The sequence below is a fragment of the Psychrobacter immobilis genome (assembly GCF_904846285.1).
Taxonomy (GTDB): Bacteria; Pseudomonadota; Gammaproteobacteria; order Pseudomonadales; family Moraxellaceae; genus Psychrobacter; species Psychrobacter immobilis_D.
Map to the genome: position 1 here is coordinate 1 of NZ_CAJHAD010000017.1, position 57,671 is coordinate 57,671.

General features: G+C 43.4%; 47 protein-coding genes and 2 tRNA genes. 28 read left to right on the forward strand and 21 right to left on the reverse strand.

All coding sequences use genetic code 11. The features are described 5' to 3' along the window. The first annotated feature begins 187 nt into the window (after window positions 1-187). The 10 genes from JMX13_RS10045 (at window position 188) to JMX13_RS10090 (ending at window position 14,267) form a co-directional block, all read left to right on the forward strand. Complete coding sequence (locus JMX13_RS10045) at window positions 188-1,522, forward strand: efflux RND transporter periplasmic adaptor subunit (RefSeq protein WP_201612359.1); 1,335 nt, start codon at window positions 188-190, stop codon at window positions 1,520-1,522. Then, entirely contained in the window at window positions 1,519-4,617 is a 3,099-nt protein-coding gene (locus JMX13_RS10050) for an efflux RND transporter permease subunit (RefSeq protein ID WP_201612360.1), read from the forward strand. The genes JMX13_RS10045 and JMX13_RS10050 overlap by 4 nt, the downstream gene beginning before the upstream one ends. Before the next feature lie 525 nt (window positions 4,618-5,142). After that, window positions 5,143-6,717 carry a transferrin-binding protein-like solute binding protein gene (locus JMX13_RS10055; protein WP_201612361.1) on the forward strand — a complete coding sequence of 525 codons (1,575 nt, stop codon included), beginning with the start codon at window positions 5,143-5,145 and terminating at the stop codon, window positions 6,715-6,717. Between the two features lie 95 nt (window positions 6,718-6,812). After that, entirely contained in the window at window positions 6,813-8,315 is a 1,503-nt protein-coding gene (locus JMX13_RS10060) for a surface lipoprotein assembly modifier (RefSeq protein WP_201612362.1), read from the forward strand. Between the two features lie 34 nt (window positions 8,316-8,349). Beyond that, window positions 8,350-9,624: a lipoprotein-releasing ABC transporter permease subunit gene (locus JMX13_RS10065; RefSeq protein ID WP_201612363.1), complete on the forward strand. Its 1,275-nt coding sequence runs from the start codon at window positions 8,350-8,352 to the stop codon at window positions 9,622-9,624. A gap of 403 nt (window positions 9,625-10,027) precedes the next feature. Continuing rightward, the gene (locus JMX13_RS10070) at window positions 10,028-11,065 is read left to right on the forward strand and encodes a DUF1852 domain-containing protein (RefSeq protein ID WP_201612364.1); all 1,038 of its coding nucleotides are present in this window, start codon (window positions 10,028-10,030) and stop codon (window positions 11,063-11,065) included. Window positions 11,066-11,133: 68 nt separating this feature from the next. After that, on the forward strand, window positions 11,134-12,180 hold the full coding sequence (locus JMX13_RS10075; protein WP_201612365.1) for a methionine synthase: 1,047 nt from the start codon (window positions 11,134-11,136) through the stop codon (window positions 12,178-12,180). A gap of 87 nt (window positions 12,181-12,267) precedes the next feature. Continuing rightward, window positions 12,268-12,768: a flavin reductase gene (locus JMX13_RS10080; RefSeq protein ID WP_201612366.1), complete on the forward strand. Its 501-nt coding sequence runs from the start codon at window positions 12,268-12,270 to the stop codon at window positions 12,766-12,768. Window positions 12,769-12,863: 95 nt separating this feature from the next. After that, a complete protein-coding gene (locus tag JMX13_RS10085) occupies window positions 12,864-13,715 on the forward strand; it encodes a sulfite exporter TauE/SafE family protein (protein WP_201612367.1) in 852 nt (283 codons plus the stop codon). 75 nt (window positions 13,716-13,790) lie between these two features. Further along, window positions 13,791-14,267, forward strand: a complete 477-nt coding sequence (locus tag JMX13_RS10090) for a hypothetical protein (protein WP_201612368.1) — start codon at window positions 13,791-13,793, stop codon at window positions 14,265-14,267. Window positions 14,268-14,460: 193 nt separating this feature from the next. Here JMX13_RS10090 and glmS read toward each other — a convergent pair whose 3' ends face one another. The 8 genes from glmS to hisF all read right to left on the reverse strand — a co-directional run bounded on the left by glmS (window position 14,461) and on the right by hisF (window position 23,111). Further along, window positions 14,461-16,305: a glutamine--fructose-6-phosphate transaminase (isomerizing) gene (gene glmS, locus JMX13_RS10095; protein WP_201612369.1), complete on the reverse strand. Its 1,845-nt coding sequence runs from the start codon at window positions 16,303-16,305 to the stop codon at window positions 14,461-14,463. 149 nt (window positions 16,306-16,454) lie between these two features. Beyond that, window positions 16,455-16,790, reverse strand: coding sequence for a hypothetical protein (locus JMX13_RS10100; protein ID WP_201612370.1), 336 nt, complete (start codon window positions 16,788-16,790; stop codon window positions 16,455-16,457). 148 nt (window positions 16,791-16,938) lie between these two features. Beyond that, a complete protein-coding gene (gene glmU / locus JMX13_RS10105; RefSeq protein WP_201612371.1) occupies window positions 16,939-18,315 on the reverse strand; it encodes a bifunctional UDP-N-acetylglucosamine diphosphorylase/glucosamine-1-phosphate N-acetyltransferase GlmU in 1,377 nt (458 codons plus the stop codon). Between the two features lie 221 nt (window positions 18,316-18,536). Continuing rightward, window positions 18,537-19,127 (reverse strand): phosphatidylglycerophosphatase A, encoded by a 591-nt coding sequence (locus JMX13_RS10110; RefSeq protein WP_201612372.1) that lies wholly within the window; start codon window positions 19,125-19,127, stop codon window positions 18,537-18,539. A 3-nt stretch (window positions 19,128-19,130) separates the two neighbouring features. Next, window positions 19,131-20,171, reverse strand: coding sequence for a thiamine-phosphate kinase (gene thiL / locus JMX13_RS10115; RefSeq protein WP_201612373.1), 1,041 nt, complete (start codon window positions 20,169-20,171; stop codon window positions 19,131-19,133). 2 nt (window positions 20,172-20,173) lie between these two features. Continuing rightward, window positions 20,174-21,334, reverse strand: coding sequence for a transcription antitermination factor NusB (nusB, locus tag JMX13_RS10120; RefSeq protein WP_201612374.1), 1,161 nt, complete (start codon window positions 21,332-21,334; stop codon window positions 20,174-20,176). A gap of 285 nt (window positions 21,335-21,619) precedes the next feature. Beyond that, window positions 21,620-22,150 (reverse strand): 6,7-dimethyl-8-ribityllumazine synthase, encoded by a 531-nt coding sequence (gene ribE / locus JMX13_RS10125; protein WP_201546650.1) that lies wholly within the window; start codon window positions 22,148-22,150, stop codon window positions 21,620-21,622. A 178-nt stretch (window positions 22,151-22,328) separates the two neighbouring features. After that, window positions 22,329-23,111 (reverse strand): imidazole glycerol phosphate synthase subunit HisF, encoded by a 783-nt coding sequence (hisF, locus tag JMX13_RS10130; protein WP_201612375.1) that lies wholly within the window; start codon window positions 23,109-23,111, stop codon window positions 22,329-22,331. A gap of 181 nt (window positions 23,112-23,292) precedes the next feature. Here hisF and JMX13_RS10135 point away from each other — a divergent pair, with 181 nt between their 5' ends. The 3 genes from JMX13_RS10135 to JMX13_RS10145 all read left to right on the forward strand — a co-directional run bounded on the left by JMX13_RS10135 (window position 23,293) and on the right by JMX13_RS10145 (window position 25,803). After that, window positions 23,293-24,531, forward strand: a complete 1,239-nt coding sequence (locus JMX13_RS10135; RefSeq protein WP_201612376.1) for a homoserine kinase — start codon at window positions 23,293-23,295, stop codon at window positions 24,529-24,531. Between the two features lie 63 nt (window positions 24,532-24,594). After that, the gene (locus JMX13_RS10140) at window positions 24,595-24,906 is read left to right on the forward strand and encodes a putative signal transducing protein (protein ID WP_227686287.1); all 312 of its coding nucleotides are present in this window, start codon (window positions 24,595-24,597) and stop codon (window positions 24,904-24,906) included. Further along, on the forward strand, window positions 24,907-25,803 hold the full coding sequence (locus JMX13_RS10145; RefSeq protein WP_201546656.1) for a class II glutamine amidotransferase: 897 nt from the start codon (window positions 24,907-24,909) through the stop codon (window positions 25,801-25,803). It abuts the gene before it with no gap. A gap of 34 nt (window positions 25,804-25,837) precedes the next feature. Here JMX13_RS10145 and JMX13_RS10150 read toward each other — a convergent pair whose 3' ends face one another. Both JMX13_RS10150 and JMX13_RS10155 read right to left on the reverse strand, forming a co-directional pair. Continuing rightward, window positions 25,838-26,389 (reverse strand): YchJ family protein, encoded by a 552-nt coding sequence (locus JMX13_RS10150; RefSeq protein WP_201612377.1) that lies wholly within the window; start codon window positions 26,387-26,389, stop codon window positions 25,838-25,840. A 44-nt stretch (window positions 26,390-26,433) separates the two neighbouring features. Next, a complete protein-coding gene (locus JMX13_RS10155) occupies window positions 26,434-27,150 on the reverse strand; it encodes a metal-dependent hydrolase (protein WP_201612378.1) in 717 nt (238 codons plus the stop codon). 114 nt (window positions 27,151-27,264) lie between these two features. On the opposite strand from JMX13_RS10155, the gene JMX13_RS10160 reads away from it, so the two are divergent. Both JMX13_RS10160 and acnA read left to right on the forward strand, forming a co-directional pair. Then, the gene (locus tag JMX13_RS10160; RefSeq protein WP_201612379.1) at window positions 27,265-28,278 is read left to right on the forward strand and encodes a DUF3025 domain-containing protein; all 1,014 of its coding nucleotides are present in this window, start codon (window positions 27,265-27,267) and stop codon (window positions 28,276-28,278) included. 443 nt (window positions 28,279-28,721) lie between these two features. After that, on the forward strand, window positions 28,722-31,529 hold the full coding sequence (gene acnA, locus JMX13_RS10165) for an aconitate hydratase AcnA (protein ID WP_201612380.1): 2,808 nt from the start codon (window positions 28,722-28,724) through the stop codon (window positions 31,527-31,529). 92 nt (window positions 31,530-31,621) lie between these two features. Here the strand turns inward: acnA and JMX13_RS10170 are convergent, their stop codons facing one another. The 6 genes from JMX13_RS10170 to gltX form a co-directional block, all read right to left on the reverse strand. Beyond that, the gene (locus JMX13_RS10170) at window positions 31,622-32,584 is read right to left on the reverse strand and encodes a hypothetical protein (protein WP_201612381.1); all 963 of its coding nucleotides are present in this window, start codon (window positions 32,582-32,584) and stop codon (window positions 31,622-31,624) included. Between the two features lie 77 nt (window positions 32,585-32,661). Then, the gene (locus JMX13_RS10175; RefSeq protein WP_201612382.1) at window positions 32,662-33,315 is read right to left on the reverse strand and encodes a LysE family translocator; all 654 of its coding nucleotides are present in this window, start codon (window positions 33,313-33,315) and stop codon (window positions 32,662-32,664) included. A 235-nt stretch (window positions 33,316-33,550) separates the two neighbouring features. Further along, a tRNA-Glu gene (locus JMX13_RS10180) sits at window positions 33,551-33,626 on the reverse strand. Window positions 33,627-33,783: 157 nt separating this feature from the next. Then, window positions 33,784-33,859 (reverse strand) — tRNA-Ala (locus tag JMX13_RS10185). A gap of 122 nt (window positions 33,860-33,981) precedes the next feature. Then, the gene (locus tag JMX13_RS10190; protein WP_201612383.1) at window positions 33,982-34,347 is read right to left on the reverse strand and encodes a hypothetical protein; all 366 of its coding nucleotides are present in this window, start codon (window positions 34,345-34,347) and stop codon (window positions 33,982-33,984) included. 135 nt (window positions 34,348-34,482) lie between these two features. Next, on the reverse strand, window positions 34,483-36,012 hold the full coding sequence (gene gltX / locus JMX13_RS10195) for a glutamate--tRNA ligase (RefSeq protein ID WP_201612384.1): 1,530 nt from the start codon (window positions 36,010-36,012) through the stop codon (window positions 34,483-34,485). Between the two features lie 417 nt (window positions 36,013-36,429). Here gltX and rsmH point away from each other — a divergent pair, with 417 nt between their 5' ends. The 7 genes from rsmH to JMX13_RS10230 all read left to right on the forward strand — a co-directional run bounded on the left by rsmH (window position 36,430) and on the right by JMX13_RS10230 (window position 45,948). Then, window positions 36,430-37,503 (forward strand): 16S rRNA (cytosine(1402)-N(4))-methyltransferase RsmH, encoded by a 1,074-nt coding sequence (rsmH, locus tag JMX13_RS10200; RefSeq protein WP_413786318.1) that lies wholly within the window; start codon window positions 36,430-36,432, stop codon window positions 37,501-37,503. A 252-nt stretch (window positions 37,504-37,755) separates the two neighbouring features. Next, window positions 37,756-38,226, forward strand: coding sequence for a cell division protein FtsL (locus JMX13_RS10205; RefSeq protein WP_201612386.1), 471 nt, complete (start codon window positions 37,756-37,758; stop codon window positions 38,224-38,226). Continuing rightward, complete coding sequence (locus JMX13_RS10210) at window positions 38,223-40,331, forward strand: peptidoglycan D,D-transpeptidase FtsI family protein (protein WP_201612387.1); 2,109 nt, start codon at window positions 38,223-38,225, stop codon at window positions 40,329-40,331. The genes JMX13_RS10205 and JMX13_RS10210 overlap by 4 nt, the downstream gene beginning before the upstream one ends. A gap of 72 nt (window positions 40,332-40,403) precedes the next feature. Then, window positions 40,404-42,131: a UDP-N-acetylmuramoyl-L-alanyl-D-glutamate--2,6-diaminopimelate ligase gene (locus tag JMX13_RS10215; RefSeq protein ID WP_201612388.1), complete on the forward strand. Its 1,728-nt coding sequence runs from the start codon at window positions 40,404-40,406 to the stop codon at window positions 42,129-42,131. A 109-nt stretch (window positions 42,132-42,240) separates the two neighbouring features. Continuing rightward, window positions 42,241-43,725, forward strand: a complete 1,485-nt coding sequence (locus tag JMX13_RS10220; RefSeq protein WP_201612389.1) for a UDP-N-acetylmuramoyl-tripeptide--D-alanyl-D-alanine ligase — start codon at window positions 42,241-42,243, stop codon at window positions 43,723-43,725. A 3-nt stretch (window positions 43,726-43,728) separates the two neighbouring features. Next, window positions 43,729-44,847: a phospho-N-acetylmuramoyl-pentapeptide-transferase gene (mraY, locus tag JMX13_RS10225; protein ID WP_201612390.1), complete on the forward strand. Its 1,119-nt coding sequence runs from the start codon at window positions 43,729-43,731 to the stop codon at window positions 44,845-44,847. 153 nt (window positions 44,848-45,000) lie between these two features. Beyond that, the gene (locus tag JMX13_RS10230; RefSeq protein ID WP_413786317.1) at window positions 45,001-45,948 is read left to right on the forward strand and encodes a putative RNA methyltransferase; all 948 of its coding nucleotides are present in this window, start codon (window positions 45,001-45,003) and stop codon (window positions 45,946-45,948) included. Between the two features lie 80 nt (window positions 45,949-46,028). Here JMX13_RS10230 and cls read toward each other — a convergent pair whose 3' ends face one another. Both cls and JMX13_RS10240 read right to left on the reverse strand, forming a co-directional pair. Further along, the gene (gene cls / locus JMX13_RS10235; RefSeq protein ID WP_201612391.1) at window positions 46,029-47,480 is read right to left on the reverse strand and encodes a cardiolipin synthase; all 1,452 of its coding nucleotides are present in this window, start codon (window positions 47,478-47,480) and stop codon (window positions 46,029-46,031) included. Window positions 47,481-47,583: 103 nt separating this feature from the next. Next, window positions 47,584-48,378: a YdcF family protein gene (locus JMX13_RS10240; RefSeq protein ID WP_201612392.1), complete on the reverse strand. Its 795-nt coding sequence runs from the start codon at window positions 48,376-48,378 to the stop codon at window positions 47,584-47,586. Between the two features lie 306 nt (window positions 48,379-48,684). Here JMX13_RS10240 and arsC point away from each other — a divergent pair, with 306 nt between their 5' ends. From arsC to JMX13_RS10255, 3 genes are all read left to right on the forward strand, one after another. Continuing rightward, window positions 48,685-49,092, forward strand: a complete 408-nt coding sequence (gene arsC / locus JMX13_RS10245) for an arsenate reductase (glutaredoxin) (RefSeq protein ID WP_201612393.1) — start codon at window positions 48,685-48,687, stop codon at window positions 49,090-49,092. After that, window positions 49,079-49,897: an arsenical resistance protein ArsH gene (gene arsH, locus JMX13_RS10250; RefSeq protein ID WP_227686288.1), complete on the forward strand. Its 819-nt coding sequence runs from the start codon at window positions 49,079-49,081 to the stop codon at window positions 49,895-49,897. Before arsC ends, arsH begins: the two co-directional genes overlap by 14 nt. Before the next feature lie 89 nt (window positions 49,898-49,986). Beyond that, the gene (locus JMX13_RS10255; RefSeq protein WP_201612394.1) at window positions 49,987-51,297 is read left to right on the forward strand and encodes an arsenic transporter; all 1,311 of its coding nucleotides are present in this window, start codon (window positions 49,987-49,989) and stop codon (window positions 51,295-51,297) included. A gap of 316 nt (window positions 51,298-51,613) precedes the next feature. Here the strand turns inward: JMX13_RS10255 and JMX13_RS10260 are convergent, their stop codons facing one another. Together JMX13_RS10260 and JMX13_RS10265 are read right to left on the reverse strand one after the other, a co-directional pair. Beyond that, window positions 51,614-51,790 (reverse strand): hypothetical protein, encoded by a 177-nt coding sequence (locus JMX13_RS10260; RefSeq protein ID WP_201612395.1) that lies wholly within the window; start codon window positions 51,788-51,790, stop codon window positions 51,614-51,616. 30 nt (window positions 51,791-51,820) lie between these two features. Beyond that, entirely contained in the window at window positions 51,821-52,753 is a 933-nt protein-coding gene (locus JMX13_RS10265) for a hypothetical protein (RefSeq protein ID WP_201612396.1), read from the reverse strand. Window positions 52,754-53,034: 281 nt separating this feature from the next. Here JMX13_RS10265 and JMX13_RS10270 point away from each other — a divergent pair, with 281 nt between their 5' ends. The 3 genes from JMX13_RS10270 to JMX13_RS10280 all read left to right on the forward strand — a co-directional run bounded on the left by JMX13_RS10270 (window position 53,035) and on the right by JMX13_RS10280 (window position 56,391). Beyond that, the gene (locus JMX13_RS10270) at window positions 53,035-54,582 is read left to right on the forward strand and encodes a type I restriction-modification system subunit M (RefSeq protein WP_201612397.1); all 1,548 of its coding nucleotides are present in this window, start codon (window positions 53,035-53,037) and stop codon (window positions 54,580-54,582) included. Further along, on the forward strand, window positions 54,572-55,801 hold the full coding sequence (locus JMX13_RS10275) for a restriction endonuclease subunit S (protein ID WP_201612398.1): 1,230 nt from the start codon (window positions 54,572-54,574) through the stop codon (window positions 55,799-55,801). The genes JMX13_RS10270 and JMX13_RS10275 overlap by 11 nt, the downstream gene beginning before the upstream one ends. 113 nt (window positions 55,802-55,914) lie before the next feature. Continuing rightward, the gene (locus tag JMX13_RS10280) at window positions 55,915-56,391 is read left to right on the forward strand and encodes a hypothetical protein (protein ID WP_201612399.1); all 477 of its coding nucleotides are present in this window, start codon (window positions 55,915-55,917) and stop codon (window positions 56,389-56,391) included. A 162-nt stretch (window positions 56,392-56,553) separates the two neighbouring features. Here JMX13_RS10280 and JMX13_RS10285 read toward each other — a convergent pair whose 3' ends face one another. Further along, window positions 56,554-57,270, reverse strand: coding sequence for a hypothetical protein (locus tag JMX13_RS10285; RefSeq protein WP_201612400.1), 717 nt, complete (start codon window positions 57,268-57,270; stop codon window positions 56,554-56,556). Window positions 57,271-57,671: the final 401 nt, after the last annotated feature.

The window sequence follows — 57,671 nt, forward strand, 5'->3', positions numbered from 1 at the left end:
GAATAGGTCATATATTCTTATACCATTTCGCTTGTTTTAAAACAATTGTATCTTATTTATAAAAGACTGACTATATATGCTATCCTCAATAAATTTATAGACTATTGTAATCATAAATAGCAATTTTTTACCTATTATTTTTCTATCCTTATACCATTTCTAATTGCCTGTATTACAGAGAGTTATCATGAGCGATGTTGAAGACAACAAGCTGCCAGTTGAATCTGAGCTACCACCTTACCGCCAAGCTGATACGCAAGCGCCTAAATCATCATCAAAATTCCCGTTATGGTTATTGCCAGTATTGGCTATCGTACTTGTCATTGGGGTGTTGGTTGGTAAATACTGGGGCGGCGATAAAGCAGCGAGTGATGAGTTACCAGGGGCTAGCAGTGCGCAAAGCGCAACTGCCGACCCAAAAGATAGCAGCAACCAGCAAGCGGTATTATCAGTCGAAACAATATCGCCAAGCCAAGATAGTATTGGTAACACGCTGAGTGCCGATGGCACCATCAATGCTAAAGACGTGGCTAATGTCAGCGCCAAAGTAAACGGCGTTGCGATTGAGCGTATATTGGTTCAAGAGGGCGATCGCGTCAAAGCGGGGCAAGTACTAGCGATATTTGATACTGATGCCATGGAGCAACAGGTTTTACAAGCTGAGGCAGATGTTGCCGAAGCAGAAGCAACGCTTGCCAATGCGACTGCCGATGCAGCCCGCGTCCTGCCGCTGATTGAGATAGATGCCATTAGTAGACAAGAAGCGGATCGCTATCGTACCTCTAAACTTCAAGCACAGGCGGCACTACAAGCATCTAAAGCGCGACTCAGTACCCAGCGTTTAAGTGTCAATAATGCCAATGTGGTCGCACCGGTCAGCGGTGTCATCAGTGAAAAAATGGCTGAGGTTGGTATGGTTGCTGGTGGTGAGCCATTATTTACCATTATTAAAGGCGGTGTTTTGGAATGGCGCGCGGATATCGATCCTAAACTCCTTGGTGAAGTAAATGTCGGCACGCCAGTGCGTGTCAGCTTACCGGGTGGCGATTCTGTGATGGGGCAAGTCAGTCGTATTGCACCAACGGCCGATAATAACCGTCAAATCACTATTTATGCTAGCCTCGCTGCTAACTCAAAAGTGCGTGCTGGCATGTACCAAACGGGTGAATTCCTATTGGGTAGTACTAGTGCTCAGACCGTACCAAATAGTGCCATTGTCAGCAATGATGGCTATGATTATGTGATGCTAGTGACCAATATCAGTAGCCAAGACGGTAAAAACATAGGACGTATCAAACAACAACGCGTGACTTTGGGTGAGCGCTTTGGTGATAATGTGGCGCTGACAGAGCCGCTACCAGCAGACAGCCGACTTGTGAAGCAAGGCGGCAGCTTCTTAAACGATGGCGACTTGGTACGTGTTGTTGATGGTCTAAATACAGCCAATGATAAATCAGGCAGCCAAACTGGCAAAGTTTCAAACGCTGCAAGCATTGGCACAGCCACGCAGGCGCGCTCATGAGTTTAAATGTCTCCGCTTACTCGATTAGAAATCCTTTAGTTGCCATCTTACTGTTTGTGCTGCTGACTTTGGGCGGCATCTACGGCTTTATGCAAATGAAGGTGCAACAATTCCCCGATATTGACCTACCAGCGGTGGTGGTTACCGTTACCTTACCGGGTGCCGCGCCATCGCAGCTCGAAAACGATATTGCAAAGAAGGTGGAGAATAAGCTCACCAGCATTGAGGGTGTCAAGCATATTCGCACCAGCCTACAGACGGGCGTAGCAACCATAGCCACCGAGTTTGTCTTAGAAAAAGACATCCAAGAAGCGGTCGACGATGTACGTTCGGCAGTCGGTGAAGTGCGTAGCGATTTGCCAGCTGCAGCCAATGACCCCATCATTACCAAGGTTTCAACCTCAGGATTTCCCGTCGTTACCTATTATGTTGCGTCTGAAAATATGAATGTGGAAGACTTGTCTTGGTTCGTTGATGATACGATTACCAAGCGTCTTTCCGACATACCGGGTGTCAGTACCGTCAGTCGCATCGGTGGGCTACAGCGAGAGATTACCGTTGCCGCTGACCCTATTACATTAAGTGGTCTTAAGCTTTCTATCACTCAGTTATCCAATCAAATCACCGGTATCCAGCAAGACAGCTCAGGCGGTGAAGCAGAAGTAGGCAAAACCACACAGACTATTCGCGTGCTTGGTGCTGTTGAACGTGTTAGCGATTTAAACAATTTACAAGTCGCTGTGCCGACAGGTGGTACGCAAGCGCTTGGACGTATGGCAGACATCACCGATGGCGCTGCTGACCCAAGCTCGATTGCCAAGCTCGATGGCGAAACGGTGGTGGCATTTAATATCACGCGTTCGCGCGGTGCTAGTGAAGTTGAAGTCATGGAGTTGGTTGACGCCGAGTTAGCCAAGCTGTCAGCCGATGTCGGCAATATCGATATTGAAAAAGTCTATGATCGAGCCACGCCCATCGCTGAAGATTATCAAGCGTCCTTACGCATGCTGATAGAAGGCGGTTTGCTTGCCGTAGTGGTAGTATTCTTATTTTTGCGCAATATCCGTGCCACCTTTGTGGCTGCAGTGGCATTGCCGTTGTCCGTTATCCCGACGTTTTTGGGCATGTACTTATTTGACTTTAGCTTAAATATTATCTCATTACTGGCACTATCACTGGTCATCGGCGTACTAGTTGATGATGCGATTGTAGAAGTTGAAAATATCATCCGCCATTTGCGTATGGGAAAGACGCCTTATGAAGCGGCGATGGAAGCGGCTGACGAGATTGGCTTAGCAGTCGTTGCGACCACTTTTACCCTAATTGCGGTGTTTTTACCGACTGCCTTTATGGGCGGGATTGTCGGGCAATTTTTCCGACAATTTGGTTGGACCGCAGCCTTATCCATATTTGCGTCGTTAATGGTCGCGCGTCTTATCACGCCGATGATGGCTGCTTATATATTACGACCAGAAAAAAAGCACGTCGAAAAACAAAGCGCGTTGATGGATTGGTATTTAAAAGTGGTGTCATGGACGCTGCATCATCGCTGGATTACGATGGGGGCGACGTTAATACTATTTGTGGCATCGTTGGCTTTAGTGAAATTACTACCAACCTCTTTTATTCCTGATAATGATATTGACCAGACGCGGGTTGAGATTGAGCTGACCCCTGATGTGGCGCTAGAAGATACCGAGCGTGTTGCGGCGATGGCAAGTGAGCGTATATTGGCCATGCCTGAAGTAACCCATATTTTTACCTCGGTAGGGGAAGCGCAAGCGGCAATGGAAGCCAGCTCTGGCGGCAAAGCTGAAAATATCGCGGGTTTGGATGTGGTGCTTGCTCCAAGAGCAGAGCGTGCCTCTAAGCAAGAAATCGAGCGTAAAATCAGTAGTATGTTGTCAGAAGTACCGGGTGCGCGCTTTACCGTTGGCTTATCGAGTGGCGGTGAAACTGGTTATAATTTTTCTTTGACCAGTACTGATCCGCGCCTGCTTGAGCAGACAGCGCAGCAAATGATGGCAGAGATTCGGGCGTTACCAAGCGCGGGTGCTGTCACCAGTGATCGCAGTCTGCCGCGCCAAGAGCTGACAGTGACACCAAACAGGCTAGCAATGGCCGATAAAGGCGTGACCACGCAAGATATTGCCGCCACCTTACGTGTGGCGACCGTTGGCGACTATGAGCAGCGTTTATCTAAACTGAATCTCGATACGCGCCAAGTCCCTATCGTAGTGCGCCTGCCAGATATCGCTAAGCAAAACGTCAGTCAGTTAGAAGGCTTATATGTGCCGAGTGCCTTACCTGCAGGACAAGGCGTACGAGTAGGTGAAGTGGCGTCATTAAACTTTGGTACTGGACCTGCGCAAATCAGCCGCCTCGATCGTGAGCGGGCGATTAGTATCACCGTTCAGCCCGCCAATGGTGAGCTGGGCGACTTGGTACAAGCGGTTAAAAGCATCCCAAGTATGCAACAGCTACCAGCCTCTATTACCATTATTGACCAAGGACAAGCAGAGAACATGGCTGAGCTATTTAGCGGCTTTGTGATTGCGATGTCGGTCGGTGTGGTCTGTATTTTAGGCGTGCTTATTTTATTATTTGGTCGTATATTGCAGCCATTTACTATTTTGATGGCGTTACCATTGTCTATCGGTGGCGCTTTTGTGGGCTTGGTGATTACTAATAGTAGTCTATCGATGCCATCGATGATTGGTTTTATTATGCTGATGGGCATCGCGACTAAAAACTCTATCTTATTGGTCGATTATGCATTGATTGCGCAGCGTCGAGGTTTGGCGCGTTTTGATGCCATTATCGACTCTTGTCGTAAGCGTGCTCGGCCGATTATTATGACCACCATTGCGATGGGCGCGGGTATGATGCCCTTGGTCTTTGGTTGGGGCGATGCCGATCCTACCTTCCGTCGTCCAATGGCCGCCGCTGTCTTGGGCGGTTTAGTTACCTCAACCTTATTAAGCCTGGTGGTCATACCCGTGGTTTATACCTTGATGGACGACTTATCAGGATGGTTTGGCAAATGGTTAATACCGCATGGCAAAGATAAGGAAAGTGTCGTTATTGAAAAGTAAACTATGTTGAGAAAGCATAAAGCATGATGCTCAAATATAGCCAACTACCAAAATCATCAAGTAGATAAGGTAAGTTATCCATTGAATATTGATATTGAAGGTGTAAAGTATTAGTTTTGTTTAAGGAGCTTTATTAAAATATTAATTAATATTCATAAAATTTCATATAATCTTGTAAAAGAGTGTTTTCAAGTTTGGATGCTTATTAATATTTGATATATTATAAAACCTTGAATTTAAAACATAAATAAAATTAACTTTTGTAAAAATAATGCGATTGGGTCGATAAAAGTATTGAAATCCATTAAATATTGCTTTATTGTAGCGGTATCAATTTTACTGAAAATGACAATGCTATAACGTTGTAGTATCACTATTGCGCTACAGCATTTTACATTGACATAAAGCAGACGGTTTGGTAATCTGAGCGTTAAGCTGTTCGCTTCCTACATGCTGTAGTTAATAGCGAAGTATACCGTACTATCTATACATGAGTAGTTCTTACATCGATATGAGGAAATAAAGATGAAACAAAAATATCTAGCAGTAGCATTGAGTGCTGTCTTCGCAGCAACAGCATTAGCAGGTTGTGGTAGTGATGGCGATAGCAGTTATAATCCTACGCCTACGCCTACGCCTACGCCTACGCCTACGCCTACGCCTACTCCAACACCTACGCCTACTCCAACACCTACGCCTACTCCAACACCTACTCCAACACCTACTCCAACACCTACTCCAACACCTACTCCAGGTCAAGGTGATGAAGACAACACTGGTGCAGCAGCTGAAGGTAACTTGGATCTAAACACTAAGACTACTGTTGGTGGTCAGCAGTATGTACGTGGTGATGCTGCTAACTTTGACCGTGTCTTAAACACTCCTAACACTACTAACGCTAACGCGACTGTATTGAACGGTATTACTCTACAGAACAAAAAACTTGATAACATCGTTATCGGTCGTGAAACTGTAAATCGTGAAGACGGTACACCTGAAGAAGCGGTACGTTATGCTGGTGAAGCGGTTGATGGCTTCTCTCTAGAAACTGAAGCTGCTACTACTGGCCTTCAAGAATATAACGTTGCCAATGGTATTGATGTAACTAGTGCTGATAATACTAAAAATGGTTTAGTTGTAATCAGTAAAGCACCTTCAGATACTAACTTTACTGTTACAGGTCAAGAAAACGACTCAGCTTCAAAAGGTAAAGTAAACGCAGTAACTGGTTCGAATCTTAACACTCGTATTTTCGGTAACAAATCTCTTGATACAACCAATGCTGCAGCTCTGAACAGCGTTCGCTTTGTTGCAGCTACTGATGCTGCTGGTAATCTAGTTGTTGATACAACAACTGCAACGCCATCGTTCAAAGAAATCAAACTTGATGATGTTCAATATGGTCGTGTGACTTCAAACATCGACAAACTACCTGATGCTACAACTGTAGATGGCACTACTTATTATCAGTCTGCTATTTCTGCAGCTGCTGATAGAAATTCTGCAGATACTGCTGATAAAGCTACAGTAGATACTTATTTCTACCGTGGTACTAACGAAACTACTGTTGCGCAAATGAATGCTATGCAAGCAACTGGCGGTAACGTTAGCTATGCAGGTCATGCATTAATGTATGGTATCGATAACTCGTACCATGGTAACCTAGGTGATCCTAACAGTAACTCTTTCGGTGATGCTGATAGAGCTTTAGAAGGTAAAGGTAACTTCGTACAAGCCAATGTAAACATGGCTGATAGAACTATCGCTGGTAACATCTTTAACGTTTGGGATGTACAACCAGGTGCAGCAGGTTCTGCAGTTGTTACTAAGCAAGATAACTTAGTTAACTTCAAAGGTCAGATCTTCGGTAACACTGCTAAAGGTGAATCACAATTAGCTTATGGTACTGATAAAACAGAAGGTACGTTTAAAGGTACTTTCTTCGGTCCTAACGCCGATGAGCTTGGTGGTGCTGTAAACTCTGTAACTAATGGTTATGGTGCTCCAGCTTGGGGTGGTGTATTTGGTGCAGAGAAAGTAGAAACTCCAAAACCACCTGTAATCACTCCTCCTGGCGGTAACGCTAACCAAACTGAGTAATAGTTTAGTTATTATCTAGTAATGAACAAGCAGACGGCCACCTTTGAGTGGTCGTTTGCGTATTTGATGATTAACAATTACTGATTGGAACCGTTATGCAATATTTTCGACACTCTGATATGTATAGTGCATTGGCTTTTATAGTAAGCTGTAGCGCTATGAACTTGCAAGCTGCTGAACCATCAACAGTGCCACTAGCCCCACAAGACAACTCCATTGAAACAATTAATAAGTTAATCAATCAATCGCGCCCAGATGAATTTGAAAGACTGCCAACAGATTTGCCTTCAGATGATTCTGGCCCAAAGATGAGTAAAGAAGAAAGCAAAGCTTATTTAAAAGCTAATCCTGCTGAGTTTGAGAAATTATTAAGTAATATGCTCAGACAAGCCAATGCTGAGTCATTAGAGGAATTACTCCCAGTTTATCAACAAGTACCTAATTATGATCCTTCAGTGATAGACTGGGGTAATGCTATTATCGCTGCAAAAAAAGGTAAGTTAGATGAAGCGGTAACTATGTATCGTAAGGTGAATGCGCAGTTACCTGAAGTTCAGATTTTAAGATTTCAGTTGGCCATGGCTCTGTACTACAACCGGCAATTTGATGCTGCACAGTCGGAGTTTGAAGCATTGCGTAGTGAAGCGCCTACTGAAGATGATGTAAAAGTTATTAATAACTATCTAAATGCTATTAACGCTCAAGACCGTTGGAGTTTTAATGGTTCAGTATCGTATATGGACGATAGTAATATCACTAACTCACCAGAGCAAGGTACACAGATCGTTAGACCTGATGGCTCAGTTCTTACTTACACATCGCCTAGAGAGTCAGGGAAAGGTTTTAACTTTAATGCAAGTGGTGATAGAAAATGGTTGTATGACAACAAGATATTTACCACTGTTAACTTAAATAGCTATGGTAAATACTACTGGGATAATAAAGACTATAATGATGTCACTGCTGGTATCGGCGCTGGTATTGGCTATCAGAATGCTGTTACAGAAGTGGAGATTGGTCCATTTTATAACAAACGCTGGTATGCGCAAGGTAAAAGCGGCGATGGTGGTTTACAGAGCTATGCAGATACTACGGGGATAAAGCTTAGCGCTAATCAATGGCTTAGTCCAAAGCTACGGTATCAGGGTTTGGCACGCTACGCTAAATCAAGCTATATAGATAAGTATGAATTTAATGATGGTGAAGACTGGCTGTTAGCAAATACCGCAGTTTATCTGCCAAATGGTCAGCAATTTTGGACATTTGGTGTTGATTATTCTACTCGAGATTCTGAAGATGATTCCTTAGCTTATGACCGTCCAGGTGTCAGAGTAGGTTGGGGTCAAACATGGCCAAAAGGTTATACTACAAGATTAGATCTTGGTTACGCAGAGCGTAATTATGATGGTGCAGACTTCTTTGGTATTCAACGTGAAAACAAAGAATACAGTGCGGGTATTACCGCATGGAATAGAGGTTTCTCTTTCTTGGGTCTGACACCGAGATTAAGTTGGAACTATAATAAAGTAACCAGTAATTCACCTTTTGAAGAATATGATAAAAATGATGTTTCAGTCGAATTGACTAAAGCATTCTAATTTTATTATTCATATATATAAGAGATATTAACTTATGCGCCGTTCGCTACCCATTGTTATAGGATTGCGCTTTACTCGTTCAGAAAATGCTAATAAGTTTTTATCTTTTATCTCATCGGTATCTATGGCAGGTCTAATACTTGGCGTTGCTGCATTAATTGTGGTGACGTCAGTCTTAAATGGTTTTGAAGAAGCGTTATCTAAAAAAATATTAGGAATGGTGCCACAGGCGGCGGTCTATTCGTCATTTCCCTTAGATGATTGGAAGCCGTTTGCGCAAGCCATAGAAAAAAACGATAGCAATGTAGTAGGGACCGCACCTTTTGTGCAGGCTCGAGGTATGTTGTCGCTAAATGGTGATGTAAATAGCACCATCATAAACGGTATAGAGCCAACTTCTCATGCTAAGGTATCTATTCTTAAACAAAGCATGGTAGCGGGTGATTTTGAAAGTTTAAATGCTGGTGCTAATAATATTATCCTCGGCAAATATGTCGTCGATAAATATGCTTTAAAGCTCGGTGATGAAGTTGGAATTATAATCTCTAAACCTTCTAATTCTACAGTCGGTATCACACCTACTTTTCATACTTATACGCTTACGGGCGTATTTCATGTCAGCCAAGAGATAGAGAAGTGGATGAGTTATATCGCCATGGATGATGCTTCTGATGCGGTAGGCTTAAATCACGGTGCGACTGGTATTCGTCTAAATTTAAAAGATGTTTTTACCTCTCAGGACTCAGCTAAGCAAGCATTAACTAGTGTTTCTACCCAAGCTTCTACTCTCCAAGATGTTCAAAAAGACGTTACTTTTTCTAGTGGAGACTGGACGCAGACCCATGGCAGTTTATATACTTCTATTCGTATGCAAAAAACCATGATGTCGTTACTTCTATTTCTCATTATTTTAGTTGCAGCATTTAACGTTATTTCAACATTAGTGATGAGCGTTACAGAAAAAAGATCAGATGTGGCGATACTAAAAACTTTTGGAGCGTCATCAAGTCTTATTTCCCGAATATTTATCGTTCAGGGGACTGTTATTGGCGTATTAGGTGTGCTTATTGGTTTAGCCTTAGGTATTGTACTGTCGCTTAGCATTCCTAGTGTGTCAGCTTGGATCAATGTCACTTTTGATTTAGGGCTTTTTGATAATTACTTTGTGGAGTCATTACCTTCCAAAATTAAACTCATAGATATACTGCTTATCTTAATATCTTCTTTAGTTGTCGTTTTATTATCTACTCTATATCCGTCATACAGTGCTGCTAAAATTGAACCTGTACAAGCATTAAAAGGTGAATAATTACCTATAATATTATCTGCTTCTCCATTTAGTTAATATAGTACAGCAACATATTCAGTCTGATACCTTTGCCATTTTCTTTATCATTTGTATTTTGAGTTCTACGTTATATGCGACTTCAATTTATGATAGTAAAATGCGAGTCAGTTGCTAAACCTGCTACATTATTCTCTTCAATCATCCAAGATTTTTCCATTCCTTTATAAATCTCATTTCCCGTAAAATAATCCACCAAAATCCCTGCTATCAAATCCTTCTCTATAATCAAATCTTAGTAACATGAATTTAACTCATCTTTAATTTAAATAGTATCATTTTTATTCATGATTGAGTTCGGGTATGATTTATCTCATACACAAATTTGGTTTTATCTCACATAATGAGATTAGGGTAGCGGATTATCATGAGTAAACAATTTACATATTCCATCTCGAGCATTCGTTTTGATGAAAACTATCATCCTGCAGATAGCACGCGTCTAACGACTAACTTTGCCAATTTGGCACGCGGTGAACATCGCGAAGAAAATCTGCGTAAAACGTTAAGAATGATCAATAATCGTTTTAATGCCTTGGCGCATTGGGATAACCCAACTGCCGACCGTTATTCTGTTGAAGTTGATATTATTTCAGCAGATTTGGATATCGAAGGTCATGGGCATACCTTTCCTATCATTGAAACGCTTAAAACAACGATTGTCGACCATAAAAACAACACCCGTATCGACGGTATGATTGGCAATAGCTTCTCCTCTTATGTGCGCGATTATGACTTTAGCATCGTCCTATTAGAGCATTTTGACAAGAACCCAACTTTACCACCGCCAGCAGATTTTGGTGATTTGCACGGAAAACTGTTTCAGTATTTATTGAATTCAGAAGCCTATCAAGCTGAGTTTAATAAACAGCCGGTGATTTGCCTGAGTGTATCAACCAGTAAAACCTATCATCGTACGATTAATCAGCATCCGGTATTAGGGGTGGAGTATAGACAAGATGGCTGCTCTTCGAACAAGGGGTCGTTGACTGATGAGTACTTTTCCAAAATGGGTTTAACCGTGCGCTACTTTATGCCTGCTGGTAGTGTGGCGCCTTTAGCGTTTTATTTTGCCGGTGACTTGCTGAGCGATTACACCGACCTTGAGCTCATCAGTGCGATTGCTACCATGGAAACTTTCCAAAAGATTTATCGTCCCGAAATTTATAATGCCAACTCGACAGCAGGTCAGGTGTATCAACCCAGCTTAAAGTATCAGGATTATTCCCTAACGCAAATTGTCTATGACCGCGAAGAGCGTAGCCAAATGGCGGTGAAGCAAGGCAAGTTTACGGAAGCGCAATTTATTCAGCCCTATCAAGCTATTCTTGAAGAATGGGCAGCAAGCTATGATGTGAATGAGCGCGTGGTAGAAGAGTGTGCAGATAAAGAATACGCCGCCTAAATACGTTCAATTTAGATACGTTCAATCTAGCTGAAATGAGAATACGAATAAATAAGAAGATAAATCCTATGACACTATTATTACCGAAACAAAAATTATTACCGACATCAACCGCGGGCAGCTTGCCAAAACCTTCTTGGCTAGCTGAACCTGAAAAAATTTGGTCACCTTGGGCTTTAGAAGGCGAGCAACTGCTTGAAGCCAAACAAGATGCGCTACGGGTGTCATTACAAGAGCAACTACAGGCAGGGATTGATATCGTCAGTGATGGCGAGCAGACGCGTCAGCATTTTGTCACCACCTTTATTGAACATCTCGATGGTGTCGATTTCGAAAAGCGTGAAACCGTTAAAATTCGTAATCGCTATGAGGCCAGTGTGCCGTCAGTGGTTGGGGATGTGAGCCGTCAAAAACCTGTGTTTGTTGACGATGCCAAATTTTTACGCTCGCAAACCGATCAGCTAATCAAATGGGCGTTGCCCGGCCCGATGACGATGATTGATACCTTATATGATGGTCATTATAAAAGCCGCGAAAAATTGGCTTGGGAATTTGCTAAAATCCTCAATCAAGAAGCGAAAGACTTAGAAGCGGCTGGTGTCGATATTATCCAATTTGATGAACCGGCTTTTAATGTTTTCTTCGATGATGTCAACGATTGGGGTATCGCCACTTTAGAGCGTGCTATCGAAGGTTTAAAGTGTGAAACAGCGGTGCATATTTGCTATGGCTACGGCATCAAAGCCAATACCGATTGGAAGAAAACCTTAGGTACAGAGTGGCGTCAATATGAACAAGCCTTTCCAAAATTGCAGCAGTCAAATATTGATATTGTCTCTTTAGAGTGTCAAAACTCGCATGTGCCGATGGATTTGATTGAGTTAATCCGCGGTAAAAAGGTGATGGTTGGCGCCATTGATGTGGCAACCAATAGCATTGAAACCCCAGAAGAAGTGGCAGATACCTTACGCAAAGCGCTGCAGTTTGTTGATGCGGATAAGCTTTACCCTTCGACTAACTGCGGCATGGCACCGTTATCTCGCCAAGTTGCACGCGACAAATTGTATGCTTTGAGCGCGGGCGCAGAAATCGTACGCCAAGAGCTAAGCGTTTAGCATTTCTTAACAAACGCTAGCTTGTTTAAACCTATGAGTGACCTCAGTTATCAATGTACTTAAAGATTAAAATTTAGGAGTTAAGTCATGATTGAAGCAACTGATTTTAGAGAGGGCATGTCTCTATTACCGACGGCGGTCAATGTGATCACCACAAAAGGCAACTCTGGTTGTCATGGGTTTACCGCTTCTGCGGTATGTAGCGTGACTGACACACCGCCAACCTTGCTTGTCTGTATGAATCAGACCTCTCGCTCACACGCCCATTTTCTTGAAAATAAAACGTTAAGTGTCAATGTGTTAGGCACCCAGCATGAGTCTATATCCAATGCCTTTGCCTCCAAACTATGCTCAGAAGAGCGATTTGAGCATGGCGCTTGGACGACATTAGCCACAGGTGCGCCTATTTTAGAAGACGCATTGGTCAGTTTCGATTGTGAGATTGAAGACATTCAACAAGTGGGTACACATAGTATCTTTATGTGCCGAGTTGTTGCTATCAAACAAAGTGAGAGCGATGAAAGTTTGGTATATTTTAATCGCTCATACCATCAAGTAGGTCAAGTCGCTCAAATAGAAATCGCTTAAATTAGCGTTCAAGTTAGTTTTTAAGTCGGCCCTCGAATCGATGAGCATTTCACTCACATAACCCTTCAATCATTTAACCGAGAAGTAACTATCCTGTGGAAATACTCATTTTCTTAATAATAGGCGCGCTAGCAGGATTTGCTGCGGGGCTGTTTGGCGTGGGTGGTGGCACCATCATCGTACCGTTGTTATTTATCGTCTTTACCCAAATGGGCTACAGCCCTGACAATATAATGCATCTGGCGTTAGGGACGTCACTGGCGACCATCATTGTCACCTCTATCAGTTCGCTCATGGCGCATAATAAGAAAGGCGCTGTTATGTGGCCGGTGTTTAAAAACTTGGCACCAGGTTTAGCCATTGGTTGCTTTTTTGGCGCAGGAATTGCGGGACAGATATCTGGATTGTATCTTCAGCTGATTGTTGGGGTGTTTTTACTGTGGGTCGCTTATAAGATGTTTTTTGGTGGCAAAAAACCAGTTTCTAGCCATACTAATGATGCCAATGGCGCTAGTAATATCAGGGGAGTGAACCATGCCAATACAGCACTGCCGTCAAAACCTAAGCAACTAGCGTCAGGCGGCGTTATCGGTATCGCTTCTGCTATCTTTGGTATTGGCGGTGGCAGCTTAACCGTCCCTTACCTCACGCGTTATGGCGTGGTTATGCAAAAAGCAGTTGGTACGTCAGCGGCATGTGGCTTGCCGATTGCCATTGCCGGTGCGTTAGGGTTTATGCTCTTTGGGATGCAGCAGCAAGTCGATGTACCAAATACCATTGGCTTTGTCCATATTTATGCCTTTTTAGGCATTAGTATCATGAGTTTTTTCACCGCGAAGTTAGGTGCAAAAGTCGCTCATATACTATCGCCAGAACTATTAAAGAAATGCTTTGCGGTGTTATTAACGGTGGTTGGGTGCTATTTTCTTTATAAAGGGCTGGTTTAAATATTCATATTTGTATAATAGGGCGTGTTCTCTTTAGAATGAGGACACGCCCTAATCATATTATTTTGGATAATTATGTTTAATAAACTTAAAGCATTGGCTGTACTTTCAGCTTTTCTAATACTTATCGCCTGTTCGGATGACAACTCTAATTTAGCTCCTGATGAAAGCGTTACTAAGGCTAGCAATCACGAGCGTGATGTACAGGAGATGTATCGTAATATCGATATGTTGACAAGAGAGTTGCCAAGCGTACTTGATGAAGTCACCACTTTAGAAAAGATTGATTTTGATGGAACAACGGTCACTTTCGGTTATAGGCTGAAGGTATCTGGTTATAATGCATCTGAAAGAAAAGAGATTGAAACGGTAATGCGCAATGAACATACTGAGTTAGCCTGTGCAGAAGCAGAGGTTATTCAAGGTATAAATATGGGATTTGATTATCAGTATAGCTATTACGATTTAGATGATATTAAAGTGGGTAGTTTTGATGTCACAAAAGACATTTGCGACAACCTAAATAAGGCTGAGTCTGAAATAGGAACATAATCAATTCCGGTTTGCTTTGCTGCTCAATATAATACTTATACAGACATATATCCAAGTTAATGAAATTTTCCATGTTCATTACACAAAAAATCCTTTGCTATCTAGTTAATACTAGACAGCAAAGGATTCAGTATTATACAATACTATGATAAGTAATTTATGATTAAAAATACTTTAAAATCAAATACTTAAGCTACTCAACCGTCACTGATTTTGCGAGGTTACGTGGCTGATCGACATCTGTACCGCGCATTACCGCTACATGATACGAAAGTAATTGTACTGGCACACTATAAACGATAGGGGCAAGCGTCTCGCAAACCTCAGGTACATAGACCACGTGCATTCTATCTTCTGCGACCATCTTACTTTCTTCACTGGCAAATACAAACAACTCACCGTGGCGCGCATGTACCTCTTGCATGTTGGCTTTTAGCTTATCAAACATACTGTCTTTTGGTGCTAGCACCACGATAGGCATATCTTTATCAACCAATGCCAATGGGCCATGTTTTAGCTCACCTGCGGCATAGCCTTCTGCGTGAATATAAGAGATTTCTTTTAGCTTTAGGGCACCTTCTAGAGCAATAGGGAACTGTAAACCGCGACCTAAGAATAAGCAGCTTTTCTTATATTCAAAGTGCTCACTCATGGCTTTGATAGGCGCATCAAGGTTCAAGCTGGCATGTAGTTGACCGGGTAATTGTTGTAATTGACCAAGCAGAATGGTCAAGTTTTCGCCCGTCATACGCTCTTGCAGGACACCCACTTTTAACACCAGTAGCATCAAAGCAGCTAGCTGAGTCGTAAAGGCTTTGGTAGAAGCAACACCAATCTCAGGGCCAGCAAGCGTTGGTAAAAAAATGTCTGTCTCACGGACCAAAGATGATGTCGGTACATTACATAAGGCCAAGCTTACCAGACCTATTGGCGCTTGCTTTTGGGTATCACGAAGCGCGGATAAGGTATCCGCTGTTTCACCAGATTGCGAAATACAAATGACCAATGTGTTGTCGACGACGACCGGATTGCGGTAGCGGAACTCACTAGCAACTTCAACGGAACAAGGCACACGAATTAGGCTCTCAAACCAATATTTTGCCACCAAACCTGAGTGATAACTGGTGCCACAAGCGATGACTTGGACGTGCTTAATGCCTTTTAATTGCGCTTCATGACGTTGTAAAAAGTCGTCGCGCAATTTAAAAGTTGTACCGTTATCAACTGCCATCTCAACAGTTCTTCTGACAGCATCTGGCTGCTCATAGATTTCTTTAAGCATATAATGCTTAAACTCACCTTTATCGGCATTATGCTGGGTCGCGTCAATTTCATGTATCTGACGTTTTACTTCAACGCCATCGGCATAAACGGTAATACTGTCGCGAGTCATTCTGGCAATATCGCCTTCTTCTAGATACATAAAGCGATTGGTGACCGGTAATAGGGCTAATTGATCAGAGGCAATAAAGTTCTCGCCAATCCCAACACCGATGACCAAAGGAGAACCTAAGCGGACGGTAATAAGCTCATCTGGGCAATCGATATGCAAAATACCAAGGGCAAAAGCGCCATGTAATAAAGGAATAACCGCACGAACGGCTTCTAATAAATCAGGCGTGCTTTTGTAGATATCATTTATTAAATGGGCGACAACTTCGGTATCGGTTTGCGAGGTAAACTCGTAGCCTTTGGCAATCAGATCTTCTTTTAATTCGGCATAGTTCTCAACGATACCGTTGTGGACGACAGCGATTTTACCTGATATGTGCGGGTGCGCGTTACGCTGAGCAGGTTCGCCATGCGTTGCCCAACGTGTATGAGCAATACCGATATGACCATCGAAAAATTCAGGATTCGTTGCAACGGCATCGACCAGCGCTTGCACTTTACCTACTTGACGCTCGCGATGTAGCTCGCCATCACGAATGACAGTCAGACCGGCAGAGTCATAACCACGGTATTCTAGGCGCTTAAGACCTTCAAGTAAGATATTGGCGATATTACGCTCAGCGACTGCTCCAACGATTCCACACATAACTATTCCTTAAATTCGATTTTTTAATATTTTCATACATGATGATATTTAATTAAGCTATAAATATGAATAAGCAGCACCACAAATCATTGCCGTACTGCTTAATTTTGCTTACTTTTTAACATTATTAGGCGTATCTAGTTTCAGACTTATTCTGATCCTTTAGTAAATTCAAAAACTTCGCCTTGATTCGTGATGACTTTTTCAAAACCTTTTTTTGATTTTAATGACTTGGCTGGAATATCATTTACAGTAGCAGAGTCATCATCATTGATATATATCCAAACTTCATTGCTATTAGGGTAGGTCATGATATAACGCTGATAGGTCTTAATATGACCTTGGTCATCCGGGGATTCCATGCCAACGCCCCAATTGAAATGGCACCTACCTGAGTATTTCAGTACTGTCTTAGCATCAAAGTATTTGCACTCGGCATCATATTCTAGCGTCGTACTCGCTGACGCTATTGAAAATGGCATCATGATTAGTACTAAAGTAACGGATAATATATTTTTCATAACATTTACCCTTAAGTCAAGCTAGATTAGGAAGAGCAGTGCTACAAGGGTTTTCGTACTGCTTAAGCTTAGTTAAAAACCCTTATCCTTGATTTAAGTACCAGTTCATCCGTTATTTTTTGGTCGGACGTTGGAAATCATCTTTTTGTGTTTGACGAGCGCGACCAAAGGCTAATGCTTTATCATCAACGTCTTTGGTGATCACAGAACCTGCAGCAACCGTTGCGGTATCACCAATCGTTACGGGAGCAACTAAGCTAGTGTTTGAACCAATGAAGGCATTGTCGTTAATGATGGTTTGCGATTTATTGACGCCATCATAATTACAAGTAATCGTGCCCGCACCAATATTGACGTTCGTACCGATGATGGCGTCACCAATATAACTCAGATGATTTACTTTGCTGCCATGACCAACGGTTGATTTTTTAATTTCGACAAAATTTCCAACTTTACTGTTGTCAGCCAAGACGGTCTCAGGACGCAAATGGGCAAAAGGACCAACATCAACACCTGCACCAATCTCAGCACGATCAATCACGCAATAAGGTTTGATATGACAAGCGTTGCCAATACGAGCGTTTTTAATCACACAGCCCGCTTCGATATAAACGTTATCGCCTAAGACGCAATCGCCCTCAAATACCACTCCCACATCAACGAACACATCTTGACCGGTAGTTAAGGTACCACGAATATCAACACGATTTGGGTCGGCAAACTGCACACCGGCTTCTTGCAGGTCTGCAACCAATTTTCCTTGCCACGTGCGCTCTAAATTGGCAAGCTGTTGGCGGTTATTGACGCCTTCAATCTCAAAGGTATGCTCAGGCTCAATCGCAACGATATTAATGCCTTCAGCGACCGCCATTTTAACAATATCAGTTAGATAATATTCTTGCTGCGCATTATTATTAGACAGTTTTGGCAGATATTTATGCAATAGTGCATTATCAACGCAATAAATACCGCTATTAATCTCTTGAATTTTTTGCTCATCGGCGCTGGCATCTTTTTGCTCGACGATCGCTTCAATATTGCCATCTTTATCACGTTTGATACGACCGAGACCAAAAGGGTTTTCAACCGTCAAGGTCAACATCGACATACCGTCAGTATTGGCAGACTTTAATGCCGTTAACGTCTGGCAGCTGACCAATGGCACATCACCATAAAGAATCAGACTTTGACCTTCTTTTGGTAAATCAGACAGCGTCACTTTTACCGCATGTCCTGTCCCTAACTGCTCAGTCTGGGCGACCCAAGTAATAGGCAGGTGCGCATATTGCTCACTAATGTCTGCTTGGACTTGCTCGCCGCCAAAACCATGAACAATAATAGTGTCATCAACGATCAATTGATGACAGGTATCAAGCACATGACCCAATAGTGACTTGCCAGCCAGTGTCTGCAGCACTTTTGGCTTGGCTGACTGCATACGCGTGCCTTTGCCAGCAGCGAGGATAATTACCGAAAGAGAAGATGTCATAATAGCCTACAAATGTAACAAAATATAAGTTTGAATTATAACGTAAATCGTCATTTAACCAAAATGCTATGTCGTGACATCTTTGTAATCTTAATATTGTTTTATCCAGCTAGCACCAAAAATTCTAGCGCATAAAATTAGGGAGACGATAAAAGATGTTAAGAAATGAAAGACGTGAAAGCATAAAGGTAGTCTAACTAAAAATTAGATAATGATGATTGTTAATCAGCAAGGGTAAAAATAAAAGTATAAACAATCACCCAAATAGCTGCCGCCATGATGCCAGCGATAATATCATCGAGCATAATACCCAGACCGCCCGCGACTTTTTTATCCGCCCAGCTAATCGGCGGTGGCTTAATAATGTCAAAAAAGCGGAATAATATAAAGGCGATAATGATTGCTACGATAGTAGATATTTGGGCGATATTTTGCCAAAAATTGCCGTCAGCAATACCCATATAAGATAGCGGCAGTAATGTAAGCCACATACCTGCCCATTCATCCCAAACAATGTGCGGATTATCGTGACCGCCCATCAGCTCTGAGGTACGACCGCATATCGCATTACCAAGCAAACAAGCTAAAATGGTCATAATCAAAAACGGCACAAAGCCTAAACTTAATAAAGGTATCGCAACGATTAAACCGCCAACTGTGCCCCAAGTACCGGGGGCACGGCGAGGCAGACCACTGCCTAAACCAATACCAAGCCAATAAATTAAACGGTCAAGCGCACTGGCATTGGCGGGAAGAGGCGGGCAATCATTGGCTTTACGGATGTCAGGCTTAATAAGGTCGTGATCAATCATGGGTTAACCTGCAAAATGTTGGTAACCCATCAGATTGGGCCAAGTAGGAAATGGGGTTGGATGAGTCGGTGTGACTGGCTGACCTTGATAAAAAAGCGCTGGTCGTAAATTCGTAGTAGCATTTGCCTGGTTTATGGCTATTACTTCACCTATACAGGTAACAGGCGTATTAGCGTCCTTACTATTAGGCGGTTCGATATGAGCAGGCAAGGTAAAAGCCAGTTCATAATCATCGCCACCTGCCAATTGACACAATAAACGCTCAGATAAATCGATGCTGACTAATGGTTTGCTAGTAGGCAGATTTTCCAAATTAAGTCGCATAGCGATACCGCTTTGCTGGCAGATATGCCCAAGGTCTTGATACAAACCATCAGAGATATCTATCATAGAAGTTGCACCAACTTTCGCTAGTGCGGTACCTAAGGTAATACGAGGCGTTGGCATATGCAATCGATGTGCAAGCTCAATACCGACAGCATTATCAGGATGTTGTAGCGCATAAGCGGCATCGCCAAGCGTGCCTGAGACATAGACTTTATCACCAACTTGCGCGCCTGAGCGGTAAACAGCTGGTGTGTTGGCATCAAGCAATCCTTGCGCGCTGACACTGAGTATCAAGCTATCACTGCGCGTGGTATCACCGCCAATAAGCGTCACACCAAATAGCTGGCAAGCATGAAATAAACCGTTGGCAAACTCAGTCAGCCATTGCTCATTCGCCAAACGCTCAGGTAAGGCTAATGCCAATAAAATACTGTGCGGGGTGGCGCCCATCGCGGCAATATCTGAGACATTTACCGCAACGGCTTTATAGCCGATAGAAAAGGCAAGCTTATTCACTTGCTCCCAATCAGCGCTAAAGTGACGACCTTGAACGAGGGTATCAATACAGCTGACCAAGCGCGCGCCTGCAGGCAAGCTCATTACCGCGGCATCATCACCAATGCCTTTTTCGACATTGCCTTTATCGACAATGCTAGACGATGACTGTGCAGCTTGGATTTGGGAAAATATACGCTCAATCAGCTCAAACTCATTCATGACTAGTCTTTACTTTTTGCATCAGTATCATCTGACACAATGTTATCTAAGTTGTCTGACATAGTATCGTCTAGCTCAGTATTATCTAACGAGCTGCTATCTGCGGCAGCATCTTCTTGGTCAGCGACTTCTTGGTCAGTACTAACAATATTAGAGTCTTGTAGCGCAATATCGGCGGCGCTATTGTTCTCGTTGCTAGCATCATTGCTATCTGCGCTACTATCTAAATTACTGTCTTCATCAATGTCAGTATTGGCCGCAGTATTTTCTTCGACAAGCTGTTCATTAACGATAGAGTCGGCAGCAACGACATCTTTTGCCGCTTCGTTTTGCTTGCCTATCTTATAATCAATGATATTTGCTAATGCTTTACTCGCGCTATTGCGTTTAACACTGGCATTATTCGCACTGATACGTGGTTTGTTTGAGCCAGTTACCGTGCTGTCGATATCAGATTCGGCAGGGGTTTCAGTAGCTTCTTCAACATTAGCAGATTGAGCTTCAGCCTGCTTAGTCTTAGATTGAGTCGCCGCTTTTTGTGACGTGCGTAGATTGGCTTTGCTATCTGCTTCTACTTCAAGCGCACGCAATTCAACCGCCATTTTATCAAGGACGGCATTAATCAATTTATGCGCATCTGTAGCGCCAAAATGATTATTTAGCTTCATCGCCTCATCAAGCACCACTTTATAAGGAATCTCTAAGCGGTTTTGTAGCTCATACGCGCCAATTAATAAAATAGCGTGCTCGACGGTATCAAGCTTATCGATTTCACGATCAAGATGCTGACTGATTAGCACATCGAGAGCGTCAATCTGCTCTGGAATATCACGCATCATTTCATGGTAATAACCGATATGTACGGTATGCATGGCATTGGTCGCACGGGTACGGGCAGCGATATCATGCGGGGCATTGGCTTTCCAGCCAAGCTTGCCATCGATATCAAAACGGCGGTCGGTGACGAGCCATTCGTATAGACCTTGCATAGCAAAGCGACGAGCCTTACGCACAGCAGTGTGGCTGGTCTTATAAGTGGTTTCACTCATATCGAAGGTTTGATCGCCCGCACTACTGCTTGCGATACGCGTCGCTTCAGCTTGTCCATCAATGAGTTGTGCGGTTTGCGCAGCGCTAATAGCGCGCTTGAGTTGGTCAGTCATAAGGGGTTTGTACCTAGGTTTTAAGATAATAAGTTTAAAAATAAGATGTTAAATAGTAGTCGGCTGACAGCTATGACATTCAAGTGTTACATCGACGCTTGCTAGCGCCGTTTACAATGTTTTTTGTAGTATTATTATTCTTTATAGCAATGACACTGTGGTTTTTTTATAATAAACAATAGCTTATAACAAACCACAGTACCTATTAAGCTGATTAAATAAGCAAAAACGATCTATAAAATGACGGTTTAATTAAGCGCCATCCTTAAGCATCGTTACTATTATCTAAGCATCGTCGCTACTATCATAGTCATCATTAATATCTAACTGTGATAATACCGCAATCATCTCTAGTACCACCATCGCCGCTTCTGAGCCTTTATTACCGGCTTTCGTACCAGAGCGCTCAATCGCTTGCTCGATGCTGTCAGTGGTCAATACACCATTGGCAACAGGAATATTATAATCGATAGCAACACTGCTTAAACCTTTGGCAGATTCGCTAGCCACAAAGTCAAAATGCGGCGTGCTACCACGAATAATCGCGCCTAACGCAATGATGGCGTCAAAGCGATCAGACTCAGCAGCGCGCTGGGCAACCAATGGCAACTCAAAGGCACCAGGAACACGAATCACGGTAATGTTGCTACCCAAAACGCCATGACGCAGTAGCGCATCGATTGCGCCATCTACCAATGATTCAACGACAAAACCGTTAAAACGACCAACGACGATACCGATACGCGCATCTTCATTTTGATGTAAATTACCATCGATGTGGGTCACATCATTGCGCTGCTGTTGTAAATTCGACATAAAAATATCCTTTGCTGAATGGGCTTTTAATAAAATATAGGAATCTAAATATAACGTTGGGTTCAAATAGTCTATTTAAGCGGTTAATTATCCGTTAAATGAACGAAAATCAAATGATAATAAGTAGTTAGCGCTATGATAACATTTTTTACCGCTGCATTTGTATTTTACAAAGGCGTTATAAGCGCATTGCTATGCCTTGTGCTGCCATATATTCTTTCGCTTCTTGCACCGTATATTCGCCAAAGTGAAAAATACTGGCAGCGAGCACGGCATCGACGCCGCCTTCTAATACGCCTTCGGCTAAATGTTGTAAATTGCCGACGCCGCCTGAAGCGATAACCGGCACAGTGACGCGACTGGTAATTTGCTTCATGAGTGCTAAATCATAGCCTTTTTTGGTACCATCACCATCCATCGAAGTCACCAATAATTCACCGGCACCAAGCTCAGCCATTTTGCTTGCCCAAGCAACGGCATCAATACCGGTTGGCTTACGACCACCGTGGGTAAAAATCTCCCAACGCGGCATAATAACGCCATCGACCGTAACATCTGCAACGCGTTTGGCATCGATAGCCACGACGATACATTGATTACCAAATTTTTGTGCCGCTTCGCCGACGAACTCAGGGGTAAATACCGCTGCTGAATTAATCGCTACTTTATCCGCACCTGCATTGAGTAAGTTGCGGATATCCGCAATCTTACGCACACCGCCGCCGACTGTAAGCGGAACAAATACCGTTTCTGCCATACGCTCAACGGTATGATAGGTGGTATCACGCTCATCATTGGTTGCGGTAATGTCTAAAAAAGTAATCTCATCGGCACCTTGTTCATTGTAGCGCTTAGCGACTTCAACAGGGTCGCCTGCGTCTTTAATATCGACAAATTGTACGCCTTTGACCACACGGCCATTATCAACGTCCAAACAAGGAATGATACGCTTTGCTAACATAGGGACTTTCGCCTTATAATCAATTCATTCTATAAGCGCTAGTCTAGCAAAATCACCGCCATATCAGGCAGATTTTCGCAAGATTATTATGCTGTTAACCAAAGTTTGCTCATGCGCGGTACAATCACTGTCATTACCGTAACTATTTACCTTTTTATTCTATTGCCATAAGTGAGATGTCATGTCCGTCTATACCCAGTTAACCGATGACCAGTTTGCCGATTTTTGCCAGCGTTTTGGCGTGTCATTTGCGCGCGCCATTCCGATTACCCAAGGCATTAAAAACTCTAACTGGTTTATTCAGACGACTGATGATGTGGATGGTGCGCACTCTTATGTATTTACGTTATTTGAAGAGCGTCCACCAGAAGACATCGAAAAAATGGCGGTCATTTTAAATCAATTAGATGGTAAATTACCGGTCGCTGCGCCGTTATCGTTGGTTGATAGTGAAGAAAAATGTTATGTCATTCAATACGATAATAAAGCAATTACGCTAGTGCCATGCCTAGCAGGCTCGCACCCACAACAAACCACGCAAGCAATGTGTTATGAGATTGGCGCCGCTTTAGCCATGCTACATGAGACTTTGCAAGCATTACAACCTGCGGAAGAATATGGTGTGCCTTTATATCCATGGGCGGAAGTACGCGACCGTGAAATGCAGTTTATGCCCGGTGACGAAGCCAAATTGATGAGCGATATTTGGCGCGCTTACTCAGATTTGCCGCTTGCGACTTTGCCAAAAGGCTTATGTCATTTAGACATGTTCGCTGATAATACCTTATGGAACTTATCGTTAAATAATAGCCAAAAAGGCGAAGAGCGCTTAACGGGATTGCTAGACTTTACCGAAGTCAGTGTTGAGCATTATGTGATGGATATTGCTATTACCATTAATGATTTTTGTACGACTTGGGGCGATGCCGAGCAAGGCGAAACCGTCAATTTTGACCGCAGTAAAATGGCGGCTTTTTTGCAAGGCTATGAGTCGAAACGCGCGCTTGGTGAAGATGAAAAACGCGCCTTACCAGTGATGCTCGCAAAAGCGGCGGTGATTTTTTGGCTATTACGTTTAAACGTTATTCATTATAACCGTACCGAAGGGCGGACTGGCGATAACATTATGGTCAAAAATCCTGACTTGATGAAGCGTCTAGCCGCTTACCATTGGTCACATGTTGAAAAAGAGCAAAATACGGTATTTGTACTTGAACACGCACGCTGTAAAGACGATGATGAAAACAACGATGTCGAAGATTTTAAATTAATCGGTGTATTTGCTACTGAGCAACAAGCGCAAGCCGCTATAAATCAATTGAAATTACAGCCGGGTTTTAAAGATTATCCAAACGGCTTCCATATTGATGCTTATCCGTTAAATCAAATTAACTGGTCATCAGGATTCGGTTGCAACTAGAAACAGAATAACTAGAAGTATAGCAACGTGTCATATTTATAAATACTTACAAGGAATTCCACCATGACCGATCAAGTTGATAACTGGCACAAACTGGCGCGTTACGATACCAATATGCAAGGTGAGTTACATGCCAATCTGCTGCGTAATAACGGCATTACGGTGTCTCTGCAACCGCTGAGTGCGATGCCTGGTATGAATTCTGGGATTGTGCTGTGGGTGCAAGATACCGATGTGGAACATGCCAAACGCATCTTGGATAGCATCGATACAGAGGGAGTAACGCCTTACGAGATATTTGATGAATCAACAGAGACTGTCTCAAGCAGCGATTTAAATCCTGAACCAGACGACAATAACGGTGGTAATCAATAAATGTGTCAACTCTTAGGAATGAACTGTAATACCCCAACGGATATTGGTTTTAGCTTTGCAGGGTTTCGGCGTCGCGGCGGCATGACCGACAGCCATGAAGATGGCTTTGGTATTGCGTTCTTTGAGCGTAGTGAATGCGATTCGGGTAATGCTTCGACTGGCCTGCGTCTGTTTCATGATAATAAACCAAGCCACTTATCACCTGTTGCTGATTTGGTTAATAATTATCCGATTAAAGCCATGAACGTCATTGCTCATATTCGTAAAGCCACCCAAGGGCAGAATTGCTTGGCAAACACCCATCCTTTTGTCCGTGAAGTGTGGGGCGAGCAGTGGGTTTTTGCCCATAACGGACAGATGAATAGCGAATTTATTAAACGCTGTCAGCGCTTACAAGACAATGGTAATGCCTCACATTGTCAGCCAGTCGGTAATACCGATTCTGAAATGGCGTTTTGCTACCTTGTTAATCGCCTGAAAAGCAGCTTTAAAACTCGCCCCGATGACCAAACGCTGTTTAATTTTTTGACTACCCAATGTCGCTACCTTTCTGCCAACGGTTTGTTTAATTGCTTAATATCAAATGGTCAATGGCAATTGGCTTATGCTGGTAGCTTACTGTTTTATCTCACGCGAAAAGCACCATTTGGTGAAGCGAAATTAGCAGATGATGATTTGGCGATTAACTTTAGCGATGTGACCACAGACACAGATAAAGTTACGATTCTAGTGACTGTTCCACTCACTGAAAATGAAAAATGGCAACAATTAGCCGTTAATGAATGCTTGATATTCCAAGATGGCGATGTCATTTATAAAGACAGTCCAAGCCAGCGTAAATTTTTGACGATTGAGGAAGGCATCGCGGTAGCAAGAGCAGTTGGGGCGAGTGTTTAGAGTTGGAAAATAGTTAATATTGGTTAAATATCAGTTAGATATAAGCGCCACAACAGCGCTTAAACTTCTCACCCGAACCGCAAATACACGGCTGTTTCTGTGTGACAGACATAGAAACGGTCGGATCCAAAAAGTACCAACTCGCATCATTATCAGCTTTGTTTTTTGTTTTTACAAAAGCAGATAATTCATGATGCGCGTGTAATCCTTCAGGCGTCTTGAAGTAAGCTTTAAACTCAACTTGCGCATGGCGTTTGCCTAGCTTTGGCGTATGCGCGATGATTTGGAGTCCCGCCCAAACCGTCTCCTTTGCCCAAGACTCAATAGCCTGAATATCTAGCAAGTTTTGCTGCGCCGGCAAGGTGGTTTTGACGATGTACTCTGGCTTGACCAAGACAAAGGCGCTATAGCGCGACCGCATTAGACGTTCAGCAGTGTCCGCTTTTATGCCGTCTAACTTACCAAAGTCTTTATCAAAAAGCCCGTCGTGGTAAGGCTGGCAGCACTCCTTATAAAGTAGTGCTGAGCCTATATCATCTGATGACGGGTTAATCTGGCAAGGGCAGGTTTGTATGGCTATCGACATTATTTACTCAAGTTATTATTTGTTTTTTAGTAGCGTTACAAATTTTATTGCAGCCAATTTTCGATCATTTCTGGCCATAGACCGATTTTAAGCTTTGCCCAAGGCGCTGGGTCACGTAGCTGCTGCCAAAACCCATCAAACGGTGGCGCAAAATATATCAAGAGCGCAAGGATGACGTACAAGAGCAAGTACCACCATTTGTCTTTATGTTGATAGAACTTCATCGCCGTACCCGATGAGCGCTTCATTTTCATGCCCATCAAATTGACGCTATATAACTCATCTAATGCCAAATGCACCATCGCGCCACCGAATAAAAACAAGCCGTAGAACCAACTAACCGTTAACGGTAAGTTTAAAATATCATAGCTTAGATAGGTCATTCCAAGCCCCAGTATCGCCATATAGGGTACGGAATGAATGACACCGCGATGGACGGTCATGTTGGTAAAAATAGAGAATACGACATAACGCATAAAGCCGTATCCTGCTAGCCATAACGCTATCAGTGCCAGCAAACTCAGCTCACTACGCCAATGCATCACGAGACCAAAGGCAAAAATAAATGAGGTAATGTTAAACCCAAGCTTAATCGGCGTTGAGTTATCAGAATCCAAATCAGGTAATAATCCCCCAGTGGTACCAAGCGCCACGCACATTAAAAACCCGGAATCATCAATCAATCCCGCTTTGTAAACAGCCAAACTCATCGTACCACTGACCATGAATGCGACATTTAAGTGGGTGTTAAAATTAGCCATAAAAACTCATCAATAAATAGCGCTCGAAAACGTCATTTCGAGCGGCTCGTCTAGCCGTAAAAAAGCGCTCCATGATACCATAGACATGCCAGTCGTCTAATAGAGATAGTCAATATGACCACCACTGATTTACCTGCTAAGCCTTATCAAACTACTTCTTTTGATGCTTCTACCAATAAGCCGTCTGCATGTAATAGCACGCTTGATGACACTTTTGCTGCTATTGATTGGCAAGCACCGTGGCTCTGTCACTTAAACCAGTTAGGCTATATAAGTAAAGCCATCACAAAGCTAAGTGGCTTAAAAAATGAGCCTGCTCAGACAGATAGAATTGAAAATACGCCTGATATTATCGCCAAGGTTTTGAATACAGCGTTGCAGCAACAGGCTGATGATTTACAACAGCCATTACCGAAAACCAAACCTGCACTAAACAATCAAGCCCAAACCTTACAGTTTGTCTCACAAAATGCGTTGCCAGAAGGTGAAGCGTACGAGAGTTTTATCGGCACGACTGGTAATATTCCAACCCGCGATAACTTGCATGATTTATTTAACGGTAGTATTTGGCTAACCTTTCCCAAGACCAAAGCATTGCTGAATTATTATCATATGCTTGAGATTGAGCAGCAAGGTATTGGTGCCAGTCGCGGGCGTGTTCGCGATACCATTACCGTATTTGATGAAAATGGCGCGATTTTAGTGACAGCAGAGCCTAGTATTGGTGAGGCGTTGATTGATTTCGATTGGCAGGCAAGTTTGGTTGCACCGCGTGACAAATGGGATAAACCACAAGCGCTAAATAGCGACTCTCGAGCTGCGGTTTATATTTTTGGTCATGCACTATTAGAGAAGCTACTTCAGCCGCGCAAGGCATTATGCGCCCATAGTATTGTTATTTATGTGACGCCAGATTTTTTTGCCTTATCGCTATCTGAGCGCATTAGTCATTTGGATAAAAGAGTAGCTGATTATATGGAGGCGTTATTATCACAGCCGGATGTGACACCGCGCAAACTGTCTCCATTACCCATTTTGGGTGTGCCGCACTATTGGGCAGAAAATGCCCATTCGAGCTTTTATGAGGATAGCCAAGTCTTTCGTAGCGGTCGTCGCCGTCAAAAATAAAAGATAAGTTCATACCTTGCCAGTTAACTGTTAAACCTTATCCGCTAAAGCATTGCCGCGTTTACGATTGTGCCACGATTCAACACCATCTAGACGTTAACAAAGGGCGGGTTATTTGTTATGGTAAAAGAGCGTTACTGTTAAACGCTAAACAGATGCTTATAACTTTTGTTAACGTCGCTGTATTAGTAAAACCGTTATTAACACAGGGTTTGTTAGAGTAAAAGCACCTTTGGCTAGGGCACTTAGCTATTGTGAAACATTTAGCGCTTGTTAGAAACTAAGTATAGCCATTCAATTTAACAAAGCCATTTAATTTAAGAACAACTAAACCACCATCTATTTAGCCACCAGTTATCAGCATAAATGCTTATTGATTGATAGTCATATTAGTTCAAGAGTCATTTATGTTCAGGATCTATAACAACGATAAGGAAGCTACCATGAGTGATATTTTTAATGTAAAAGACACCATTTCGGTCGATGGCAAGGAGCATGCTTATTACAGCCTGCCAAAGCTGACCAACACTTACGAGAACATCAGTAAGCTGCCATTTTGTATGAAAATCGTCTTAGAGAACCTATTACGTAATGAAGATGATGGCCAATCTGTCGGTAAAAATCACATCGAAGCGGTTGCCAATTGGGACGCAGGTGCAGAAGCGTCAAAAGAAATTGCCTTTATGCCAGCGCGTGTTGTCCTGCAAGATTTTACTGGTGTACCATCGGTGGTCGATTTGGCAGCGATGCGTGATGCGGTGGTTGAGCTTGGCGGTAACGCTGAGCAAATTAACCCGTTTATCCCAAGTGAATTGGTCGTTGACCACTCTGTACAGGTCGATGCCTATGGCCGCGAAGATGCACTGGATTTAAACGAGAAAATTGAGTTTAAACGTAATAATGAGCGTTATGAGTTTTTACATTGGGGCAAAAATGCCTTTAAAAACTTTGTGGTCGTGCCACCAGCAACAGGTATTGTGCATCAGGTTAACCTTGAATATCTAGCTCGCGTGGTAATGGCTGCTGATGTCGACGGTGAGCTGACTGCGTATCCTGATACCGTGTTTGGTACGGACAGTCACACCACGATGATTAATGGTATTGGCGTCCTTGGTTGGGGTGTTGGCGGTATTGAAGCGGAAGCGGCAATGCTTGGTCAACCATCATCGATGCTGATTCCACAAGTCGTTGGCTTTGAGCTGACGGGTAAATTAACCGAAGGCGTCACCGCGACGGATTTGGTATTACGTGTGGTTGAAATGCTACGTGCGCATGGCGTGGTTGGTAAGTTCGTCGAGTTCTACGGCGAAGGTTTACATAGTATGCCACTTGCTGATCGTGCAACGATTGCCAACATGGCACCAGAGTATGGCGCGACTTGTGGTATTTTCCCGATTGACCAAATGGCGATTGATTATCTACGTCTGTCAGGTCGTGAAGAAAGCCAGATTGAGCTGGTTGAAAAATATGCCAAAGCGCAAGGCTTATGGCACGATGCCGATACGCCAGCAGCGACTTACTCAAGTAAGTTAGAGTTGGATTTATCATCCGTACAGCCAGCACTTGCCGGTCCGAACTTGCCACAGCAGCGTATTAACCTCTCTGATATGCATGAAAAATTTGGCGAAACCTTGACGGCGATGACCAAAGACCGTAAAAAAGAAGTTGAAGCTAAGGTACGCTTTGATGAAGAAGGCGGTAAGCAAGATCAAGCAAAAACGCTCGCGGCAAAACCCAATCCTTTCTGCGCGGAAGGCAGTACTTATTGCACGGTCAAAATCGAAGACGAAGAGTATAGATTGCGTGATGGCTCTGTCGTTATCGCAGCGATTACTTCTTGTACCAATACCTCAAACCCAGCAGTTATGATAGGTGCAGGTCTGGTTGCGAAAAAAGCCGCTGCAAAAGGTCTAACGGCTAAGCCATGGGTTAAGACTTCACTGGCTCCTGGCTCAAAAGTGGTGACTGATTACCTTGAAAAGTCTCAGCTAATGGATGAGCTCGAGAAAATCGGCTTCTACCTAGTTGGTTATGGTTGTACCACTTGTATCGGTAACTCAGGTCCGCTATTAGGGGCGATTGAAGAGGCTATCGAAGAAGGCGATTTGGTTGCCGCAGCTGTACTCTCAGGTAACCGTAACTTTGAAGGTCGTATTCACTCACACGTCAAAGCCAGTTATTTGGCGTCACCACCGCTCGTTGTTGCGTATGCGCTGGCAGGTACTGTCGATATTGACTTAACCACCCATCCACTAGGTCAGGATAACGACGGTAATGATGTCTTCCTAAAAGACATCTGGCCAACGTCAGAAGAAATTAATGAGCTGATTGCCAATAATATCGACGCTGATATGTTCCGTAAAAACTATGGTGAAGTGTTTGACGGTAGTGCCGCATGGAACGCCATTAGCTCAGCTGATAGCCAGCTGTACCCATGGAGCGAAGAGTCTACTTACATTAAAAACCCACCGTTCTTTGATGGTATGACCATGGAGCCAGAGGGTATCCTCGATATCGAAGGCGCGCGTATCTTGGGTCTATTCGGTGATTCAATCACCACTGACCATATCTCACCAGCCGGTAATATCGATGCCAATTCTCCTGCGGGTAAGTACCTGCAAGAGCGCGGTGTAATGGAAGCTGACTTCAACAGCTATGGCTCACGCCGTGGTAATGATGCGGTCATGACGCGCGGTACGTTTGCCAATATCCGTATCAAAAACACTATGATGGGCGGTAAAGAGGGCGGCTACACTTATTACTTCAACGGCGATAGCGCGACGCTACAAGACGGTCAAGAAATGGCCATCTATGATGCGGCGATGAAGTATAAAGAAGACAAGCGTCCGCTCGTGGTACTTGGCGGGGCAGAATATGGTTCTGGCTCTAGTCGTGACTGGGCCGCGAAGGGTACGATTTTGCTCGGCGTAAAAGCGGTATTGACCAGCTCATTTGAGCGTATTCACCGCTCAAACCTAGTAGGTATGGGTGTGTTGCCATTAACCTTTAAAGACGGTGAAAATGCTGCGACCTATAATTTAGACGGTTCTGAGGTGCTTAGCATCACAGGTCTTAATAATGGCGAAAGCAAAACCGCCAAGGTTACGGCCACACGTGCCGATGGCTCAACTGAGAGCTTTGATGTCAATGTCATGCTACAGACGCCAAAAGAGCGCGAGTATGTGCGCCACGGCGGTGTATTGCACTATGTGCTACGTCAACTGGCAGCTGAGAGCAAAGACGCTGCGTAATAATTGATTGGATTTAGAATAAAAAAGCCCAGTCGTAATGACTGGGCTTTTTCGTGTCTGGTTTTTGAATGATTTTTTTAGGCTGAGGAAGCTTATTCTGCCATGAACTTTTCCCATTTATATTGGCAGTAACTACATTTACCTTCATTGTATTGATCCTCTAAGCTTAGGCCATCTCCGCATACTTCACATTCAGTGTATTCCATTTCATAGCCACATGCCACGCAACAGTCCTCTTCGTGAATAAAGGTGCCTTTTCCGCATTCGTGGCAGTCGTCATAAGGAGATTCGCCGCCATCCTTTATATTTAGATGTGCTTCTCCAGCTAAAGAGTCTGTAATATATTCTTCAAGTACGTCATAAAAGCTGAAGTCCTCCCCGCATGATTTACAATGCAGGTCAATCAGTGGATAAACATCTTCAGCATGTGGAGCTTGTATTAATGAAGAGTGACAATTATCACAACGAAGGTTTTTAAGAGCTATTTCAACTGAATGATATTTCCAATCGACTGCATCAAGACTTGCTTTACAAGAATTTTCTTCTGCTGAGTAAACATCATTTACCTCAAGTAAAGTTGTCCAGCAATCATCGCCCAGAATTTCTTGAGGATCTTCTTGCAAATGCTCTGATAGGAAGTCTCTAATCAGCAAAAAGGACTTGGCTATAATTTCTCTGATAGCATCAGGAGATTTGGATGTATAATAATGCTCTAAATCGTTTCTTAGTCTACTGATTTCATCAAACCTATCCCAATCTACTGTTGTAATGTTTAAACTTTTGAATCTTTCTTTTATGGACTGGACATCAACTGTCTTAGTACCTTTGCCTTCAAAAGATATTTCACCTTTCGCATTTTGCACAGGCCTAATATTCTGCTTTATCAGCAATTCTTTATTATCAGATGGAGATAATCGACAAAGCTTTTCTTTGTAAAGTAATAAAATCCCAGCTGCAATGTTTCTTACAGCAGACACACTACGTCTACCATCATCACTTCCAAAATCTTCAACTCCAATTTGAATTGAATCGATTGCATTCTGAATAATGCTCATCATTTCTCCTAACTAATCCGCGATGAAGTTAGTATAGCTTTATAAATCTATCTTTAGATACTCTGATTCGCATTTACTCAACCCTTCTCAGTCAACAGCCTAATTCCTAAGCCAATAAATACCACACCGCTTATCTTGTTTAAAATGGCTTCGATAGAGGGGTTTTTTCTCAGGTTTTCACTGAATTTTGACGCCAATAATGCTAAGCATAAGCACCATATAAAGCCAGTGACAGCAAAGGTCAGTCCTAAAATGACGAACGACACCATACTATAAGCATAACTGGCATCGATAAATTGAGGGAAGAACGCCAAAAAGAATAATGCAACTTTTGGATTAAAGGTATTGGTGAGCACACCTTGCTTATATATTTGCCAGTGATCTAAAGGCTGAACGGGCTTTGGCTTCTGGTCATCCTGCAAACTCGCGGCTATCAAAGGCGGTTGTTTACTTATGAGCATTTTGACGCCTAGATAGCACAAATAGCTGGCACCAATATATTTTACGAGCAAAAATGCCGTAGGGGAGTTAGCCAGCAACACGGACAATCCTAGCGAAGCCAGTAGCGTATGCACCAGAATGCCTGAGATGATACCTAACACAGAATAAAACCCTGCTTGGCTACCCTGTGAAATGCTACGGGTGATGATATACATGCTATCACTGCCAGGGGCTAGGTTTAGCAAAATGGCTGCCATGACAAACCCTAGATAATTCTCAATACCAAACATAGCCAATACATCCTTGTGATAGCTTCAAATATCTATAGTTTATAGAGCGCCTTTACCTTGCATTCTATCAATATTCCCAAGGACTTATACAGCCTTGATAGCCATTTTTAAAAACCACAGACATAAAAAAGCCCAGTCACCATATGATGACTGGGCTTTTTTATTGTTCGCTTATTAGTCTAACCTGATGCTTAAAAGGTGCTAAGCAAAAGTGCTAATAAGTGACGCCGAATAGTGGCGTCCCCAGGGGGATTCGAACCCCCGTTACCGCCGTGAAAGGGCGGTGTCCTAGGCCTCTAGACGATGGGGACGCATAGAGTGTTATAACCAATGGTTACAACGGTACTTCACAATATCAGAGAGCTTATCTATTAATAACAGAGAAAGCTGTGCCTAGGTGCTGATATCGTCCTACTAGCGAGTATTTATATCAAGTTTCAGTAATACTGAGCGTTGCGATAAATAGTATGGTGGAGCTAAACGGAGTCGAACCGTTGACCCCTTGCATGCCATGCAAGTGCTCTACCAACTGAGCTATAGCCCCTCGCTAAGAGTGTGCGTATTTTATGTAAGACCGGCAGTCTTGTCAACTGCTATTTGAAAAATAATGCATAAATATGCGAAAAAAAGCGTTTAAAGCGAATTTAGCTACTTAATAAACCTAAATTAGCGTGGGTTTTGCTGACTAGCTAGCTCTTTAATGGCTTTATCGGTAAAGAATTCCTCTTGTGTACCATCTGAAAAAATAATGGCAGCACATTCTGTGGGGACATATTGCCCCCCTTTTTGTTGTACTGTGCTGATACCTTTAAAACCAACGATATCAGAACTGCCTAATTTATCTAAATTATGATTAGTGTAATTGCAATAAGAGCTATATATCCACTTTAGGTCTTCAAAATCTTGCCCAGTCGTGAGAGTTAGCTTGGCATCGTATAACTCTTTTACGATTGCATCATAGTATCTTTGCGCTTCTTTGAGCGTGTTAAAAACATAATCTTTGCTTTCGATGGTGACGGTCTTGGCGGCCATATTTATATCCAATGAAGGTGTTGAATTTTAAATGCTGAGATTAACGTAAAAAGGGATCAGTTCAGCCTGACCCCTTTTTGTTATTTATTAATCCTATTTTTAATTAAAAATTGAAAAAACTATTCAGCTGCCCAACTATTTATCAGCTAAGAAGTCTGGCAATTCTTCTGCTTGTTTCTCAAGTTTTTTTAGTTTCTTTTTACCCAAGCCACCCAGTACATCAACCGCATGGCGCAAGCGCGTCAGCGTCATATCAGCGCCGATAATTGCCATAGAATTCATAACTGGCGTCGATGAGGTGCTACCAGCGATAGCGATAAAGAATGGCGCCATAAAGTCACGCATCTTAATATCAAGGTGAGCCGCAAGACCTTTTAGGGTGGCGTAGATATTTTCTTCTGACCACGTTGGCAAGGTTTCTAGCTGCCAAAGCGCCAGTTGCAGCATCTCTGTAATTTGCTCGGGCGTCAGAGATTTATGGGTAAAGCTCTCAGCATTGATATCAGGTAAGTTTTGGAAATAGAAACCGCCCCAATTGATCGCATCAGACAATAATTCAATACGTGGCTGAATAGCAGCGGCGATAGCGGTTAATTTATCGCTGTTACTTGCCCAGTCAAGGATTTTATTCTTTAACTCTTCAGGGGTTAGCGCACGTAGCCATTCGGCGTTAAGCCAATTGAGCTTTTCGATATCGAAAATAGGGCCACCAAGGGACACACGCTGAATATCAAAGCTGGCAATCATTTCCTCTAAGGTAAATTTCTCCGCTTCGTCAGGCATAGAGTAGCCCATACGACCAAGATAATTGAGCAGCGCTTCAGGTAGCACGCCGGCATCACGGTAGTAGGTGATAGAGGTTGGGTTTTTACGTTTAGACAGCTTTGATTTATCAGGGTTACGTAGCAGTGGCATATGGCAAAGAACGGGCATCTCCCATCCAAAATACTCATAAAGCAGCTGATGTTTCGGCGCAGAGTTGAGCCATTCTTCACCGCGCAATACGTGACTGATATCCATTAAATGGTCATCAACGACGTTGGCTAAATGATAGGTTGGCATACCATCAGTTTTTAGCAGTACTTGCATATCGACTTGCGTCCAAGGAATCTCAACCGTACCGCGTAGCATGTCTTGTACCTGACAAATGCCTTCGGTTGGCACGCGCATGCGAATCACGTGCGGTTTACCCTCAGCGACCAATTGCTCGGTTTTTTCAGGTGCTAAATGGGCACAGCGACCATCATAACGTGGGGTTTCGCCATTGGCCATTTGCTCAGCGCGCATCGTATCCAATTCTTCGCTAGTACAAAAACAACGAAAGGCGTGGTCGCTATCTATAAGCTCCTCAGCGTGTTTTTTGTAAATATCACTGCGCTCGCTTTGACGGTAAGGCGCGTGCGGTCCACCGATATCTGGACCTTCTGCCCAATCAAGACCCACCCAACGGAGCGCATCCAGAATCAATTTTTCAGACTGCTCGGTTGAGCGCGTTTGATCCGTGTCTTCGATACGTAAAATAAACTCGCCGCCATGGGCTTTAGCAAAAGCTAAGTTAAATAGCGCGATATAAGCAGTGCCAACGTGCGGAAAACCGGTCGGTGAGGGTGCGATACGGGTACGGATAGGGCGAGTGCTGTTAGTTAAAGTCGATGATTGCATCATAAAAATCTCAAAATAGGGTAGTTAATGAATATGGCAGTGAAAAATGGCAAAAAAATAGCAATTAAAAATGCTAATAATAAATGTGAATGACAACTTTGAACAAAAAATACGGCACAAACAATAGCCGTCAATGTAGAAAAATAGCGTAAAATATAGCCCTAGTATAACAGAGAGATGGGATATTTTTAACGAAAAGCCCGTCTAGCGCTTGACTACCAGTGTATCCTTGCGATAATAATGTCACGTAAGCCATAACTTGTTTATTTTCATCTGATTTTTTACTATTACCGGTCAAAATGACCGTCATTTACTGAGTTGTTTGTGTCCATATCGAATAGTAAGCCAAAAAATACGCCAAATTCTAAAGAAACCCCTTCTTCAGCCATTGATAGCTCTGAATCAGAGGTCAATTCGTCTATTGTTGAAAATGATTCTGCTAATCAGCTTGCTCAAGAATCTGCAACAGAACAAGCTACTTCTGATGAATTAAGTTTTGTTCATGATGCGGTGCTGTTAGAAGAAACAGTCGCTGCGGTTTTGGGCGTCAAATCGCTACCAAAGCAAACAGACAATACTGAACAAAGTAGTGAAAGCCAAAACGGCTTAAAAATGAGTGGCATCTACGTCGATGCAACCTTCGGGCGTGGTGGTCATAGTCGATTGCTATTAAGCCAACTTGCCGATGATGCAACTTTAATTGTCTTCGATAAAGACCCAACCGCCATTAGTGTGGCGCAAGCGTTGGCAAATACTGATAGCCGTGTAAAAGTGGTTCATGACAGTTTTGCGACATTGACTGACAGTCTAGCAGCTATGAGCATCAAGCAAGTTGATGGTTTAATGGCGGATTTGGGTATTTCCTCACCGCAAATTGACGATGGCAGCCGTGGTTTTAGCTTTATGCGTGATGGCGCAGTCGATATGCGTATGGATACCAGTCGTGGGCAGTCGGTTGCCCGGTGGCTTGAGACGGTCGATGATGAAACCTTAGCCAACGTGCTTTATGAGTTTGGCGAAGAGCGCCATAGCCGCCGTATTGCCCGTGCGATTAAGCAGATGGACAGTTTTGACTCTACTTTAGCATTGGCTGAAGTGATTAAAGTCGCGCATCCAAATTGGCAACGTGGCAAGCATCCAGCCACGCAAAGTTTTCAAGCCATGCGCATTTTTATTAATAATGAGCTTGGCGATGTTGACGACTTTTTAGAACAAAGTATTCCTGTTTTAAAGTCAGGTGGGCAGTTGGCAGTGATTAGTTTTCATTCCTTAGAAGATCGCCGTATTAAACAATTTTTGCAGCGTCATAGTAAAGGGCAATATCCGGAAGATGAGAATTTGCCGATGCCGCCGAAGCGTCCGCGCTACTTTAGTAAGCCTAAACGTGTGGGTCCAAGTAAGACAGAAGTCAGTCAAAACCCACGCTCGCGTAGCGCATGGTTACGCATGGCAACTCGTACCGATACGGATTATGTAGCAGATGAAAATTCATAAACTAAGCCATAGAAGAATACCCTAAAGACTGCTATTAAGTTATGTGGTTAAAATATGACTGAATGTTTTAATGATTACGCGGCTGTTAAAAAGCTGTAAACATTCTCTGCTAGGCTCAGCAGTTACTTTTTGCTTGGTTTTACTTCTAATCCTATTTGTTTTTATTGATGGTGCTGATGGCTCATGAGGGTGTGATCACTCGCAAATGGTTAGCGCTTTTTATATTTGAAGTTCACTTTTTTTGAGATCGTCATGGCAATATCTGACAAACCTGTCAACCGTCGCACCGCAATGCCTGCTGATACTGATGTTGGCGAATTATTCGTGCGCCGATTTAATGTGGTCAATATTTATGTGGCCATATTATTAATATTGGCGGCAGCAATTATCTGGAGCGGCATCAAAACTGCCGAGGGTGTGCAGCAATATCATCAGGATTATAAAACCTTGCAAGACATGAAAAAACAAGAGCGCAAGCTGCAGGTAGAACATCAGCGTTTGCTTATCGAGCAGCAAACCTTTAGTGCCACCCCCCAAATTGCCAGTCGCGCCGTCGCCGAATTGGGTATGTTTTCGCCAACCCTTAAAGACAAGCTGATTATTCAACCGGGTGCGGCGGTTGCAGTAGCACCAGTCGTCGAAGCTGATGGCTCAGATGCCGCAGCTGTCAATGAAACAGATTTTTTTGAAGCGGATGCTGATGTAGCGGAGGCAGGACGATGACTGATAAAAAATCCAATGCCAATAGTGCTAAAGATGCCGCTAAGAATAACAGCAAAAAACCTGCCAGTGGCAAAGTCACTAAGCCATTACGCCGTGCCAGTGCTGCCAAATCTGGGCAAACCAGCAGCAAACCTGACAATAAAGCGGCCGATAACCGTAAAGCCAAGCTATTTAGTCGCCTAAAAAAGAACGAAGAGCAGGGCGCTTATACCAGTGTTAAAACCCAAAAAAGTAAAAGATCTTTTTTGGGTAAAGCCTCTGGGGCGTCGTCGCGTGGCGGTGTCGAGCAGGATAAAAACCGCTTTCGTACGATTTGGGGACTGGCGCTGCTGATTTTAGTAGGGCTTATCGGTCGTGCCTATTATTTACAGGTAGCCAATGCTCAGTTTTACCAAGATAAAGGTAACGAGCTGATTACCAGCGTGCGTACGCAAAAATCCTATCGAGGTATGATTACCGATCGCAATGATTTGCCATTAGCCGTTAGTGCGCCATTAGCGACCGTGTCGTTTAGCCCGCATGATTATGCACGCGAATATTACGAGCTTAAGCGTATTATCCTCACCAATCCTGATAGTCCAAAGCTGGTCGCGCGTATGCAAAAGCGCCTAGATAATATGGATTTGACCACGCTTGCTGCTGCTGCCAATATTTCGGTAGATGAGCTGAAACGAGTGACTGCTATCGACCCTAGTATCGATGTGACAGATGAGGAAGCGGTCAAAGCGGCGTTGCCATCGGGTGCAGGCTCGCATTATCTGCCGCTACTTAATAAAGTCACGCCTGAGATTGCTCAAAGTGTCAGCTCGCTTGATTTCCCGGGTGTGAATGAGAAAAACTTTTTCCAGCGCTACTATCCACAGCCGCAACCGAACTCGCAACTGTTAGGTTTTATGGGACAAAATGCCAATGACCCTGAAGGTGGTTATGAAGGGCGTGCCGGTATCGAACGTCAGTACGAAACCGAGCTGGCCGGTGAAGATGGTAAGGTATTAGTACTAAAAGATGCTAAGCAAAATAGCTTAAAAGAAATTAAGCAAGTTAAGCCGGAAGTACCGGGTAAAGATGTCGCGTTAACGATTGATTCACGCTTGCAGTATCTGCTTTATAAAGAGCTTGAAAAAGCCGGTCGCTTACAAAAAGCGCGCTGGTCAACGGGCATGATTGTCGATGTGCAAACCGGTGAAGTACTCGCCTTGTCGACGTGGCCTTCGTTTAACTCCAATAATCTTAATGAGATGACCGGTGAAAACCAGCGTAACCGTGCGCTGCTTGACGTCTTTGAGCCCGGCTCAGTCATGAAACCGTTTACCGTTGCTGCTGCTTTAGATTCAGGTAAATATACGGCGACATCATTGATCGATACCAATCCTGGCTCTATTCGTGTCCGTGGCTATACCATTCGTGACCATAATAATTTGGGTCGGATTACGTTGGCAACGCTACTACAGAAATCGAGTAACGTGGCCTCAACCAAAATTGCTTTGTCGTTACCGGCTGACGGTATTACCAGTATGCAAAAACAGTTTGGTTTTGGCTCAAAAACACCGTTACAATTTCCAGGTGAAGGTAGTGGTCTTGTGGTCACACCGGAAGAAAAAGAAACTTCAAGACGGGCAACGGTCAGTTATGGCTATGGTATCCAAGTGACGTTGGCGCAGATTGCGCAAGCGTACTCGGCGCTGGCGGCAGGCGGGGTGATGCATCCCTTAACGCTGACTAAAGATGGCGCGCGTCCGCCCAGTAAACGTATCATGGCACATGAGCAAGCCATGTCTATCGTGCAAATGATGGAAAGTGTCACCGAACCAGGCGGTACAGCTAAGGGTGCTGCTATCGACGGTTATCGCGTCGCTGGTAAAACAGGGACGTCGCGCCGTATCAATCCAAAAGGTGGCTACTATACTGACCAGTATCGTAACGTCTTTGCCGGTATGGCGCCCGCGTCTAATCCTAAGCTGGTTGGCGTGATGTTAATCGAAGACCCACGTGGTCAGATTTATGCCGGCTTAACAGTCGCTCCTGTCTTTCATAACGTCATGAAAGAGGCGCTGCGTTTGTATAATGTGCCGTTAGATAAGCCATTAAAAACCGAAGACCAGTAGGCAAAAAAGTAAGTTTTTTTCGATACTCAGCTCTTAACCATTTGATGCGTTTTAACCGTTTAGGATTTGCCAATGACTCTGTCTACCTCGCCGCTAAGCAGCACCACAGTCACCTTGCAACAGCTGATTGAAGCTAGTGGCAACGATAGCAAAAGTGATAAATCAAGCGGTAAAGATAAATGCAGTCTAGCGCAGGCATTGACAACGATGCTAGCAGTATCTAGCAGCCAATTATCTAATCTGAAAACTTCGGTTGCCAATATCGCATTTGAGCAGTTCTGCTTAGACAGCCGTCAATTGGCAGCCAACGATGTATTTGTCTTATTAAAAAGTCATATACCAAACTGTCAAAAAAGTCGTGACCACCTCTATCAAGCCGCTGAGCAGGCGGCTTTTATCCTAGCAGAAATTGACCCTCTTGTTTTACTGTCTAAGTCTACTATACCGCCGCATGCCAATCTTGCTTTGACTGATGATAATGCAGAAGCTATGGCGCAGCAGCAATTAGATGCCTTGCCTTGCCCAGTATTATATGTACCCAATATCCGTGATTTTTTAGGTGACTTGATTCAAGCACGTTTGCAATATCAGCAGTCCGTAACCTTGCCAACGGTCGTTGCAGTAACGGGCACCAATGGCAAAACAACCATCAGCCAATTGGTGGCGCAGTTAACACAGCTGACCGGCATGAGCAGCGCCGTGATGGGAACAGCGGGTAACGGTAGATTAGGCGCTTTGGTGCAAGCCAGCCATACCACCGGTGATGCCTTAGCAGTACAGCAGTTTTTATATCAAATGGGCACAGAGAATGCTGAGCTATTGGCATTAGAAGCGAGCTCGCACGGTCTCGATCAGCAGCGCTTACAAGGTATGCCTGTATCAGTAGCAATTTATACCAATTTAAGCCGCGATCACCTAGATTATCATGCTGATATGGCTGAGTATGCCGCGGCAAAAGCTAAGCTGTTTGATAAAGCACATTTCCCAGAGTTAACCCACGCCATTATCAATATCGATGACGAGCATGCACAGATTATGCTTGATACGGCGCATGCCAGCCAATTAACGGTTTGGACCTATAGTTTAGACCCAGCAAAAATGGCGACCTTTGTTGCCGCTGAAATCAAGCCAAGTCTGCAAGGTGTTGAGATTGCGCTGCGTACGGATTTTAAAAATAAAGAAACCAATCATATCAATATTGTCAGCCCGTTACTCGGGCGCTTTAACGTTGCCAATTTACTTGCTGCTATCGCCGCCGCCGTCGCTTTAGGGATTAGTCTGGAGCGCATTGCGACAGTGATACCGCAGCTACAAGGTGCGGTTGGGCGTATGCAGCGTGTGCCCTCTAATGACGGCTGCTTTATCGTTGATTATGCCCATACGCCTGATGCATTAAGCCAAGTACTTGCCAGCCTAAAAACCCATTGTAAAGGTCAGCTGTGGGCAGTATTTGGTTGTGGCGGCGACCGTGATGCGGGTAAGCGCCCATTGATGGCGCAAGTAGGATTGGCAGGTGCCGATAAAGTCGTATTGACGGCAGACAATCCACGTACCGAAGACCCAAATATGATCTTGCAAGATATGCAAGCGGGCATGACGAGCGAGCAATATCAACGTGCCCATATTGAACCGGCGCGCCAAACGGCCATCGAATATGCAGTTAATCAAGCTGCGCCTGATGATATCGTTGTTATCGCGGGCAAGGGTCATGAAACCTATCAAGAAATTAACCATGTTCGTTATGATTTTGACGACAGCGTTATTTTGCAAAACGCTTTAAAGCAAGCAGGGCGCGTATAGCCTTTAGAGACAAATAATAGCGCTTGCCGCTCATTTTTTTGAGCTTTTTTAAACAACAGATATCATTAAATATCAAAGATAAGTAGTCATCATATATAAGGTAATCATTATGACAGCCGACAACGATAACAGCACTCAGTCGCAAGGGCTGTATGTTTGGCAAGTAGACAATCTACTTGCGGCGACCGCAACACTGGATGGGCATTGGCAATTTGCTGAAGCGCAAGCAACATCAAGCAATAACAGCACGGACACAAACAGCACAAACGCAAGCAAACCCATTAGCAGCACTCGTATCGCTACCGATACTCGTACCATAAAGCCCGGTGATATTTTTTTAGCGCTCAGCGGAGATAATTTTGACGGTCACGATTATATCGCTACTGCCATCAAACAAGGTGCGGTTGCGGCTATCGTTTCACGCCCCATTTCACCGTCTGATATCAATAGTATTCCTCAGCTAATCGTTAATGACACACGTTTGGCGTTAGGACAATTGGCAGCGTATCGTCGTCAGCAGCATAAAAACTTAAACGTCATTGCTATTACTGGCTCTAGTGGTAAGACCACCTGTAAAGAGATGCTCGGTAGTATCTTTGGACGCTTGGCGCCGACGCTGATTACCCGTGGCAACCTAAATAATGACTTGGGTGTGCCGATGATGTTGCTCGAATTATCCGATCATCATCGTTATGCCATCCTAGAGCTTGGCGCAAACCATATTGGTGAGATTGCTTATACTACCGAGATTGTAAAGCCGGATGTCGCCTGTGTTCTCAATATTGGTACCGCGCATTTAGGAGAATTTGGCAGCCGTGAAGGCATTTGCCAAACCAAGGCTGAGATTTACCATACTTTGAATGAGACGCAGTACGCTATCGTTCCTGACAAAGATGATTTTACCAATAAGCTGCGCCGTATTGCCGAACAACATACTTCCAATGTTATCGGTTTTGGTAATACCGATGTCAGTGCCAGCCATTTAGATGTTGAGCCTGAGCGCAGTGAGTTTAAGCTGCATATCGACAGCCAAGTTCATGATATCAGTCTACCTTTAGCTGGTGAGCATAATGTTAATAATGCCTTGGCTGCTGCTGCTTGTGCTCATGCGCTAAATATTGATATCAGCGACATCGTCATCGGACTTGAAAACGCTCGCCCTGCTAAGGGGCGCTTGAACAGCCAGCTATTGGGTATGCATCGTTTGATTGATGATACTTATAACGCCAATCCGCATTCGGTGCGGGCGGCAGCTAAGGTGCTTGCGGCGCAAACGGGTACGCAAGTGATGGTACTTGGCGATATTGCAGAGCTTGGAGAAGCGGCGGTCAGCGAGCATCAAAGCTTGGGTCGTACGATTGCGACCACCGGCATCAATGTGCTGCTATGTGTCGGTGAATATGCGCCTCATACCGTGGCAGGTGCGCAAGAGATTTCTGCTATCAGCGCCCATGCCTTTGCTGATAAAGACAGTTTATTGGCGTATTTACAGTCTTATTTACAAGCACAGCAGGCGCAGCCTTGTACGGTGCTGTTTAAAGGCTCACGTTCCATGGAAATGGAAACCCTTATCAATGCGCTAGTCGAGGAGTAGGCGGTGTTAGTTTGGTTGTTTGGCTGGCTTGGTCAGTATTATACGCCGTTTTCTGCGGTTTCTTCGTTGACGCTGCGCGCGTTACTGGCGGTCATTACCGCGCTTGCCTTTAGCATGATTTTTGGTGGACGTGTCATTCGCCGTCTGCGTGCGCTGAAGTACGGTCAGGCGATTCGCAATGATGGTCCGCAGTCGCATTTGGCTAAAACTGGTACCCCTACGATGGGTGGGGTGCTGATTTTGAGCGCGATTGGGGTTTCAACCTTATTGTGGGCGCGATTGAACAATCCCTATATATGGATTTTGCTCATTGTCATGATTATCTTTGGCGCGGTCGGTTGGGCAGATGATTGGCTTAAAATTAAGTATAAAGACCCCAAAGGCTTAATCGCTCGCAAAAAATACTTTTGGCTATCGATGGGTGCGTTATTCGTTGGTATATCTCTATATTATATTGCTACTTTACAGCCGGATATGGCGACCACGCGTGAAATGCAGGATTTGCTGCTACCGATTTTTAAAGATTGGATTATTCCATTCTCAGCAGTGCCGTTTGGTATTGGATTTATTATCTTTACCTACTTTGTGATTAATGGTGCTTCTAACTCTGTCAACTTAACCGATGGCTTGGATGGTTTGGCAATTTTGCCAGTAGTCTTGGTTGCAGCAGGTTTAGGCGCGATGGCTTATGTGTCAGGTGACGTGCGCTTTGCGAATTACTTGCATGTACCTTATATTGCCTATAACTCGGAAGTGATTATTGTCTGTGGCTCGATGATTGGCGCGGGGCTTGGTTTCCTATGGTTTAACGCTCATCCAGCGCAAGTATTTATGGGTGATGTTGGGGCGTTAGCATTGGGCGCGATGCTCGGTACGATTGCCGTTATGACCCGTCAAGAGATTGCCTTTGCCATTATGGGTGGTTTATTTGTCGCTGAAGCATTGTCGGTCATGCTACAAGTTGGCTCGTATAAACTGCGTAAAAAGCGCGTCTTTCGCATGGCACCATTGCATCATCACTTTGAAGAGATTGGCTGGAAAGAGACGCAAGTGGTGGCAAGGTTTTGGATTATTGCCATTATCCTTGTGATTCTTGGGCTGATGACCTTAAAACTGCGTTAAGTCATCAAACAGTTTCAAATCAAAAGCCATCTTAAAATCTGAGATGGCTTTTTTATGTCCTACACTATCTTCTCTTTTGCTATGCCTTTTATCCCTTACGAAGCCTGAACTTTGTTAAAATGATAGCCATATTGCGATGACGTTGAGATACTTGTGAGCTTATTTATTTGTCCCCTTTGCCAATCACCTCTGCAGCCAGCTGACGATACGTGGCGCTGTGATGGCAGCTTGCACCCAAAACAAACGTCTCATCCGTTTGATGTTGCGCGTCAGGGTTATGTCAATCTATTACCGGTACAACAAAAAAAATCCAAAGCACCGGGCGACAGTCAGCAATCAATTGATGCGCGCAAACGGTTTTTAAATGCCGGACATTATCAGCCCTTAAATGACTTAATTTGCCAAAAGATGGTGGCATTATTGACGGCAAAAAAAGCCAGTATTAACCAAAAAGATAAGCCTATCAACTGGCTGGATATTGGCTGTGGTGAAGGCTATTACACGCAGGCAATGGCACAGACCGGAATGGATGTACTGATTGCGGCGGATATCAGTAAACCTGCCGTCGTAGAGCTGGCAAAAACCAGTAAGGCTTTAGGTCGTCTTTGGTATCAGCCAGTTAAAGACGATTCTGCCACAGAGGTAATTAAAGCGGCAGCCATCTATCCACTGGTCACTAGCGCGGCGCATTTGCCATTACGGGCGCATAGCATCAATGGCATTAGCAGTATTTTTAGCCCAATCTTGCCAGAAGCGTTTAATGAGGTATTAAGCGATGAGGGCTATCTAATCATTGCCAAGCCCGATATGGGGCATTTGGCGACGATGCGTGAGGCGTTATTTGATGACGTCCGTGAGCATGATTCTGAGAAGTTTTTACAGGAATTAGCGCCTTATTTTCAACTTTTAGAAACCCATCATATCAGCAGTAGTTTAAATTTATCGGCAGAGGAATTGGCGGATTTAATGACCATGACCCCTTATGCGTATCGTGCGCGTAGCGACAAGAGGCAGGCGCTACTAGCAGAAGTGGCAGCGAAACCTTTTACGACAGAAGCCAAGTTTGTCATCTATATTTTGCAAAAAACAGCTACTCAATAGAATTAACAAATCATATTTAATGACAAATTATTTCATGTTAATACTTTCTCTTTAACAAGGACTCATTAATAAGTACTCATTTATAAAACAGGTCCCATAGTGGCAACGATATTATTCCAAATCCGATAAGACAGCGGCCAGTTTTTCACTTCTTCGCGCGTCACTTCATCAGAGTCAGCGATATACTGATATTGGCGCTCCATAATATCCGCGGTGAGAGCTTTATCACTAAAGAGAATGTTGTTTTCATAATTTAAATCAAAGCTGCGTAAATCTAAATTGGTTGAGCCAATCAAGCTGATTTGACCATCGACGGTCAGAGTTTTGGCGTGTAGCAGCCCAGGCTTATATTCATAGATTTTCACCCCTGCTTCTAGCAATTGCCAATAGTAGCTATGACTGGTTGCAGCGACGATAAAGGAGTCGTTTTTCTTCGGGAAAACCATCGTCACCTCAACCCCGCGATAGGCGGTCGCACATAGAGTGCTCACCAGTGAATAATCGGGTACGAAATAAGGCGTAGAAATCATTAGCGTGTGCTGAGCTTGGCTAATCAAAGCGCCCAAAAACTGCGGCGTGGTGCCATGGCGCTGGGTCGGTCCATCAGAGAAAACTTGCGCAGCAAAATCATTGGTCGGCAAATTTGGCTGCAAATCCGTCGCATACGGAAAGCTATCGAGCGGCGTATCAGGGTTTTCAGTCAGCCAATCACTGGCAAATAGCATCTGAGTTTGCGCAACGATGGGACCTTCGATGCGCAGCATAATATCGACCCAAGGGGCGTATTTGGGTTTTACCATAAACTCAGGGTCGGCACAATTTCGGCTGCCAGCGTAGCCAATCTTGCCATCAATCACGGTAATTTTACGGTGATTACGCAAGTCAATACGGCTGAATAGCAGCACTTTGAATATATTGGTCAAGGGTAGGGCGACACTGAGTTGTACACCCGCGTCCTTCATTTCTTGCCATAGTTTTGAGCCGACCATCTTGCGCGAGCCCATACCATCGACCATTGCTCGGCAGGTAACGCCGCGCTTTGCGGCCCGAATCAGTGCTTGGGCGGTAGCAGTGCCCATACCATCGACCAGCCAAATATAATACAGCACATGGATATGATCGGTTGCCGCATCAAAATCGGCAATCATACGTCTGCGGGTTTCAGCGGCATCAGCCATCAGCTCGGCGCGATTGCCCACCGTGGTCTGAAAACCGGTGGCTTTTGCTGAATAAGCAAAGGCTGCTTGGTATTCAGGCTTGACGGCCAGTGTTAACGCCACATCGCTACCGAGCACTGCAGGACGGTGTTGACGTAATTTATTGATAATTTCTTCACGTTCACGCGCGAAGTTGCGCCCTAAATGCACCTCACCGAACATCCAATAAACCAATACGCCAAAATAAGGTAAGACGAATAAGATAACCATCCAAGCCAAGCGTGCTGGCGCGGTTAAGTCATCACGCGATAGGACGCGCAAGGATATTAGTACCAGTAGGATAAAGTGAATGGTTAATAAGATGTCGATGAGCATAGGGCTGCCGTCCATTATTATTCTGGTTAATTATGGTTATTATTTTTATTTAAAAACGGTTTTATTTATCGGGCTAATTTATGAACCGCTTTATTAAATTCTATCAATATTCCCCAAGTAGCCAACCACTGACAAAGGCAAAATACTCGCGAAACCACGCATTGTAGCGAATGGATAACGGTGTTGGGCTGGCGAGTAAAATAGGCTGCTGGTAGCCTTGATGCTTGGCAATGGCAGCGGCGCGAATGGTATGGAAATCACTGGTCACAATGGCAATAGGCGCGGTAATAGAGATACCTTTTGCCGCCAAAATTACTTGGCTATAGATTAAGTTTTCGGCGGTACTGGTGCTTTTGCCCTCTTGTAAAATGTGCTCAAAGGCAATGCCATGTGTCTCATGTAAATAAGTCGCCATAATACTGGCTTCACTGCGCGTCTGCCCCATACCTATACCGCCACTGGTCAGCGCTAGCGCCTCTGGCTGTGATTTAATCAGCGGGGCTGCTGTATCTAAACGCTGAGCAAGCGTCGGCGTTGGCTTGCCTGCGATAGTACCTGAACCTAATACAATAATCGCCGCGACCTCAGGTACAGGCTGTGCGCTGCGTTTAATCTGCTGCTGCAACGAGAAAATAAATAACCCGAAGCTAATAAGCCAGATAAAAAACAGCAGCCATAGCGCATACCAAAGACGATTGCGGAAAGGGTTTTGCCTAGTAAATTTGCGGATGGCATGCCAAAATATCCCATGGGTGACAAAGACGCTGCCCAATAAGAATGGCACGACAGTGCCAAAGTTAATTTTGCCGACCGTCATTAACACGGCACAATCAACCATGATAACGGCACCGATAGCCACCAATCCAACTCGCGCTATAATGAGTAATTTTTTTGCCATAGTTTTGCTTTTATTAGGTAAAGATACTTCTCTTTAGTTTAATTTTTAATGAATCAAATGTTGCTTTGTTTATTTCATAAAACGTTGTTTTAATTACCTGGCTGTTTGGTAATATTCATATATATCAAATCCAATTTAAAAAGAAGACAGTACTGCTGGGATAAATTTTTCGAAGCCTATGGAGTGCGAAGCACACAGCAAGCGAGGAAAATTTATACCAGCAAAACACTATTCTTAACATACTTCTTTTATATTGGATTCAATATATACCAAATCCAATCCCTTTAACGTTAAGAGGAAAACCTTATGACGCCAATGATTTTTCATAATCCAAAGTGCGGCACCTCTCGTAATACACTGGCCATTATGCAAGCTTCAGGTGAAACACCAGACGTGGTGGAATACCTAAAAACACCGCCGTCTCGTGAGTACTTAGTTGAGCTATTGGCATTGATGCACATCACGCCGCGCGAGCTAATACGCAGTAAAGAAAACGTCTATAGCGAGATTGGCTTAGACAATCCAACATTGACCGATGCGCAATTGATTGATGCCATGATAGCGCACCCTATTTTAATCAATCGTCCTATTGTTGTTACCAATAAAGGCGTGGCGCTGTGCCGACCGTCAGAGCGAGTGTTTGAATTACTGGAAAATCCAGTCAGTAGTTTTACCAAAGAAGATGGGGAAATCGTCAAACATGTCAAAGGTTAAAGATACCGCAACGCTAGCAGTAGAAGAAGACGGTCTTAATAATAAAAGTGATAGCAATATTGGCGCTACTGATTTACCCGCTGCTGATTTACTTAAAAACGATTTGCCCAATATTGATTTCAGTCAAATACAAGCTATTGATATTGAGTCTTTGATAGGTAAAGATGACCCACGCCATGCACCAAGAATATTGGTGTTATATGGCTCTTTACGTGCGCGCTCATTTTCCAGATTGGCGGCAGAAGAAGCAAGCCGTCTATTGCGTTGGTACGGCTGCGAGGTGCGAATGTTTAATCCATCAGGCTTGCCACTGCCAGATGACGCCGATAGCGACCACCCAAAGGTACAAGAGTTACGCGAGCTGGCACAGTGGTCGGAGGGCATGCTATGGGTCAGTCCAGAACGCCATGGCAGCATTACCAGTATTATGAAGGCGCAAATTGACTGGATTCCGTTGGCGCTAGGCGGCGTACGTCCGACCCAAGGTAAAACGCTGGCTATTATGCAAGTCAGTGGCGGCAGCCAAAGTTTTAATACCGTCAATCAATTGCGTATTCTTGGGCGCTGGATGCGCATGATTACCATCCCTAATCAATCTTCTATCCCAAAAGCGTTTTTGGAATTCGATGATAATGATCGCATGAAAATGTCACCATTATATTTGCGAGTCGTCGATGTCTGCGAAGAGTTGGTCAAATTTACGTGGCTTACCCGTGGGCGCTCGGCGTATCTGACCGATCGCTATTCAGAACGGGTCGAAAGCGCTGCAGAAGTATCGCAACGCGTCAATCAAAAATCGCTCTAACGTTGTTGTTTTATTATTGGTTTTATTATTGCCCTGATTAGATTTTCATTGTTTTATTATTGCTTCAATTGCCCCATTAAGGTTACTTCATGCTCGCATTCGCTATTTTTATCGTAACTTTGGCCTTAGTCATCTGGCAGCCTAAAGGGCTTGGCATTGGTTGGAGTGCGATGGGCGGCGCTTTGGTCGCCTTGGTATTTGGTGTGGTGCAATGGTCTGACGTTGGTCTCGTTTGGGATATCGTTTGGGATGCCACTTTTACCTTTGTCGCCCTGATTATTATCTCCCTTATTTTAGATGAAGCGGGATTTTTTGGCTGGGCGGCATTACACGTCGCTCGGCTTGGCAATGGGCGCGGGCGTTTGTTGTTTCCGATGATTGTGCTGTTAGGAGCGTTTATCTCCGCTTTCTTTGCCAATGATGGCGCGGCCTTACTACTGACGCCAATTGTGATTGCTATTCTACTGCGCCTTGATTTTGCTCCCAAATCCGCTTTAGCCTTTATTATTGCCACTGGTTTTATTGCTGATACCGCAAGTTTGCCATTGGTGACATCTAATCTGGTCAATATCGTCAGTGCCAATTATTTTGATATTGGTTTTGGTCGCTATGCGGCGGTGATGGTACCGGTAAATATCGTCTCTGTCCTAGCGACGCTATTGGTATTGTGGATTGCTTATGCGCGGCATATTCCTACACACTACTCAACGGCAAATCTTAGCTCACCACAATCCGCTATCAAAGACCCGCTGGTGTTTCGAGCGGCTTTTCCACTGCTGGCATTATTATTAATCGCTTATTTCGCGACTGAATCGCTCGGGCTGGTTATCTCCGTAGTGACGAGTGCCGCGGCGCTTATACTAATGGCGATTGCTGGACGCTGGTGGCAAGGCGGACGTGATGCCAAGTTTTCTATGACTAATATTCTTAAGAAAGCACCGTGGCAAATTGTGTTGTTTTCAATTGGTATGTATTTGGTGGTTTATGGTTTGGGCAATGCAGGACTTACTGCCTATGGTGCGCAAATACTTAACTGGTTAGGTCAACAAGGCGCGCTCGTTGCGACGGTTGGCACAGGATTCTTATCCGCTATCGTAGCGTCTGTGATGAACAATATGCCGTCGACGCTGATAGGCGCGCTGGCAATTGATAGCGCCCAAGTGCCCACTGCTACTCGAGAGTTGATGATTTATGCCAATGTTATTGGCAATGACTTGGGACCAAAATTCACGCCTATTGGTAGTTTGGCGACGTTATTGTGGTTACACGTATTGGCAGAAAAGGATTATAAGATAAGCTGGGGACAATATATGAAGGTCGGACTGCTGCTAACGCCGCCGGTGTTATTAGCCACACTATTGGCATTGGTGTTTTGGTTGCCTACATTTCCTAGCGTTTAAGAAAAGGTTTTAAAAAGTTAAATATAAGATTTAAGGTTTGTATTTTATAGGTGTTTAGGACAAGGCAGAGAAACTGAAGGCTTTGATTGAGTAGAATAAGATTGGCGGTGAAGGAGGAAGTCTAACTATATATATAAGTATTTGATTTAATTATCATTGTAATAATAGATATGCACGTTAGACCATCAAATAGACCAACAGCGCAACAGTATTGGAGGCAAGGCAAATAATGGGATTTATCTCACAATAAAATGTAACTAAATATTTCTACGACATTATTTGATTTCAAACATATACTATCACTAAAAAACTATTTCTAGTAGTTAGGATTACGTTTCCTACCATTACCGCTTAATGCTACTTGCCACCATTCTAAATAGAGCACTGCAAGATGGCTATAGTGGCATAATAAAATAGCGCCCATATTAGGCGCTATTTGTTGTTTCGCTGCTTGTAAGAAAAATAGTAACCACTCACTATTAAAAGCTACCAAACCTTAAATTTAAACCTTAGCTATACTCGATTAATTCTGATAAACAGCTTTAATTTGTGTTTCTAAGAACTTGGTGGCAACGCTATTGTATTGATTACAGTAGACCTCTGCGATATTAGGGTCGATATCTTCTTTCTCTTGAATACCTTTTTGGTAATAATAAGCTTCATAAATTAAGCCTTTGTATACCACAGCAGCATTAATATCGCCATCTTCATCAGTATATCTTACCGCTTGCAATTCATTTTTGCTTCCGACATTTTCTTTGACAAGATTGCTGACAGTATTGTATTTTTTCTCTTTAGCAATCCACTGATCTATTGTCATATTACCTTCTTCATCATAATCAGAAAAAGTATAGTAGTCTTGATCAGGTGTTTCTAAAAATATGTAACACTGCGAGCCACTAGGGAAAGTAGCGTTAAAGCTATCAGGAAAATAATCTAAATCTGTCTCTATCCCAGTCTGAGCATTTCCTGGCTGCTTGCCGACGCCAGTGAGGTCAAGAGTAATGATGTCATAAGTCGAATTAACGATGCTGCTACCTGACTGAATTTTTAGCTTGAACGTATCGCTATCGACGAAGTTAATTTTATAGAACTTACTATCATAACTTTCAGGAACAGCGACAAATAGACTATTACCAACATAGTATTCTAACCCAAGATTGTCGCTTCTGCTGTCTTGATAAGCGGTAGGCGAGCTTCCAACAAGGGTAGAGATAATTTGTGTTAAACCTTTATTACTTAATGTGGAAGCAAACTTGCCCCATCCTGTTTTGTACTCTCCGTCGACCACGTCGCTGAAAGGGTCAAACGTTGCATATTTCAGCTCATTGTTGACGATAGGCCCACCATTGCCACTGCCGCCTCCTACATACTCACCATCATCGTCACTTCCACAGCCTGACACCATTAATGCGCCTGCCAATACGATACCTGTATATAGCTTATTTATTTTCATGTTGTTACCTGTCGTTATATTTCAGTAAGAAACTTAATAGTAGTTAAAGCTATTTTAAATTGCAAAACAAAAATTTAGTAATAACATTATTGCTACGATGACTTAGTGCTTCTAACTGTTACTTATATCTAAATTAGTAGCATTTTCACAAGCCAAAATTGGAGTGTAGTGAGTCTTATTAGAAACGACAATGTGCGCTATACTTCTAAGCAAAGCGAATGCATGACACCATAATCGACCCTTATAAAACTTATATCTTTCAAAGTATTCAGGAACCATAAATGCCAACCAGCGCACCTAATAGTATTAACCAAATCAATCAAGACGATATCAATAAAGCGGTCTGGAACGCCTGTGATACTTTTAACGGGGTCATCAGTCCAGATACTTATAAAGACTTTATCTTAACCATGCTATTTCTCAAGTATTTGTCTGATGTCTATCGCGATGAGTACAACAAGCTGGTTGAGCAGTTTGGCGGCTCTGGCAATGAGAATCCTGAACTAATCACCGCGATGATGTCGAAGCAGCGTTTTGTATTGCCTGATGGCGCAAGCTTTTGGGACTTGTACGAGCAGCGTCATCAGCCGGGTAACGGTCAACGTATTGATGAAGCGCTTCATGCTATTGAAGAAGCTAACGGTACTAAGCTCAAAAACGTCTTCCAAGATATCAGCTATAACACCGATAGATTGGGTCCAGAAAAGCAAAAAAACGAGCTACTACGCCATTTATTAGAAGACTTTGGCAAAGACATCCTCAATCTAAGTGCTGAGCGCGTGGGTAGCTTGGATGTGATTGGTAATGCTTACGAGTATTTAATTAAACACTTTGCTGCCAATGCTGGCGCAAAAGCAGGTGAGTTCTATACGCCGCCTGAGGTATCGAATTTACTAGCGACTATCCTTGAGCCTGTTGAGGGCGATGAAATCTGTGATCCAGCCTGCGGTTCAGGGTCGCTGCTCATTAAGTGCGGGGCGATGGTACGCAAAAACTCAAACTCTAAAAAGTATGCGCTATACGGTCAAGAAGCCATTGGCTCGACATGGGCACTGGCCAAAATGAATATGTTCCTACACGGTGAGGATAACCACCGTATCGAGTGGGGCGATACCATCCGTAATCCGCTGCTACTTGATAAGGACGGCAAGCAATTATTACAGTTCGATGTGGTGACCGCCAACCCGCCGTTTTCATTGGATAAATGGGGTCATGAAGATGCCAGTAGCGATCCCTATGGGCGCTTCCATCGCGGTGTCCCGCCCAAGACCAAGGGCGACTATGCCTTTATCAGTCATATGGTCGAAACGCTCAAACCTAGCACTGGCAGAATGGGTGTGGTCGTACCGCATGGCGTGCTATTCCGTGCGTCAAGTGAAGGCAAAATCCGTCAGCAACTCATCGAAGAAAACTTGCTCGATACGGTGATTGGCTTACCAGCTAACTTATTCTTTGGAACGGGAATACCAGCCGCTATTTTGCTGTTTAAAAAGAATAAAACCGATGACAAAGTTCTGTTTATTGACGCTAGCAATGAGTTTAAATCAGGTAAAAACCAAAACCAGCTCACCGATAGCAATATCGCTAAAGTCATTGAGACTTATAAAACACGAGAAAGCGTCGATAAATATGCGTATCTAGCGAGCTTTGATGAAATTAAAGAAAACGACTTTAACCTAAACATTCCACGCTATGTCGATACCTTTGAAGAAGAGGTGGAGATCGATTTAGAGGCGGTTCGTGCTGAGCGTTTGGCGCTTAAAGCCGAGTTAAACCTGTTAGAGGATGAGATGGCAGGGTTTTTACAGGAGTTGGGTTATGGTGCCTAAGGGTTGGAAGGATGGTCGAGTAGAAGACTTATTAAATGGTTTAGAATCTGGTGTAAGTGTAAACGGTGAAGATCGACAATTACTAGATGGTGAGAAAGGTGTTTTAAGAGTTAGCGCAGTTACTTACGGAACATTTGACCCAAGTGCCGTTAAAGTCATTGAAAGACAAGATGAGCTTGATAGAGCAAAAATTAATCCTAAAAAATCTCAAATTATAATTAGTAGAAGCAACACAGAAAGTTTAGTAGGAGCTAGTGCTTATATAAACTTTGATTATCCTGAATTATTTTTACCCGATAAATTATGGCAGACTATTCCAAAACCTGATGCCAATATGAAATGGTTAAGCTACGTATTGTCATCTGAACCAGTTAGATATACGTTATCGAATTTAGCCACTGGTACAAGTGGCTCAATGAAAAACATTACTAAAGGTGAATTCCTTAGCCTTAAAATTGCTATTCCACCTCTCCCAGAACAAAAAAAAATCGCCAAAATCCTATCGACTTGGGATAAAGCGATTAGCACCACTGAGCGTTTGATTGACAATAGTACCCAGCAGAAAAAGGCGTTGATGCAGCAATTGCTGACGGGTAAAAAGCGTTTGCTTGATGAGTCGGGGAAAAGGTTTGAGGGTGAGTGGGAAGAGGTTAAGTTATCAGAAATAGCCCAAATCACAATGGGTTCTTCTCCAAAATCTGATGCCTATAATGATATGGGGGACGGTCTGCCTTTGCTCCAAGGTAATGCAGATATTAAAAATAGAAAATCAGCACCAAGAATCTATACGTCACAAATAACTAAAGAATGTCACGTTGATGATATTTTATTTAGTGTAAGAGCACCAGTTGGTACAGTTGCACTATCCAATCATAATGCTTGTATTGGACGTGGTATTGCTGCCATAAAAGCTAAGAAAAACCACTCTCAAGATTACTTATATCAGTGGCTTTTATCTTTTGAGCTGAAGTGGGAACGCTATTCGCAAGGTAGTACTTTTGAAGCGGTAAATAGCGATGATATTAAATCGTTAAATCTTTCTATTCCAAACTATAAAGAACAACAAAAAATCGCCACCGTATTAACCAATGCTGATAAAGAAATTGAGTTGCTTGAGCAGCAATTGGCGGATTTACAGCAAGAGAAAAAGGCGCTGACGCAGCAGTTATTGACGGGTAAAAAGCGGGTGGTAATTGATGGGGCGGTTGCTGGATCTTGAGTAGGCTGGGTTAAAAACCCAGCCTACGACACTGCCAACATTGCTAACATTGCCAATCGCATATTGATATATTGACATATTGAAAGAACCTTTATAGAGAGTGCCCAAACACTATGACTGTCTTACGTCGCCTATTTCTAAGCTCACTTCTGATCGTATCTGCGGGCTATGCAGCAGCCACTGAGTATAGTGAAGATGCCGATGACTATCAGGATCAAACCACGACTCGGGTTTATCCTTACTATCAGCTACCGCTCACTGACAAGGACTTCCGTCAGTATGACGACTCAATCGATATCGACCAACTGCCTATCACCGATCCCAAACTTCTAGAGCAGCTTGCCACACTGCAGCAAGGGGCCTCGGATAGTGGTTTTTTTCAACTACAGGCAGGAGGGGGCTATCAAGCATTTGTATCGTTTGGCTTATACGAAGATGAAGGCGACGCCTATGTCACCGAAGACAATCCTGACGGCGCCTATGTCGATCAAGAGAATGTATTGGTCTTGCTCAAAAACCAAAAATTGTTAATCGTCACGTTGGATAAGGGTTTTAGAATTGATAAGAATTTCAACGTTACTTACGACTAGCTAATAACTTACTAGCTTGTAAGGAAATGGAGTTACTTGAGCAACAGGGGGCTGATTTGTAGCAAGAGAAAAAGGCGTTGATGCAGGTTTTATTGACGGGTAAGGTTCGGGTGGTGGTTGATGGGGAAGAGTGATAGAGGTGTGATGCGTGAATCGATAAAGCTAAACGACGTGTAGATAAGCGTCAATAAAATACTCATAGACATACTTTTCTTCGAACAATGTCATAACTACTCTAGAGCCGCCTCTTTCCCAGTATAGTATTTGCCATTCATTAGGGTTTACTTGTTGCACCGTTTCGCAATCATTAGCCGTTTTTGGATCGCCCCATGACCATGTATTTATACTTGAAGTATCCATGTAAGGATATAGGATTGTTTTATCAAAGGTGCTTTCAATGAGCCTTACCCTATTTATAAACGCTTCAAAGCTATTTAACGGCATTATCATGATTTGCATTGCCAAGTTTATTTGCGTAGCGGTTTCATATTGACGATCATGATAAATATCTGAAACGCCTAATTCAGGTAAGGGCTGTTCATTATCTCGAAAATGGTCAAGAAAAATTTGTAGTAAGAAAAATCCACTCGTATAAGTAGAGATTTTACTGACCGCGTGCTCGTTTATGCGACAGATGTAAAACGGTTCCTTTATTTTTACGGACGCTATACCATCCTTGATCGGTATACCAAAAGCGCCCACTCGCTCAAAATCGATAGGGTAGTTTTTAAAGAATAAGTTATTGTGTATATTCTCACTGTTTTGTAATAAGTATTTTTTATCTTTAACGGCTTCAATGACTTTAACGGCTTCCAAAGGCATGTCTTGTTTTTTTCGCTCATTAAGCCTTGCTTTGATACTATTCCAGAAGCTTATCATTTGTCGGTTCGCCTGTTTGGTTTTGATGGCTTAAGTAGCAAAAACGCTGGGATATCAATATTTCAACCACTTCTGAGCCTTTAACATCAAGCCATAATTAGGAATAAATATTCTTGCACACTAAATATAAAATCTTAAAAGTATTACTGCTCTGGCTATTAAAATTCTTTGTACCACCTTTGGTAGGCGCTATATTTTTGGCGGTAATTAATTATATATCGACTTTTGATACCGTACTTTGGGGCTATGCGACGTTACTTGAGAACATAAGAATATCTATAATACTATTAGTAGGCACTATAGTTACCTTTTACGTTTATTATGTATTGGCTTACCTCGTATTCTTCTTATATCTGATTGTTTTGGAAAAAATAAAGAAACTTAGCTTAGTAATCGTGATG

Coding starts and splice junctions, on each gene's coding strand:
- JMX13_RS10050 (WP_201612360.1), top strand. CDS start 1,519: ATGAGTTTAAATGTCTCCGCTTACTCGATTAGAAATCCTTTAGTTGCC.
- JMX13_RS10160 (WP_201612379.1), top strand. CDS start 27,265: ATGACCACCACTGATTTACCTGCTAAGCCTTATCAAACTACTTCTTTT.
- JMX13_RS10080 (WP_201612366.1), top strand. CDS start 12,268: ATGATTGAAGCAACTGATTTTAGAGAGGGCATGTCTCTATTACCGACG.
- JMX13_RS10205 (WP_201612386.1), top strand. CDS start 37,756: ATGGCAATATCTGACAAACCTGTCAACCGTCGCACCGCAATGCCTGCT.
- glmS (WP_201612369.1), bottom strand. CDS start 16,305: ATGTGTGGAATCGTTGGAGCAGTCGCTGAGCGTAATATCGCCAATATC.
- JMX13_RS10215 (WP_201612388.1), top strand. CDS start 40,404: ATGACTCTGTCTACCTCGCCGCTAAGCAGCACCACAGTCACCTTGCAA.
- JMX13_RS10265 (WP_201612396.1), bottom strand. CDS start 52,753: ATGAAAATAAATAAGCTATATACAGGTATCGTATTGGCAGGCGCATTA.
- JMX13_RS10285 (WP_201612400.1), bottom strand. CDS start 57,270: ATGATAAGCTTCTGGAATAGTATCAAAGCAAGGCTTAATGAGCGAAAA.
- nusB (WP_201612374.1), bottom strand. CDS start 21,334: ATGACTGACCAACTCAAGCGCGCTATTAGCGCTGCGCAAACCGCACAA.
- JMX13_RS10275 (WP_201612398.1), top strand. CDS start 54,572: ATGGTGCCTAAGGGTTGGAAGGATGGTCGAGTAGAAGACTTATTAAAT.
- JMX13_RS10210 (WP_201612387.1), top strand. CDS start 38,223: ATGACTGATAAAAAATCCAATGCCAATAGTGCTAAAGATGCCGCTAAG.
- gltX (WP_201612384.1), bottom strand. CDS start 36,012: ATGATGCAATCATCGACTTTAACTAACAGCACTCGCCCTATCCGTACC.
- JMX13_RS10055 (WP_201612361.1), top strand. CDS start 5,143: ATGAAACAAAAATATCTAGCAGTAGCATTGAGTGCTGTCTTCGCAGCA.
- JMX13_RS10240 (WP_201612392.1), bottom strand. CDS start 48,378: ATGGCAAAAAAATTACTCATTATAGCGCGAGTTGGATTGGTGGCTATC.
- JMX13_RS10280 (WP_201612399.1), top strand. CDS start 55,915: ATGACTGTCTTACGTCGCCTATTTCTAAGCTCACTTCTGATCGTATCT.
- JMX13_RS10065 (WP_201612363.1), top strand. CDS start 8,350: ATGCGCCGTTCGCTACCCATTGTTATAGGATTGCGCTTTACTCGTTCA.
- thiL (WP_201612373.1), bottom strand. CDS start 20,171: ATGAATGAGTTTGAGCTGATTGAGCGTATATTTTCCCAAATCCAAGCT.
- JMX13_RS10100 (WP_201612370.1), bottom strand. CDS start 16,790: ATGATGCCATTTTCAATAGCGTCAGCGAGTACGACGCTAGAATATGAT.
- JMX13_RS10145 (WP_201546656.1), top strand. CDS start 24,907: ATGTGTCAACTCTTAGGAATGAACTGTAATACCCCAACGGATATTGGT.
- JMX13_RS10070 (WP_201612364.1), top strand. CDS start 10,028: ATGAGTAAACAATTTACATATTCCATCTCGAGCATTCGTTTTGATGAA.
- acnA (WP_201612380.1), top strand. CDS start 28,722: ATGAGTGATATTTTTAATGTAAAAGACACCATTTCGGTCGATGGCAAG.
- JMX13_RS10255 (WP_201612394.1), top strand. CDS start 49,987: ATGCTCGCATTCGCTATTTTTATCGTAACTTTGGCCTTAGTCATCTGG.
- JMX13_RS10190 (WP_201612383.1), bottom strand. CDS start 34,347: ATGGCCGCCAAGACCGTCACCATCGAAAGCAAAGATTATGTTTTTAAC.
- JMX13_RS10170 (WP_201612381.1), bottom strand. CDS start 32,584: ATGAGCATTATTCAGAATGCAATCGATTCAATTCAAATTGGAGTTGAA.
- ribE (WP_201546650.1), bottom strand. CDS start 22,150: ATGTCGAATTTACAACAGCAGCGCAATGATGTGACCCACATCGATGGT.
- JMX13_RS10090 (WP_201612368.1), top strand. CDS start 13,791: ATGTTTAATAAACTTAAAGCATTGGCTGTACTTTCAGCTTTTCTAATA.
- cls (WP_201612391.1), bottom strand. CDS start 47,480: ATGCTCATCGACATCTTATTAACCATTCACTTTATCCTACTGGTACTA.
- hisF (WP_201612375.1), bottom strand. CDS start 23,111: ATGTTAGCAAAGCGTATCATTCCTTGTTTGGACGTTGATAATGGCCGT.
- arsH (WP_227686288.1), top strand. CDS start 49,079: ATGTCAAAGGTTAAAGATACCGCAACGCTAGCAGTAGAAGAAGACGGT.
- JMX13_RS10140 (WP_227686287.1), top strand. CDS start 24,595: ATGACCGATCAAGTTGATAACTGGCACAAACTGGCGCGTTACGATACC.
- JMX13_RS10270 (WP_201612397.1), top strand. CDS start 53,035: ATGCCAACCAGCGCACCTAATAGTATTAACCAAATCAATCAAGACGAT.
- JMX13_RS10110 (WP_201612372.1), bottom strand. CDS start 19,127: ATGATTGATCACGACCTTATTAAGCCTGACATCCGTAAAGCCAATGAT.
- arsC (WP_201612393.1), top strand. CDS start 48,685: ATGACGCCAATGATTTTTCATAATCCAAAGTGCGGCACCTCTCGTAAT.
- JMX13_RS10135 (WP_201612376.1), top strand. CDS start 23,293: ATGTCCGTCTATACCCAGTTAACCGATGACCAGTTTGCCGATTTTTGC.
- JMX13_RS10220 (WP_201612389.1), top strand. CDS start 42,241: ATGACAGCCGACAACGATAACAGCACTCAGTCGCAAGGGCTGTATGTT.
- JMX13_RS10175 (WP_201612382.1), bottom strand. CDS start 33,315: ATGTTTGGTATTGAGAATTATCTAGGGTTTGTCATGGCAGCCATTTTG.
- JMX13_RS10150 (WP_201612377.1), bottom strand. CDS start 26,389: ATGTCGATAGCCATACAAACCTGCCCTTGCCAGATTAACCCGTCATCA.
- glmU (WP_201612371.1), bottom strand. CDS start 18,315: ATGACATCTTCTCTTTCGGTAATTATCCTCGCTGCTGGCAAAGGCACG.
- JMX13_RS10075 (WP_201612365.1), top strand. CDS start 11,134: ATGACACTATTATTACCGAAACAAAAATTATTACCGACATCAACCGCG.
- JMX13_RS10045 (WP_201612359.1), top strand. CDS start 188: ATGAGCGATGTTGAAGACAACAAGCTGCCAGTTGAATCTGAGCTACCA.
- JMX13_RS10060 (WP_201612362.1), top strand. CDS start 6,813: ATGCAATATTTTCGACACTCTGATATGTATAGTGCATTGGCTTTTATA.
- JMX13_RS10155 (WP_201612378.1), bottom strand. CDS start 27,150: ATGGCTAATTTTAACACCCACTTAAATGTCGCATTCATGGTCAGTGGT.